This window comes from Streptomyces sp. HPF1205 (assembly GCF_020400825.1).
In the GTDB taxonomy this organism is placed as follows: domain Bacteria; phylum Actinomycetota; class Actinomycetes; order Streptomycetales; family Streptomycetaceae; genus Actinacidiphila.
Map to the genome: position 1 here is coordinate 1 of NZ_JAINVH010000039.1, position 57,671 is coordinate 57,671.

The window sequence follows — 57,671 nt, forward strand, 5'->3', positions numbered from 1 at the left end:
CATGAACAGCCTGCGCGAGGAGAGGACCGAGGCCGACCCCGAGCCCGGGCAGGAAGCACTCGCCGCCCTGTCGCCGCGCGAACGCGAGATCCTCGGCCTGATCGGGGAAGGCCTGACCAACAGGCAGATCGGCGCGCGCCTCTACCTGTCCGAGAAGACCGTCAAGAACAACGTCTCCCGCCTGCTGGCCAAGCTCGGCGTCGAGCGCCGCGTCCAGGCCGCCGTCATCGCCACCCAGGGGCCGAACGCGCCGGACCACGACCGCCGGTAAGGCCCTCGCGGGCCCGGCCGCGGCGGCCTGCGGGCCCTCTCCCGGCGGCCCGTCCACCGGCGTGGACGGACACGGGTCCCGGTTCGCACCGGCGCCCAGCGGCTGCCCGCCGCGCTGCCCGTACCGCGCCGGCCCGGGCACCCGGCGCCCGACACCCGGCGCCCGGGACCCGGCACCCACGCGACGGGCGGCCCGTCACGGCCGACGTCATGCCCGCCCGCTGTACACCTTGGTCGCGGCGGCCGCCGGTCAGCCCTCGGCGGGCAGGGGGGCCGCCCACTCCAGTACGGTGCCGGCGCCGGACGGGCCGGGAGTGACGGCGAAGGTGCCGCCCAGCTCCTCGGCGCGGGAGCGCGCGTTGGCCAGGCCGCTGCGCCGGGCGACGTCCGGGTCGATGCCGCGGCCGTCGTCGGCGACACGCAGCCGCACCCAGGCGTCGTCGACTTCCACGGACACATCGACGGTGGCGGCTTCCGCGTGGCGGGCGGCGTTCGACAGTGCCTCGCGTACCACGGCCAGGACGTGCTCGGCCACGCCGGCCGGTACCAGGGTGTCCAGCAGTCCGCTCATCCGCAGGGTGGGGGTGAACCCCAGGGCCTCGGATCCTTTGTCGGCCTCGGCGAGCAGCCCGGCCCGCAGCCCCGTGTCCTGCCGGTTCGCGCGCCGGCCGAGGGCGTAGATCGTGGAGCGGATGATCTTGATGGTCTCGTCGAGGTCGTCCACCACGCGCTCCACCCGCTCGGCGGCCTCCGGGCGGTCGGCGATCCGCCCCAGGGCCGCCTGCAGGGTCAGTCCGGAGGCGAACAGCCGCTGGATCGCGAGGTCGTGCAGGTCCCGGGCGATACGGTCCCGGTCGTTGAACACCAGCAACTGCTCCGAGGCCCGGCGGTGTTCGGCGATGCGCAGGGCGAGCGCGGCCTGTCCCGCGAAACCGGAGATCATCTCCAGGGCGGCCTCGGAGAACGGCTGCCCGCCGGGAGTGCGGGCCACCTGCAGCACGCCGAGGGCCTCCTCCCCGCCGCCCAGGGGCACGAAGAACGCCGGGCCCAGTTCGACCACCGACGCGCTGCCGCCCTGCGAGCGCGGATCGGCGGACAGCCCGTCGCTTATGACCGGCTCGCCGCCGCGGTGGACCGCGGCCGCGAGGGTCGTACCGCCGAGCGCCAGCCCCCGGACCGCGTCCGCGGAAGAGCCGGCCGCCGCCTCGACCACGAGGTCGCCGCTGCTCCCTACCGGCAGCGCCAGCGTGACCAGGTCGGCCTCGGCCATGTCCCGCACGGTCTCGGCCAGGTCGCCCAGCACCTGGGACGGTTCCGCGCCCGACAGCAGGGTGCGGGTCAGCTCCCCGCTGGCCGACAGCCACCGCTGCCGGCGCCGGGCGTCCTCGTACAGCCGGGCGTTGTCGATCGCCACGCCCGCGGCGGCGGCGAGCGTGCGCAGCACCGCCTCGTCGTCGGCGTCGAACTGCCTGCCCTCGCGCTTGTCCGTCAGGTACAGGTTGCCGAAGACGCGGTCGCGCACCCGCACCGGAGCGCCGAGGAAGCTGCGCATCGGGGGGTGGCCGGGGGGAAACCCCGACGAAGCGGGATGCTCCGACAGGTTCTCCAGACGCAGCGGGACCGGCTCGCGGATGAGCAGCCCCAGTATGCCCTCGCCCCTGGGGTAGTGCCCGATCCGCGCCACGTCCCGCTCGTCCATGCCGACGGTGACGAACTGCCGGATCGTGTCCTCCTCCCCCAGGACGCCCAGCGCGCCGTACCGGGCGTCGACCAGCTCCACCGCGGCGGCCACGATCCTGCGCAGCACCGTCTGCAGGTCCAGGTCGGAGCCGATCGCCAGCACCGCGTCCAGCAGCGCCTGCACCTGGTCGCGCGTGCCGCGGACCCTGTCGACGTGCCGCTGCAGGTCGTCGAGCAGCTCGTCCAGACGCAACTGCGGCCCCGTGCCGCGCTCGTCGCGCTCGTTGGTGTGCCCGCCGCCCATGTCCGCCGCCCCCTAGGTACTCCCGCCTCAGTCCGAGAGTATGCCCAACGTGCCACGGGCATCCGCAAGGGGCACATTCAGGCCCGGTGACCTGCGGGCGTCACCAGCCGCGGCGCGGTGCCCGGGCGCCCAGTCGCGCGTCGCGGCTGCGGTAGACGATGTACGGGCGGGTCAGGTAGCCGATCGGCGCGGTGAGCATGTGGACCAGCCGGCTGAACGGCCAGAACGCGAACAGGCACCAGGCGGCCAGGACGTGCAGCTTGAAGCCGATCGGGGCGCGCAGGATGAGGGCGGTGTCGGGGTGCAGGTAGAACACGGAGCGGAACCAGGGGGCGACGGTCAGGCGGTAGTCGTGGGGGTGGCCGGTGGCGTTGCCGAGCACGGTGGTGCCAAGGCCCAGGCACAGGGTGCCGACGAGCAGCACGTACATGACCTTGTCGTTGCGGGTGGTGGCGGAGAAGACCGGACCGACGGTTCGGCGGCGGTAGACGAGGATGGCCGCGCCGCCGAGGGTGCACACGCCGGCGACGGTGCCGAGGCCGAACGCGGCGGCGTGGTAGGCCGTTTCGCTCACGCCCATGGCCTTGGTCCAGTTCTCGGGGACGAGCAGGCCGGCGACGTGGCCGGCGGCGACGAGCAGGATGCCGAAGTGGAACAGCGGGCTGCCCAGCCGCAGCAGCCGCTTCTCGTACAGCTCGGAGGAGCGGGTGGTCCAGCCGAACTTGTCGTACCGGTAGCGCCAGATGTGGCCGAGGACGAAGACGGCGACGGACAGGTAGGGGACGACGACCCAGAGCAGGATCGACCAGGTGCTCGGCGGGGAGGCGGGGGCGGCCGCGGGGCTCATCGGGCGGCTCCGGGAGCGGTGGGGAGGTACTCGGGCGGGGCGTACGGGTCGAGGCCGACCTGCTCGTCGGGCGGTCCTTCGGCGGCGAGGCGGGCGACGGCGGTGTGCTCGTCGCCGCTGAGCGGCGGCAGGGTGGCGCGTACGGAGTCCAGGACGCCGGCCCAGGGCGAGCGGGCGTCGTGCAGGGCGAGGCGGCACAGCTCGATGCCGGCGCGGTGCCCGGTGAGCAGCCGGTGCCCGGTGGCGGGGTCGCCGGTCGCGGCGAACTCCAGGACCACGGCGAGGTGGTCGGGCAGTTCCTCGTCGGTCAGGCGCAGCCCGGCAGCCGCGTAGGTGCGTTTGAGGCGGAGCAGTGCCAGGCCGCGCTTGCGGGTGTCGCCGTGGGCGTAGTACGTGAGGTAGAGGCAGCAGCGGCGGCGGTGGTCGAAGGTGGCGACGTAGTCGGCGGCCAGGTCGGTGGGGGCGGTGCGCGCGCAGTGGTCGGCGAAGCGGGTGAGCGGTGCGCCGACCGGGGCGGGCAGCGCCGCCGCGGCCTCGCGGATCGCGGGCAGCGCGGCGGTGAAGGGCTCGTCGGGGTACGTGAGCAGCAGGGACTGGAGCTGCCATGCGTCCGGGTGGACCGGGGGGTTGTCGTGGCGGCGTCTCATCGCTGCTCTCCGCTCTGCTCGGGTCCGGGCGGCGGGAAGAGGCCGGGCGGGCGGCCCTTGCCGTCCCAGTTGAGGAGGTTGACGCGGGCGGCCTTGTCGGTGGGGGCGGCGGCGGTGTCGGAGGTCTGGCGGTCGCGCAGCGCTTGGTAGTTCTCGACCGCGAGCGGGGTGGCGCCGCCGGATGCCTCGCCGAAGGGGCCGGAGCCGCCCATGCCGGGGCCGCCGTCGTAGTCGAGGCTGCACTCGGTGGCCAGTTCCTCCAGCCGGTGGGCCTGTTCGGCGTGGGCGGGCGGGATGACGTACCGCTCGTCGTACTTGGCCAGGGCCAGCAGCCGGTACATGTCGTACATCTGCTCGCCGGTCATGCCGGTCGCGGCGGGGATGGTGTCGTCCGGTTCGCGGCCGAGGTTGATGTCGCGCATGTAGGCGCGCATGGCCGCCAGGCGGCGCAGCACGGCCTCGACGGGTGCCGGGTCGCCGGCGGTGAACAGTTCGGCGAGGTACTCGACGGGGATGCGCAGGGTGTCGATGGCGGCGAAGAGGTTGCCGCGGTCCTCGCCGTCGTGGCCGGTGTCGCTCACGGCGTCGACGACCGGGGACAGCGGGGGGATGTACCAGACCATGGGCAGGGTGCGGTACTCCGGGTGCAGCGGCAGCGCCACCTTGTAGGTGTTGATCAGGGCGTGCACCGGGGACCGCTGGGCGGCCTCGATCCAGTCCCGCGGGATGCCGGCCCGCTCGGCCTCGGCGACCACGCGCGGGTCGTGGGGGTCGAGGAAGACGTCGCGCTGGGCCTCGTACAGGCCGGTGTCGTCGGGTGTGGTGGCGGCCGCCAGGACGCGGTCGGCGTCGTACAGCACGAGGCCGATGTAGCGCAGCCGGCCCACGCAGGTCTCGGAGCAGACGGTGGGGATGCCGACCTCGACGCGGGGGAAGCAGAAGGTGCACTTCTCGGCCTTGCCGGTGCGGTGGTTGAAGTAGACCTTCTTGTACGGGCAGCCGGTGACGCACATCCGCCAGCCGCGGCAGCGGTCCTGGTCGACCAGGACGATGCCGTCCTCCTCGCGCTTGTAGATCGCCCCCGAGGGGCAGGACGCGGCGCACGACGGGTTGAGGCAGTGCTCGCAGATCCGCGGCAGGTAGAACATGAAGGTCCGCTCGAACTCGAAGCGGACCTTGTCAGAGACCCGCTGGACGATGACGTCCTTGGTGCCGTGGTCGACCGAGCCGCCGAGGTTGTCGTCCCAGTTGGCGGACCAGGAGATCTTCATGTCCTTGCCGGATATCAGCGAGTGCGGGCGGGCGACCGGCGTGTGCTCCTGCAGCGGGGCGTTGGTCAGGGTCTCGTAGTCGTAGGTCCAGGGCTCGTAGTAGTCCTTGATGGACGGCAGTTTGGGGTTGGCGAAGATGGTGACGAGCTTCTTGAACCGGCCGCCGGCCTTCAGCGTGAGCCGGCCGCGCTTGTTGAGCTGCCAGCCGCCCTGCCAGGTGTCCTGGTCCTCGTAGCGGCGGGGGTAGCCCTGTCCGGGGCGGGTCTCGACGTTGTTGAACCACACGTACTCCACGCCGGTGCGGTTGGTCCACGTCTGCTTGCAGGTGACCGAGCAGGTGTGGCAGCCGATGCACTTGTCGAGGTTCATCACCATCGCCATCTGGGCCATGATGCGTCCGATGGGGGCCGCGTCGCGGGGCATCAGTAGGTCACCTCCTGCGAGCGGCGGCGGATGACGGTGACCTCGTCGCGCTGGTTGCCCGTCGGGCCGAGGTAGTTGAAGGCGTACGACAGCTGTGCGTAGCCGCCGATGAGGTGGGACGGTTTGATCAGCAGCCGGGTCAGCGAGTTGTGGATGCCGCCGCGGCGGCCGGTGGTCTCGGTGCGGGGCACGTCGATGAGCCGGTCCTGGGCATGGTGCATGTAGACGGTTCCCTCCGGCATGCGATGGGAGACGACGGCGCGCGCCACGACGACGCCGTTGCGGTTGACGGCCTCGATCCAGTCGTTGTCGTGGACGCCGATCTTCTCGGCGTCCTGCGGGCCGATCCAGATGGTGGGCCCGCCGCGGGACAGCGACAGCATGAGCAGGTTGTCCTGGTACTCGGAGTGGATGGACCACTTGTTGTGCGGGGTGAGGTAGCGGACGGTGACGCCGAGTTCGCCCGTGTCGCCGATTTCGGGCTCGCCGAACAGGGCGTGCATGTTCAGCGGCGGCCGGTAGACGGGGAGCTGCTCGCCGAGGGCGGTCATCCAGTCGTGGTCGAGGAAGAAGTGCTGGCGGCCGGTGAGGGTGTGCCAGGGCTTGAGGCGCTCGACGTTGACGGTGAACGGGGAGTACCGGCGCCCGCCGGCCTCGGAGCCGGACCACTCCGGTGAGGTGATGACCGGCACGGGGCGGGCCTGGGTGTCGGCGAAGGAGATCCGCTTGCCCTCGTGCTCGGCGGCAAGGTCGGCCAGCCTGGTGCCGGTGCGCTCCTCCAGGGTGCGGAAGCCCTGGGTGGCCAAGTGGCCGTTGGTGGTGCCGGACAGCGCCAGGATCGCCTCGCAGGCGTGCACGTCCCGGGCGAGCGAGGGGCGGCCGTCGGCCGGGCCGCCGCGGACCGTGCCGTTCTTGTGCCGCAGGTGGTCGACCTCGCGGGTGACGTCGAAGGTGACGCCCTTGGTGGTCAGTCCCAGGTCGTCCACCAGCGGGCCGAGAGCGGCCATCCTGCTCGCGACGGCCGGGTAGTCGCGCTCGACCGTGACCAGCTTGGGCATGGTGCGGCCCGGTACGGGTTCGCACTCCCCCCGTTTCCAGTCCGCGACGCGGCCGTGCGGGGTGGCGAGGGCGTCCGGGGTGTCGTGCAGCAGCGGCGCCGCCACCAGGTCCGTGCGCCTGCCCAGGTGCGTGGCCGCGAGGCGGCTGAAGTGCTCGGCGAGGGTGGTGAAGGCGTCCCAGTCGGTGCGGGTCTGCCACGGCGGGGCGATCGCCGGGTTGAAGGAGTGCACAAAGGGATGCATGTCGGTGGTGTTGAGGTCGTGCTTCTCGTACCAGGTCGCCGCGGGCAGCACCACATCGGAGTACAAGGTGGTGCTGGTCATGCGGAAGTCCAGGGTCAGCAGCAGGTCGAGCTTGCCGGTGGGCGCCTCCTCGCGCCACACCACGTCGCGGGGCCGCTGCTCGGGCGGGGTCTGCGTGGCACGCACCGCGTGGTCGGTGCCCAGCAGGTGCTTGAGGAAGTACTCGTTGCCCTTCGCGGACGAACCCAGCAGGTTGGCCCGCCAGACGGTCAGCACCCGCGGGAAGTTCTCCGGCGCGTCCGGGTCCTCCCCGGCGAACCGCAGCCGCCCGGCCTTCAGCTCCGCCACCACGTGCTCCGCCGGGGAGCGCCCGGCGGCGCCGGCGTCGTCGGCCAGGTCCAGCGGGTTGCGGTCGAAGGTGGGGTACGCGGGCATCCAGCCCATCCGGGCCGACGCCGCCAGCACGTCGGCCGTGGACGTGCCGGCGAAGGTCCCGCCGGCGCCGGCCGCGGCCAGGGCGCCGGCGGAGAAGTGGTCGTAGCGGAACTGGTCGGTGTGCAGGTACCAGTACGCGGTCTGGATCATCTGCCGCGCCGGGCGGTTCCAGTCCGACGCGGTGGCCAGCATGGAGTAGCCGGTGAGCGGGCGGACCTTCTCCTGCCCCACGTAGTGCGCCCAGCCGCCGCCGTTCACGCCCTGGCAGCCGGTCAGCGTGGTCAGGGTCAGGAACGCCCGGTAGATGGTGTCGGAGTGGAACCAGTGGTTGGTGCCCGCCCCCATGATGATCATGGAGCGGCCGCGTGACTCCTCCGCGTTGGCGGCGAACTCCCGGGCTATCCGGGCCGCCTGGGCCGCCGGGACCGCGGTGATCGCCTCCTGCCAGGCGGGGGTGTAGGGCTGCGACGGGTCGTCGTAGCCGGCCGGCCAGGTGCCGGGCAGCCCTTCGCGGGCCACCCCGTACTGGGCAAGCAGCAGGTCGAACACCGTGGTCACCAGCCGTCCCGCGACCCGGCGTACCGGCACGCCGCGCGGCATGGTCCCCGCCGCGCCGTCCGGGGCGTCGAAGCGCGGCAGTTCGACGGCCACCGGCTCCTCGCCGCCGCCGGCCGCCGAGAGCAGGGGGTCCACCGTGCCCAGGTCCAGGTTCCAGCGGCCCTTGCCGCTGTCGGAGAAGCGGTGGCCCAGCGTGCCGTTGGGCACGACGGGGCGGCCGGTGGCGGCGTCGAGCAGGACGGTGCGGAACGCCGCGTGCTCCGCCTCGGCCTCGGTCCCGCCGAGGTCCTCGGCGGTCAGGAACTTGCCCGGCCGGAACGTCCCTTCCCCGGTGTCCTCCAGGGCGACGAGGAACGGCAGGTCGGTGTACCGCTTGACGTAGTCCGCGAAGTACGGGACCTGGCGCTCGACGAAGAACTCCCTCAGCACCACGTGGCCCATGGCCATGGCCAGCGCCCCGTCCGTGCCCGGCTGCGCGGCCACCCACTCGTCGGCGAACTTCACGTTGTCCGCGTAGTCCGGGGCGACCGCCACCACCTTCTGGCCCCGGTAGCGCGCCTCGGCCATCCAATGGGCGTCGGGGGTACGGGTGACCGGCAGGTTCGAGCCCCACATGACCAGGTAGCCGGCGTCCCACCAGTCCCCCGACTCCGGCACGTCCGTCTGGTCGCCGAACACCTGCGGGGAGGCCACCGGGAGGTCGGCGTACCAGTCGTAGAAGGACAGCATCACCCCGCCGAGCAGCGAGTAGAACCGGGCGCCGGCGGCGTGCGAGACCATCGACATCGCCGGGATCGGCGAGAAGCCCGCGAGCCGGTCCGGGCCGTACTCCTTGATCGTGTGCACGTGCGCGGCGGCGACCATCTCCACCGCCTCGTCCCAGCTCGCGCGCACCAGGCCGCCCTTGCCCCGGGCGGACTTGTAGCGCCGGGCCCTGGCCGGGTCGCCGGTGATCTCCGCCCACGCCGCCACCGGGTCACCGAGCCGGGCCCGTGCCTCGCGGTACATCTCCAGCAGCACACCGCGCACGTACGGGTAGCGGATCCGGGTCGGCGAGTACGTGTACCAGGAGAAGGCGGCGCCGCGCGGGCAGCCCCGCGGCTCGTACTCGGGGCGGTCCGGGCCGACCGACGGGTAGTCGGTCTGCTGCGCCTCCCAGGTGATGATGCCGTCCTTGACGTACACCTTCCACGAGCACGAGCCGGTGCAGTTCACCCCGTGCGTGGAACGCACCACCTTGTCGTGCGACCAGCGGTCCCGGTAGAACTCGTCCGCCTGCCGGCCGCCCTTCTTGTGGAGGGTGCGCAGGTCCTTCGAGACCTCCGCCCGGGTGAAGAACCGGCGCGAGCGCACCAGCGCCCGCACCAGGTCGCCGTCCACATCCGCGCGCGCCCGCTCCGGACCGCTGGTGTCCGTACTCACCGTGCTCTCCGCTCCCGGGCCTGCCGGCCCGTTCGAAACGTGATCGATTCCGGCTCGCGACGACTCTATGGCCGCCGTGCCCGTACGGGTCAACGGCCGGACCGCGAACCATGCCCGCTCCGGGGCAGCCGGTGCCCGGGTGGCGGCGAGGTGTCCGAAGGGGTCGGACCACCGGGGCCGAACCGCGGGTCAGGCGGCCGGGGGTGCCGCGGCGGCGGCGCCGGCCCGGGCACGCGCCGCCTCCACCGCCTCCCACTGCTCGGTGGACAAGGTCGCCAGCGCGGCGGGGAACACGCCGTCCTGTTCCTTGAGGATGTGCTCCCGCAGCAGCGCCAGTACGTCCATCAGCCGCCCGGGCCAGGCCGGATCGGCCGGCACGGTGTCCGCCGCCTCGTCCAGCACGGCCTCGATCGTGCGGTGCTCGGCCTCCAGAGCGGCGATGTGGCCGGGGAACTCGACGGCCATCGCGGGGAACAGACCGAGCTCCTCCACTTGCGTGTGCGGGCCCAGGACGCGGGCGATCTCCCGGGCCAACCCGGCCATACGGGGAACGTCCGCGTCGCGACGGGCCTCGCGCACGCGGCTGACGAGTGCGACGACCGCGTCGTGCTCCCGGGTCAGCTCGCCGATCGCCGCCACCGACTGGCATCCGCAGTACTCACACATCGAAGACCTCCGCTTCCGTGTCCACGCCCGTGTCCGTGTCCTTGTCCCTGTTCGCTTCCGTGTCCCGGTCCCTGTCCCGGTCCCGGTCCCTGTTCCGGTCCTTGTTCCGGTCCCTGTTCCGGTCCTTGTCCGTCGACCCGGCGGGTCCCGTCCGGCGTCGCGGGCCGGGGCCCGGCGCGGTGGCCGCGTGGCGTACGCCGGTGACGGTGAGCGCCAGGGCCGCGGCCGCCACGGCGCCGAGCAGGACGAGGCCGATCGCGTACGAGCCGCAGGCCCCGTACAGCGAGCCCATCAGCAGCGGCGGGACGAAGCCGCCCAGGCCGCCCGCGGCGCCCACGACGCCCGTGACCGAGCCCACCGTGTCCGCCGGGGCCAGTCGCGCGACGAGGGCGAACACGGCGCCGCTGCCCGCGCCGAGCGCCGCCGCCATCACCAGGAACGCGGCCGTCCCCGTCGGGGCCAGGGCCGGCGTGAACGCCTGGACGGCGGCCGCGGCGAGGACCGCCCCCAGGGACCAGGCGAGCACCCGGACCGCGCCGGCCCGGTCCGACAGCCAGCCGCCGATCGGGCGCGTCGCCACCGCCAGCAGCACGAATCCGGCCGTCCTGTTCGCCGCGTCGGTCTGCGTCAGCCCGTAACCCGTTCTCAGGTACGTCGGCAGGTAGACGGAGAAGGCGACGTAACCGCCGAAGGCCACCGCGTACAGCGCCGCGGCCTGCCAGGTGACGGACAGGTCGAGGGCGGCGGCCAGGCGGCGGGTCGGTGGTCCCGCCGGCACTGTGCGGCCGGGGGCGTCCCGCAGCAGGACCGCCGCCAGGACCGCGTACACCGTCAAGGCGGCGGCGGTGGCCAGGAACGGGGTCCTCATGCCGTGCGCGTCGACCAGCCGGACCGTGGTCAGCGCGCTGACGGCGGTGCCGCCCATCCCCATGCCGAAGACGCCGACCGCCATGCCGCGCCGCTCGGGCGGGAACCAGGCGTTGACCACCGGCACGCCGACCGCGAACGCGGTACCGCCGATCCCGAGGAAGAAGCCGCCGGCCAGCAGCGCGCCGAGGGACGAGTGGCCCGCCAGACCCAGGTAGAGCACGGGTACGACGGTGGCCGCCGACACCAGCGGGAACATCACCCTCCCGCCGAACCTGTCGGTCAGCGCGCCCACCGGGATCCGTCCCAGCGAGCCCACCACGACCGGCACCGCCACCAGCAGCGACTGCTCGAACGACGACAGGTGGAGACCGTCCTTGAACCGGGGCCCGAGCGGGCTGAGCAGCGCCCACGCCCAGAAGTCGACGGCGAAGCCCACCGTGGCCAGCGCCAGCACCAGCCACGCGCGGGCCGGTACCGGTGCGGCCGGGGTCTCGCGGCCGCCGTCCACCGCTGCCGACCTGGCCATGGCGTGTCCCCTCCCCTTCGTGACTTCCTGTAAGCACGGGGCCGGACCGAAGCGGCCGCCCCGAGGGCCGCGGGCCGGCCTGCTGAGTCACTGTCAGCCGCGGCGGCACGGGCGGACCATGGGCCATGAGTCCCTGCCGAGGGGCCCAAGGTCCCCCCGGGCACCCGCCGGCCGCGTCCTGGCGTGACAGGGCCGATCGGCCCTACCGCGGGGCGGCGTCCGCGCGGACGATCGAGGGATGGTGAAAGACGACGGATTCCACGTTCTCGGCCGGCAGGAAGCCCTGCGCCTGCTGGCCAAGGTGCCGGTGGGCCGCGTGGTGTACACCCGGCGGGCACTGCCCGCCGTCCTCCCGGTCAACTTCTGCCTGGACGAGGACTCCTCGGTGCTGCTGCACACCTCGGCCGGCTCCGACCTCGTGCGTGCCATCGACGGGGCCGTCGTCGCCTTCGAGGCCGACGAGTTCCAGGCGGCGACGCGTTCCGGCTGGAGTGTCGTCGTGACCGGCCGCGCCACGGTGGTGACCGACCCCGCCGAGCACGAACGCCTGACGCGCACCGGCCCGGACTCCTGGATGAACGAGCGGGACGGGGTCTTCGTGCGCATCGAATCCGAAATGGTCACCGGACGCGAGCTGACGGGCACGACGGCCGCTCTCGGATGATCCGCGGCACGCGGGGGCGGGCGCCCACCCGGCGCGGCCTGCGAGGGCGCCCGCGCTTCCCGCCGCGCGACGGCGGTGGCCCGACCGCGGGCCGCCGCCGTCGTCCGGTGGTGTGACAAACGGCCGCCGGGAGCGCGCGCCGCGATGCGGCGGCGCCTTCGGCCCTATGGTGGGGCCGGAGCGGAGGTGAGGGCGGGCGTGAGCGTGAGCCAGGCGGACATCGACTACCGGGCGGTCTTCCAGGCCCTGCCGGGCATGGTGGCGCTGCTGACGCCGGAGCTGGTGTACGCCGACGCCAACGAGGACTTCCTGCGCAACTCCGGCCGGACCAGGCAGGACCTGATCGGCCGCTACCTGTTCGACGTGTTCCCCGACAACCCCCACGATCCGGCCGCGACGGGCGCGAGGAACCTGGAGGCGTCGCTGCGCCGGGTGATCGCCGGCGGCGAGCGCGACACCATGGCGCTGCAGCGTTACGACGTGGAGTCCCGGGAGCGTCCCGGCGAATGGGAGCAGCGGTACTGGAGCCCCGTCAACGCGCCGGTCCTCGACGCCGACGGCCGCGTCGTGCTGCTGGTGCACCGGGTGGAGGAGGTCACCGAACTGCTCCGCGCCCGCGACCGCGCGGCCGGTGACCGGGCCCAGGTGCTGGAGGCGGAGCTGTACACCCGCGCCCGTGAGCTGCAGGACATCAACGAGGGGCTGCGGCAGGCCCACGCGCGCGAGCGGGAGGTGGCCCTCGCGCTGCAGGAGGCCATGCTGCCCGCGCCGCGCCTCGCCGACCGCCACCGGGCGGCCGTGCGCTACCAGCCCGCGGCCGGCACGCTCAACGTGTGCGGCGACTGGTACGACCTGGTCGAGCTGAGTGACGGGTGCCTGGCGGTGTCCGTCGGCGACGTCGTCGGGCACGGCCTGCAGGCGGCCGGGGTGATGGGCCAGTTGCGCAGCGCGCTCAGCGCGGCCTCCCGCGTGTCGGACGGCCCTGCCCAGGCCCTGGACGTGCTGGGGCTCTACGCCCGCTCGGTCCGCGACGCCGAATCGACCACCGCGGTGTCCGTGCGCGTGGACTGGGCCGGCGGTGTCCTGACCTACAGCAGCGCCGGACACCCCCCGCCCGCCCTTGTACGCGCCGACGGCACGGTGGTGTTCCTCGACCGCGCGACCGATCCACCGCTGGGCGCCCGGCCGGAGCACCTGCCGCGCCCGCAGGCGCGGCAGGACTTCGCCGAGCACGACACCCTGGTGCTCTACACCGACGGCCTGATCGAGCGGCGCCGCGAGGACATCGACGTCGGCCTCGGCCGTCTGGCCCGGTCCCTGTCGGCGCACCGGGCGCTCACCCCGAACGAGCTGGCCGACGCGCTGCTGCTCGACCTGCTCCCCGTCTCCGGCGCCACCGACGACACCGCCCTGGTCGTCATCAGTCTGTGAGGGCGCGCCGCTCGCCCGCCCCGGCCCGGTCCGCGGGGTGGGCCAGCCACAGGTCGGGGCCGAACACCTCGTAGCGGATCCGGCGCGCGGGGATGCCGGCACGCAGCAACTGGCCCCGCACGGCGCGCATGAAGGGCAGCGGGCCGCACAGGTAGACGGCGGCGCCGGCGGGCAGGTCCACGTCGGTGAGGTCCATCAGGCCGGTTCGCGCACCGGGCCGCTCGGCGGCGTCCCGCTCGTACCAGAACAGCGCCCGGGCGTCCGGCAGTTGAGCGAGGGCGCGCTCGGTGTCGGCGCGCAGCGCGTGGTGCGCGGGGGAACGGTCGGCGTGCAGCACCCGCACCGGACGGGTGGCCCCGGTGGCGGTGAGGTGTTCGAGCATGCCGGCCATCGGGGTGCAGCCGATGCCCGCCGACACCAGCAGCAGCGGTGTCAGGTCCTCGTCGAGCACCACCTCGCCGAAGGGCGCGGACAGCGACAGTTCGTCACCGGCCCGCACCGCGCGGTGCAGTTGGTTCGACACCTCGCCCTCGGGCGCGCTCGCCCCGCCCGCGACCCGCTTGACCGTGATGCGCCGCAGCCGGTGGCCGGGCGCGCCCGACAGGCTGTACTGGCGGGTCTGGTGCACGCCGTCGGGCATGAGGGCCCGGACGCTGACGTACTGTCCTGGCCGGGCCGCCGGCATCGGCGCGTCGTCCGCCGGGCGCAGCAGGAAGGAGACCGTGTCCGCGGTCTCGGTCCGCCGTTCCACCACCGTCCACTGCCGCCAGGGGCGGCGCGGGTCGACGCCCGCCTGCTGGTACAGGCGGGCCTCGATGGCGATGAGCGCGCCGGCCATCAGCCAGTACACCTCGTCCCAGGCCGCGGCCACCTCCGGGGTGACCGCGTCGCCCAGCACCTCGCCGATGGCCCGGAACAGGTACTTGTGGACGACCGTGTACTGGTCCTCGGTCACGCCGAGCGCCGCGTGCTTGTGGGCGATCCTCGCCAGAAGGGCGTCCGGCCGTACGTCCGGGTGGTCCAGCAGGGCCTGGGCGAAGAACGCGATGGACCCGGCCAGCGCCTTGCGCTGCTCGCCGCTCGCCTGGTTGCCGCGGTTGAACAGCCCGTCCAGCAGGTCCGGCTGCTCGGCGAACATCGTGCCGTAGAAGCGGGTGGTGATCTCGTCCAGCGCTCCGCCGACGGCGGGCAGGGTGGCGCGGACGACCGTGGCCGACTCGGGCGACAGCATGACTCTCCCTCAGTGGGTTGGGTGTGCGTTTGGGCCCACGCGTGCCGGCCTTCTCGTCCGGCCGGCTCATCGATCATCGCGGTGGACCCGGCGCCTCCCCTAGGGCCGAACCTCACCGCCGGTGGGCCGTTCGGCCCTGCATGGGCCGGGCGCACCCACCCGCCCCGCCCGGACGCCACCGGCAGGGCCCGGTGCCCTCTCGGGGTCCGGGCCCTGCCGGCCGAAGCGGTAGGCGGCGGTGGTCAGTTGTAGGGCAGGTGGAGTACGGAGAGGTCGCCGGTGCCCAGGGTGGTGGCGCTGGTGCCCAGCGCGCCCCAGACCTTGGCCTGGACCGTCCCGTTCACCAGATCGCACGGCGTCCCGCCGGCGGAGGCCGTACCCATGGACTGTGTGTAGTGCTCCCAGCCCGCGAGCGGATCCGTGGCGAAGTAGCGGTACGTCTCCACGCGATCCCAACTGCCGTCACCCGTACAGTCGTACGAGATCTGCAGCTGCACCGCGTCACCCACGGTCGTCCCCGCGTCGACCGCCAGGTCGAACGATGGCGCGCCCCCGTTGTAGGACAGGTTCAGACCCGTCGCCGTGAACGTGACGGGGTGGTACGGACTTCCGTCGTGGTTGCTCCCGTCCGCCGACGGCACCACCACGCTGCTCTCGTCACCCGCCGAACCGGACAGCGACCCGTCGCCTCGCACGTACAGCGTCGGCGAGGACGAACCGCCGGTGGTGGGCGGGGTGGTCGGCGGAGTGGTGGGCGGGGTGGTCGGCGGGGTCGTCGGCGGGGTGGTGGTGGGAGTGGTGTCCGTCGGGGTGGGTGTGGGGCCGCCCGTGGCGCTGCCGCCGGTCCAGTTCTGGGCCCCGGAGGCGACGGTCTTCCCGGCGGGGACCGCGACCGCGGTGCCGTCGGAGAAGCGCACGGTCGCGTCCGTGGCCGAGACGTTCGCGGCCACGTACGTGCGCTGCCCGTTCTTCACGAAGACGGACGCCAGCGGGCTGTCGGCCGTGACGGAGGTGTCGACGGTGCCCAGCGCGGCCAGGTTGCGGATCCAGTGGAAGGTGTGGGCCTTGCTCTCGCCCTCCTCGGAGGTGAAGGAGTTGTCGGCGCGGAAGTCGGCGAGCGCGGTGTCGCCGTCCCCGAGGGCCAGGTACTCGTACCAGATGTCGGTCCAGATGGTGGGGCGGGTCTTGCCGCTCTGCCCGAGCATCTCCTGGTAGTTGGCCTTGACGTAGGCCGGGTCGTAGCCGAGGTAGAGGTGGCCGCCGGTCACCGGCAGCAGGTTGATGCCCTGGATCTGCTCGGGGGCGCTGGAGAACCAGGTCGAGTAGGCGCCTCCGTTGCCCCAGACCATGCCGACCTCCTTGTGCGGGAAGGTGCTGGGGTACACCTCGTGGTGGACGTCGAACCAGTAGTCCTGGATCGCGGCGGCCTGGGTCGTGTACATGTAGATGCCGGCGTCGCGGACGGCTTTGTCGCCGGTGGCGGCGCCCCACTGGATGAGGGCGTTGTCGAAGTTCATGCCCTCGGACGAGGACTCCTGGTTGTTGCCCGCGGCGAAGGAGCCGTGGCCCGAGGCCCAGTCGTGGCCGCTGTAGACGTCGAAGTCACGCAGGTAGGGGAAGCGCTTGTCGCCGCGGTCGTAGTTGTCGGCGTCACGGACGAGCAGGTCGACCATGCCGCCGTAGGCGCTCGCCCACGCGGGGTCGAACTTGGCGAGGGTCGCGGCGGCCGCGATGTAGTAGCCGTAGTGGAAGTGGTGGTCGTTGAGTTCCTGGTCCGAGCCGTAGGAGGCGGGGTAGCCGATGAGGGTGCCCCAGTTGGAGTCGTAGTAGAAGAGGTGCCCCGTCTCGTTCGGCGAGGCGGTGAACCAGTCCGTGAGCTTCGACTTGATCGCGGCCAGTGCCGCGTCGCGGACGTCGGTGTCGCCGGTCTGGTCGGCGATCTCCGCCAGTCGCGCGGCACGCCCCAGTCCCTTGCCGGTCCAGTACGTGTCGTCGCTCTGCTGGCGGGTCGGGTCGGCCTTCTCGGCGTCCAGGTAGTTCCGCAGCGTCGTGGCGTCGGCGCCGCCGCTGTCGGCGACCGCGGGCACCTCGGGCAGCACACCGTGGAAGACCATCGACGTGCTGAACGAGCTGATGCCGGTCAGCACCTTCAGGGGGCCGCGGGAGGAGACGTAGGTCTGCGGCAGCGGACTGCCGGAGGCGAGGTAACGCCACTGGTGCGGCAGCAGCGCGGCGACCGTGCCGGTGGCCGTGCCCTCCATCGCGGTGGTGGTGTACCGGTAGGTGGTGGTGACCGTGCTGCTCGCCTCGTCGTAGCCGTACGAGACGGTGGTGCCGGTGACGTGGTCGTAGGCGTACTTCGCGTACTCGGCGGCCAGCGCGGCCCGGTCGGAGGCCGGGGTGGACGGCGTGGTCGGCAGCACCGCGACGGAGAAGTAGTCCTTGCCGGCAAGTGAGGAGCCGATGGTGGAGCCGTCGACGGTCCACGTGGCGCCGGTCGGGGCGAAGGCGAGGTAGTCGTGTCCGTTGACGGTGTAGCCGATGGTGGCACCGGAGTGGGACCACACGCTCACGGCGGCGCCGGAGGCGCCCTGGATCCGCGCGTCGCCACCCGAGGCGCGGAAGTAGGCGAACGGCAGGCCCGAGCCTATGGTGGCCCGCAGGGTGTGCGCCCCGTCGCTGAGCAGCGGGCTGACGGTCCAGTCGCTCCAGTCGTCGACCTTCACCTCGGGCGCCGCGAGGCCCGCGACCCCGACGACAAAGTCCTCCGCGTAGTTGTAGTGGTACTCCCCGACGCCCGTGCCGCTGCCGGAGATCGTGGGGGTGGTGCTGTACGAGACGCCGAGGCCGGCCGACTGGGCCCGGAAGCCGAGCGGCTGGGCGAACAGCGGCTCGCCGTAGGCGCAGTTGGTGCGCTTCCACAGGATCGACGTCCACCAGTCGTTGGTGGGCACCGCTCCTGACGGAGCGTTCGAGGTCACCCAGTGGCGCGGGTTCGTGGAGATGTCGGCGCAGCCGGACGGCAGCGGGCCCGGCGGTGTCGTGGTGTAGCTGCCCTGGCCCACCTGACCGGTCGTTCCGGCGGTCGCGGCGTGCGCGGTGAGCACGGCCAGCGTGGCACCGAGCAGGGCGACCACCACCGCGAGGACGGCGCCGCGCGAGCGGCGGGAGGAACGCCGGGCCCGGACCCGCGGCGCGTCCGGACGGGCACCTGGCGGTCCGCTGCGACCCGCCGCTCCGGGCGGCGGGTGACTCGCTGAGAGCATGAGGGATCTCCTGTGGGTGGGGGGCGCGCAGGCCGTACCCGGCCTGGCGGATGGATGTGCGCGGGTGGACATGCGCGGGTTGACCTGGACGTGCGCGGGTTGACCTGGACGTGCACGTGCGGACCTGAACGTGGGCCGGTTGACCTGGACGTGCACGTGCGGATGACCGCGTGCGTGGCGGATCCGTGCCGCGGGAGCCGGCGCATCAGGCCGGACCGAGGACGGCGCCCTTGGCAGCACCGGGGCCTTTTTGAGAGCGCTTTCAGAACAGGGAGGCTAGGGACCCCTTCCGCGCGGTGTCAACAGGCGTGCACGGGCCGCGAGTCGGACCGCCCGCCGCCCGCCCCCCGCGGGCCATCCACCCGGGACGGACCGCCCTCTCGTCGATCCGCCCTCGCACCGGACCGCGAGACCGGGGGGCTTGACGCATCCGTTACGCGATGGGCCCTTGACGGGACCGCGGAGGTTGCGGAAACTCTCAGCACTGCTCCTGAGAGCGCTCTCAGAGCGCTCTCAGGACTCGCACACCGCACTCTCCGTCCCGAAGCCTTTGGGAGGCTCCCCCATGCCCTTTTCCCGAGCCGTCAGAGCTCTCGGATCCGTCAGAGCTCTCGGATCCGCCAGAACTGCCAGAGCCGTCGGGCGACCCGCCCTCAGGCTCGGGGCGGTCGCGGTCGCCGGCGCCCTCCTCGCCGCCTGCGGTTCCGGCTCGTCCGGATCATCGGGGTCGTCCGCCGACGGCGGCGGCGGCAAGGTGACGCTGACGATCGATCTGTTCGGCACGTTCGGCTTCAAGGAGGCGGGCCTGTACGCGGATTACGAGAGGCTCCACCCCAACGTCACGATCAAGGAGTCCAGCACCGAGAACGAGGCCGACTACTGGAAGGCCCTGCAGACCCGTCTCGCCGGCGGCGGCGGACTGGCGGACATCCAGGGCATCGAGGTGGGCCGCATCGCCTCGGTCACCCAGCAGCAGGCCGACAAGTTCACGGACCTGAACACCTTCGGCGCCGCAAGCCTCAAGAACGAGTGGTCACCGGCCAAGTGGTCGGCGGCCACGACCACCGACGGCCGCACGCTGGGCCTGGGCACCGACATCGGCCCCGAGGCGATCTGCTACCGCACCGACCTGTTCAGGCAGGCCGGCCTGCCGACCGACCGGGACGTGCTGGCCCGCAGGTGGGCCACCTGGGACGGCTATCTGGAGCTGGGCAGGCAGTACCAGGCGAAGGCGGGCGCCAAGAGCCACTGGATGGACAGTGTCGGCAGCCTGTACTCGCTGATCACCGGGCAGCAGAAGGAGCGTTACTACGACGCTTCAGGAAAGCTGGTCTACAAGGACAACCCGGCCGTCAAGGCCGCCTGGGACACCTCGGTCAAGGCCGCCCAGGAGGGCTTGAGCGCCAAGCTCGCCCAGTGGACTCCGGCCTGGAACGAGGCGTTCAGCAGCGGTTCCTTCGCCACCATCGGCTGCCCCGCGTGGATGCTGGGGTACATCAAGGGCCAGGCCGGCAGCGCCGGCCAGGGCAAGTGGGACGTCGCCCCGCTCCCCGGCGGCGCCGCCGGCAACTGGGGCGGCTCGTACCTGACCATTCCCAAGAGCTCGCCGCACGCCAAGGCGGCGTACGACCTCGTGCAGTGGCTCACGGCGGCGCCGCAGCAGGAGAAGCTGTTCAGGAAACAGGGCAGCTTCCCGTCCAACCTCGGTGCCGTCAAGGCGGTCCAGGACGTCAAGGACCCCTACTTCAGCAACGCCCCGATCGGGCGGATCTTCGGCACGGCCGCCCGGACCTCGCCCGTGCAGGTGCTGGGCGTGCAGGACAACGACGTGAACACGCAGATCACCAACGCGCTCGGCGAGGTCGAGCGCAGGGGCACCGGCTCCGGCACCGCCTGGAGCCACGCGGAGAAGGGCATCCAGAACGCGGTCGGCTGACGGCGCCGCCCCCTTCCCGGGTGGCGCGGAGGACCGCGTCCCGGCGCCGCCGGCCCCGCCCGGTCCCGGCCCGGACCCCGCGGAACGGCCGCGGAACGGCCGCGGACCGGCCCGATCCGACCGGGCCGCACCGGCCCCCTCGGCCCGCCGGCCCCGCCGGTCCTTCGCCCCCCCGGGCGCCCCCTCCGCCCGTCCCGCCCTGCCCCCTTCGACCGAAGGTCCCACCATGACCCTGACCGCCACCGCCCCGCCGCGGAGCGCGCGGCCACCGGCCCCCCCGCGCCGGCGCCTGGCCCGGATGGCGCCCTACGCGTACATCGCCCCGTTCTTCACGCTGTTCGCGGCCTTCGGGCTGTTCCCGCTGATCTACACCGCGTACGTCTCGCTCTACCGCGTCGAGCTCCAGACACCCGGGCAGATGCAGTGGCGGGGCCTGGGCAACTACACCGCGCTCTTGGGCGATCCGTACTTCTGGACCGCGCTGCGCAACACCTTCACCATCGGCGTCATCTCCACCGTCCCGCAGCTGCTGATGGCGCTCGGCCTGGCCCACCTGCTCAACTACAAGCTGCGCGGCCGCACGTTCTTCCGCGTCGCCATGCTGCTGCCCTACGCCACGTCGGTGGCCGCGGCCACGCTGGTCTTCGCCGAGCTGTTCGGCCGCGACTTCGGGCTGGTCAACTACCTGCTGGGCCTGGCCGGCATCCATCCCGTGGACTGGCAGTCCGGCACGCTCGCCTCGCAGATCGCCGTGTCCACCATCGTGACCTGGCGCTGGACCGGCTACAACGCGCTGATCTACCTCGCCGGCATGCAGTCCGTCCCGGCCGAGCTGTACGAGGCCGCCGAGCTGGACGGCGCCTCCCGCTGGCGGCAGTTCCTGCACGTCACCGTGCCCGGACTGCGTCCCACCATCCTGTTCACCGTCGTGGTGTCCACCATCGGCGCCACCCAATTGTTCGGCGAGCCCCTGCTGTTCGAGGGCAGCATCTCGGGCGGCATCTCCCACCAGTACCAGACGCTCGGCCTGTACATGTACGAACAGGGCTGGGGCTTCTTCCACCTCGGCCGGGCCGCCGCCACCGCCTGGGTGATGTTCCTGCTCATCGTGCTCCTGGTGCTGGGCAACACCGCCGTCGCCCGGCGCCGCGTCGGCAAGGAGGCCCGCCGATGACCGTACTCGCACCCGCGCGGCGCGCCCGCGGAACCGTCCAGGACCCCGGCCCGGCCCGCCGGCCCCGCAGGCCCCGCGGTGGCGGGGCGGGCGGCGGGCGGCACGGCGGCCCCCTCACGTACGCGGTCCTCGTCGTGGCGGTCCTGGTCTCGGCGTTCCCCTTCTACTGGACGATCGTTGCGGCCACACGGTCCAACGCGGACCTGGCCGGCACCCCGCCGGCGCTGCTGCCGGGCGGCAACCTGGCGCACAACGTCGGCCAGGTGCTGGACCAGGCCGACATCGGCAAGGCCCTGCTGAACTCGCTGATCGTCTCCGGTTCCGTGACGGTGGGGACCGTGCTGTGCTCCACCCTGGCCGGATTCGCCTTCGCCAAGCTGCGTTTCCGGGGGCGGGGCGCGCTGCTCGCCCTCACGGTCGGCACGATGATGGTGCCGCCGCAGCTGGGGGTGATCCCGCTGTTCATGGTCGTCGCGAAGCTGCACTGGGCGAACCAGCTCCAGGCGGTGATCCTGCCGGGACTGGTGTCCGCGTTCGGCGTGTTCTTCATGCGCCAGTACCTGGTGCAGACACTGCCCGACGAGCTGATCGAGGCCGGCCGGGTCGACGGCGCCTCCACCGCGCGGATCTTCTGGAGCATCGTCGTCCCCATCGCGCGGCCCGGCATGGCGGTGCTGGCGATCCTGACGTTCATGGCCTCGTGGAACGACTTCTTCTGGCCGATCATCGCCCTCACCTCGCAGAACCCGACCGTGCAGGTCGCCTTGCGGCAGTTGGGCGGCGGGTACGTCCACGACCAGTCGGTCATCATGGCCGGCACCCTGCTCGGCACCCTGCCCGTGCTGCTGGTCTTCGGCCTGCTGGGCCGGCAGATCGTGGGCGGCATCATGCAGGGCGCCGTGAAGGGGTAGCCGCCGGCGCGCTCCACGACGGCCCCCCACCCGGGACCGGCCCTGATCACCCACGTTTCGCAACGACCACGACGGAGCCCTCATGCCCATGACCGCCCCCCGCGCCGCGACCGACTCGCGAGCGGCCTTCCCGCCCGCGTTCCGCTGGGGCGCCGCCACCGCCGCGTACCAGATCGAGGGAGCCGCGGACGAGGACGGCCGCACGCCGTCCATCTGGGACACGTTCAGCAGGACCCCCGGCAAGGTGCGCAACGGGGACACGGGAGACATCGCGGCCGACCACTACCACCGCATGCGCGAGGACGTCGCGCTCATGGCCGGTCTCGGCCTGACGGACTACCGCTTCTCCGTCTCCTGGCCGCGCGTCCAGCCCACGGGCCGCGGCCCGGCGCTGCAGAAGGGCCTGGACTTCTACCGCGCCCTGGTCGACGAACTCCTCGCGGCCGGCATCCGGCCCGTACTGACTCTCTACCACTGGGACCTGCCGCAGGAACTGGAGGACGCCGGCGGCTGGCCGGCGCGCGACACCGCGTACCGCTTCGCCGAGTACGCGGGGCTCGTGGCAGAGGCGCTCGGCGACCGGGTGCCGACCTGGACGACGCTGAACGAGCCGTGGTGCGCGGCCTTCCTCGGCTACGCGGAGGGCGTCCACGCGCCCGGCCGCACCGAACCGGAGGCGGCGCTGCGGGCGGCCCACCACCTGAACCTGGCCCACGGCCTGGCCGTCGGCGTGCTGCGCGAGCTGACGCGTCCTTCCTCCGAGGTGCTGCTGTCGCTGAACCTCGCCGCCGTCCGCCCGCTCAGCGGCGGCCGCGCCGACGCCGAGGCGGCGCGGCGCGTGGACGCGCTGGCCAACCGCGTCTTCCTGGACCCCGTCTTCCACGGCCGCTACCCGCGGGACCTGATCTCGGACACCGCGCCGCTGACCGACTGGTCCTTCGTCGAGGACGGCGACCTGCGGATCGTCTCGCGCCCGGTGGACGGACTCGGCATCAACTACTACACGCCCACCGTCGTGGGAGCCGGCTCCCACCCGTTGCCCTCGCCCTGGCCGGCGGCGCACGACCACGTCGGGTTCGTGCCCGCGCCGGGTCCGCGTACCGCCATGGACTGGCCGGTGGACGCCGGCGGCCTGTACGAACTGCTGGTCCGGCTGCGGGACGAACTGCCGGGCACGCCGCTGCTCGTGACGGAGAACGGGGCCGCCTACGACGACTACGCCGATCCGGCCGGGGCCGTCCACGACCCGGAGCGGATCGCGTACCTGCGGGCCCACCTGGAGGCGGTGCAGCGGGCGATGGCGGCCGGCGCGGACGTCCGCGGCTACTTCCTGTGGTCGCTGCTGGACAACTTCGAGTGGGCCCACGGCTACGGCAAGCGGTTCGGGCTGGTGCACGTGGACTACGCCACCCAGCGCCGCACGCCGAAGGACAGCGCCTCGTGGTACGCCGACGTGGTGGCGCGTGGCGGACTTCCGCCGAAGTGATGCGGTGTCCGCAGGGGAGGGTGCCCGGGGCGGGCCCGGCGGCGCGGCCGTGCGGGAAGGGCGGCGGGTAGAATACCGGGCAGGTGAGAGCGCTCTCCGTCCTTGTCGCCCCTCCACCGCCTCCGCCCGGGCAGCCCGGGCCGCCGCGGGGCAACCACACCGTCCCCGAGAGGAGCGTTCCTTGTCCGACCCGATCCCCGCGCGCCGCCCCACGCTGGAGGCCGTCGCCGAACGGGCTGGCGTGTCCCGGGCGACCGTCTCCCGTGTCGTCAACGGGGGCAGCGGGGTGCGCGGACCCCTGGCGGCGAAGGTCCGCCGCGCGGTCGAGGAGCTGGGGTACGTGCCGAACCAGGCGGCACGCACCCTGGTCACGCGGCGCACGGGGGCGGTCGCCGTCATCGCCGCCGAGCCGGAGGCCACGGTCTTCACCAACCCGTTCTTCGCCGAGCAACTGCTCGGCATCAGCCGCGAGCTGGCGCACAACGACCGCCAGCTGGTGCTGCTGCTGACAGAGCGGGCGGCCGACTACGAGCGGGTGGGCCGCTACCTCGCCGGCGGCCACGTGGACGGCGCCGTGCTGTTCTCCCTGCACAACGACGACCCCCTGCCGGACATCGTCCGGCGGGTGGGGATCCCGACCGTCTTCGGCGGCCGGCCCGGATGGCCGGGGGCGGAGGCGGACCGCTCCATCGTGTACGTCGACTCCGACAACCGCGGCGGCGCCCGCGAGGCCGTACGCCACCTCGTCTCGCTTGGACGCCGCCGGATCGCCACGATCACCGGGCCGATGGACCAGGTGGCGTCCGTGGACCGGCTCAGCGGCTACTACGACGTGCTGATGGACGCGGACCCGCGGCTGGTCGTGGAAGGCGACTTCACCGAGGCGGGCGGCGCGCGCCGCATGACCGAGCTGCTGGACCGCGCCCCCGGCGTGGACGGCGTGTTCGTCGCCTCGGACCTCATGGCCGCGGGCGCGCTGCGGGTCCTGCGGGAACGCGGACGCCGCGTGCCGCAGGACGTGGCGGTGGTGGGCTTCGACGACATGGCCAAGGTCGCGGAGCTGACCGACCCGCCGCTCACCACGGTCCGCCAGGAGATCGAGGAGATGGGCCGGCTGATGGTGCGGCTGCTGCTGCGCGGGCTCGACGAGCCGGTGGACGCGGGCGGCGTCGGCCGTCCGCTGTCCTCCCGGATCATCTCGACCCGGCTGGTCCGCCGCGACACGGCCTGAGCGGCGGGCCGCCGCTTCCGGGTGTCCACGACCGCCCGGGACGCGCCGCGGGCCCGCGAAGGCGGCCGGATCCGGTTCAGCGGTTGCGGCGGACGATCGAGGCGTTCAGCGCGGTCGCGAAGCAGCACCAGGCCGCGTACGGCAGCAGGACGCGGGCCGCCGCGCGGTCGGCGCGGGCGGTGCGGCGCAGCAGGTCGGCGTTGCTCAGGTCGAGCAGCAGGGTTCCGGCGAGACCGGCGGCCGGGCTGCGGCGGGCGAAGAACAGCCAGTTCCAGCCCGCGTTCAGCGCCAGGTTGACCGCGAGGCTCCCGCCGATCCCCCGGCGCCGGGAGGCGTCCTCGGCCCGGCCGAGCGCGCGCCCGGCGGCGTACGCGATCGTGGCGTACAACGGCGTCCACACGGCGCCGAACGCCCATGGCGGCGGCTGCCAGTCCGGCTTGCGCAGCGCGCGGTACCAGGCGCTGTCCGCGTCGACGGCCGTGGCGCCCAGCCCGGCCGCGACGGCGACGGCGGCCCCCGCCGCTCCGTACCGCACCCAGGCGCGGGGCCGAGGGGCGTCGTCGTATCCGTGGTGAGGACTCATACGCGTACGGGTGCCCGGTGGGGGGTGCCCCACACGGCGGCGGGAACGGTACGGCGGCGGCGCCGCCGCGGGAGCCGGGGCGGAACCGGCACGCTGCGGGCTCGGCGGCGCCACGACGCACAGGGTGACACGGCCGGGAGCGGCGATCGCGCCACCGGCGGCCGTGCCGCGGGGCGGCGAACCGCGCGGGGCCCGGCCTTCGCCACGCCTCACCCGGCAGGGCGGGAGGACGGTCGCACGGCGCCCGGCAACCCGGCGGACGGACGGCGCCGCCCCGACACCGCGCACCCGCCACCGCACGACCGGCCCGGCCGCCGGCCCGGCCGCCGCCCCGGCCCGCGCCTCGTCCGCCCAAGGGGCCGTCACGTGCCGCCGGCCGCCCGTACCGCCCACCGCGGGAGCGGGCCGCAGCCGCCGTCGGGGACCGTCCACAGCGGGTGCCCGCGCAGCCGCCAGCGTTCCAGCAGCGCGTTGGCGGCGAGGAAACCGCTGGTGGCCGCCCGTTCCATCAGCGCCACCGGCAGGTTCGTGCGTACCGTGTCCCCGGCGACGACCAGGCCCGGGGTGGGGGTGCGCACTGCGGGGCGGTCGCCGTACCCGCCGACCGGGAAGAGGGGGCAGTCGGCCCGCCACTCGTGCCGGGCGTCCACCACGCGGGCCGCGCGGGTCTCGGGGTAGACGCGGTGCAGTTGGTCCAGGAGTTCCTTGTGCCACCTTTCGCGGTCGGTGTCGCCGGGCAGCGCGTAGGCGTGCAGTTCCAGCACCGAGCCGCCGGTGCGCGCGGCCCACCGGGCTGCCTCGCCCTCCCACCGGTGCAGGACGCTGACGTTGTCCAGGGGGCCGTGTCCGGCCGTGCCCAGGAATCCGGGCCGGTCGCCGCGCACGGGACGGTCCAGCCACAGGCGGGAGACCAGGAACGGCGGGGCGGTGCGCAGCCGCGCGATCCGCTCGCGCCAGGGTGCGTCGCCGAGGGACGCGCAGGCCCCGACGAGGGCACGCAGCGCGCCCGGGTCCGCCGCCAGCACGACGGCGTCACAGGGTTCCTCCGTGCCGCCCGCGGCCACCGTGAAGCCGCCGCCGGGCAGCGCCGTCACCGACTCCACGGCCGTCGAGGTGGCCACTCGCGCCCCACGGCGGGCCAGATAGGCGGCGAGCGGGTCCCACAGGGCCCGGGGGAACGGCTCGGCGGGCACGTCGAACAGCAGGCCCTCGGCCGAGCCGAGGAAGTAGATGTGGAACATCAGCGCCATCTCCGCCGCGGACAGGGTCCCGGGGTCGGCGAAGAAGCTGCGGGAGAAGACCTCGAAGGCCAGGTGCCGGGCCGCCGCGGGGAAGCCGATCGCCTCCAGGAAGTCGTGCGCGCTGGTCCCGTCCAGCTGCTCGTACACCTGCGGCACCCGTACGTCGAGCAGCGGGAGCGCGGCCCGCGCGTTCATCCGGGCCAGGTCGCGCAGCCGGAAGGAGGGGCTCAGCGCGACGAAGCCGAGCGCGCTGAACGGCGGCGTGCGCGGTACGTGCCGGAAGCTGTCGCGGGCGCCGGCGGCGTGCCGCAGGGGGTAGTCGGGCAGGGCGGTCAGGCGGGACAGGGCGGGGTCGCAGCGGCGCAGCAGGGCACGCAGGTTGTAGTACTGGCGGAAGAACGCGTGGAAGCCCCGGCTCATCGTCACGGTGCTGCCGTCCGCGAGCCGGGTCGGCCATCCGGCCAGCCGGCCGCCGAGTGAGGACCCGCGCTCGTACACGGTGACCCGTACCCCCCGCTCGGCCAGCGCGGTGGCCGCGGCCAGCCCCGCGATGCCGCCGCCGACGACCACGGCGTGCGGTGGGCGGTCGGCGTCCGCGCGCGCGGCTCCGGGGAGCGCGGGGATCAGCCGGGCCCGCCGGTCCCGGCCGGGGCGGGGCGCGGGGCGCCGGGTGCCGTTCGTCATCGCGGATCCTCCCCGCCCGCCGCGCGGGGCAGCCGGTCGCCGCCGAACGGACGGCGGGTTCCGGCGGCGGCCGGCGCGGGAATCCCACGGGCGGCCGGGGACGCTTCGCACGCCGGGCGCGGGCGTGGGCCGGGGCGGTGTCGGGGGCGGGATTCGGTGGCGGCGGCGCGTGGCAGCGGCATGGGGCTCTCGGCTCCAAGTCGTCGGGCGGTCGGGCGAGCGGGCAGTCGGGCGGGCGCGGGATGGGGATCGGGATCGGGATCGGTGAGGTGATCGGGCAGGTGATCGGCTTTCAGGCGGCGGGAGGTCTTCGCGGGGTGAACGGCACGGCCAGGGCGGAGGCGAGCATGGCGGCCACGGGCACGTGCGCGCCGATGCCCAGGTCCTCCGCCAGGCTGGTGCGGCCGTCCAGGAAGCGCAGCAGCCGAGGCGCGGGCACGCGCGAGAACAGGCGGGTGAAGAAGGCCGGACCGTCCACCCGGCCGCGGTCGAGCGCGTGCAGCAAGGCGGCGTCCATGAAGCGGGCGCGGGCGGAGTGGGGGCGCGGCGGCAGCGGGTGCCGTCCGGCGTGCAGGGCGGCGGCGACCGCGGCCGTCTGCCGCTGGACGGCGCTGAAGGTGTAGCCGGTCGAGGGGCGGGTGGCGCCGGCGCAGGCGCCGATCCGGAACACGCCGGGCGCGGTCCGGCGGGGGAAGTCGGCGTCCGTCATCGGGATCACGCCCTGTTCGCAGCCGGTCACCTCGTAGGAGCCCACGCCGAGCACCCGCCCGACGTACTCCCGCAGCGCCCGGTCGTACCCGTCGGTGCCGAGCACCCGGCGGGAGAATTCCGTGTACTCCACGAGCGCCTCGCGCGGGCCGAGCGGCAGCACGTAGCCGAAGGACAGGCCGTGCGCGGGCTGCGGGGTGCGGAAGTCCATCAGTTCCACGACGGACGGATCGAAGACCGGCCTGGCCGTACGCACGAACCAGCCGCGGAAGTGCTGCAGCAGCGTCGTACGGGCGGGCGGCAGGCGGGGAAGCGGACGGGAGTCGAACACCCAGCGGGCGCGCACGGTGACCTCGCCTCCGCGCGCGTCACGGGCGTGCACCAGGGCGCCGCCGCCCGGCGCGGGGGCGATCCGGTCGACGGCGGCCTCCATCCGCGACACCCGCCCCTCGCCCGAGGTGATCGCACGGTCGGCCAGCGCCTCGAAGGCGTCGGAGCGCAGCATCTTGTAGCGCAGCGGCGCGATCGCGGAGGTGACGGGCGTGCCGTCGCCGCCGCGCACGCGCAGCCGACGCCAGGACGCGGTGAGCGCCTCGTCGTAGGGGCCGCCGTCGGGCTCCCAGAAGCACCACGTGCGCGGCGCGGCGCGTGCCGGCCCGGGCGGGGCGGCCAGCACCAGGACCTGCGGCCGCACGGCGCCCGCGGGCGGCCGGGCCAGCCGCAGCGCGAGCGACAGCCCCGCCGCGCCGGCTCCCACCACGGCCACGTCGGCCTCCACCTCCACGCCGCTGCTCCTTCCCGCCCCCGGTGGGGACCCTTCCGCCCCGTCGCGCGGGAGTGTCCCGCCCCCCGTCGCGCCGGGCGTCGCGCTCCGTGCGCCGCGGCCGCGGTCCGGCGTCCCCGCGTGCCGTCCAGTGTTTCCGGCCGGCCGGACCGTACGGATGCGGCGCCCGGCGTGTCGTGCGCCACCCGCGGAAATCCCCGGCACATCAGCCGAACGGCGCATCCGGTACGGCGCCCCGCGCGGAATGCCAGATGCAGGCGATGTCACGACGGGCGAGAGGAACCGCTATGCGCTCCACCCAGGTCACCCACCGGCAGACGGCGCCGCCGGGCTCCGCTCCCGCCCGCCGGGAAGGCGGCGGGCCGCCCGCGCGCCTCGCCGCGGCCCCGGCCGTGCGCGGCCGCGACGCCGGGCAGGACCACCCCGCCGATCCCCGCGTCGTCGACGGTGATGTGGCCGCGGCGGTCCGCGCGGCGCTGGACCGCGTCCTGACCCCGCGGCTGGCGGGCGCACGCACCCTGGACGCGCTGTTCGCCCGGGACCTGGCCGAGCGTGTCGCCGACTTCGCCCTGAGCGGCGGGCGCCGGGTGCGCCCCCGCCTGCTGTGGTGGTCGCTGCGCGCATGTGGCGGCGGGGCGGCCGAGACCCCGGCGGCCCTGGGGGTCGGCGCGGCGCTGGAACTGCTGCAGACGTGCGCGCTGGTCCACGACGACGTGATGGACGCCGCCGCGACCCGCCGGGGCCGCCCGGCGCTGCACACCGCCGTGGCCGGCCAGTACGCCGACGCCGTGCCCGGCGCGGCGGGGCGGCTCGGTGACGCCGCCGCCGTCCTCGCCGGCGATCTGGCGCTCGCCTGGGCGGACGACCTGATGACGGACCTGCTGCTGGACGGAGCGGACCTGGCCCCCGGTGCCAGGGGGCGGGTGCGGGACCTGTGGCGCGCCACGCGCACGGAGATGGTCGCGGGCCAGTACCTCGACGTGCAGGGCCAGGCCACCGGCTGCCGCGAGCCGGACCGGGCCGTGCGCGCCGCGTGCCTGAAGAGCGCCCGGTACAGCGTGGAGCGGCCCCTGGAGTTCGGTGCCGCCCTGGCGGGCGCGGGCCCGGCCGTCACGCTTCCGTTGCGGCGGGCCGGGCGCTGCGCCGGTCTCGCCTTCCAGTTGCGGGACGACCTCGACGACCTGTTCGCCGACCCCGCCGTCACGGGCAAGCCGTCGGGCGGCGACGTACGCGAGGGCAAACCCACGTACCTCCTCGCGGTCGCCCGTGCCCGGGCCGCCGCGGACCGCGACCGCGGCGCGCTCGGCGTCCTGGACGCCTCGCTGGGCCGGGCCGGGCTGAGCGCGGCGGGCCTGGACCGGGTCAGGGACGTCGTGATCGCGACCGGCGCCCGGGATGTGGTGCGGGGGAAGGCCGAGCGGCTGTCGCGGCAGGCGCTGCGCCACCTCGCGGAAGCCTCCTTGGAGCCCGGCCCGGCGGATGCCTTGCGCGCGCTGCTCGCCGAGGTCACCGGTACGGCCGGGCAGGTGCCCCAGCCGGGCGGCGGGCAACCGGGCGGAGAGCAACCGAACGGCGGGCAACCGAACGCAAGCCCGCCCTTCCCCGCCGCGCTCGCCGCCGGCCCGGCGCCGCGGGGTGCCCGGTGACCAGATCCATGGAAGGGCCCACCGACCACGTGGTGGTCGTCGGCGCCGGCCTGTCCGGCCTGTCCGCCGCTTTGCACCTGCTCGGCGCGGGCCGGCGGGTCACCGTGGTCGAGCGGGAGGCCGGCCCCGGCGGGCGCGCCGGCCTGCTGGCGCGCGGCGGCTACCGTATCGACACCGGGCCGACCGTGCTGACCATGCCGGAGGTCGCCGACGAGGCGTTCGCGGCGGTCGGCGCATCGCTGCGCGACCGGCTCGACCTCATCCCCCTGCACCCGGCCTACCGGGCCCGCTTCGCCGACGGCAGCACCCTGGACGTGCACACCGACGCCGACGCGATGGAGGCGGAGGTGGAACGATTCGCCGGTCCCGGGGAGGCCGCCGGATACCAGCGGCTGCGGCACTGGCTGACCGAGCTCTACCGCGCCGAGCGGCACCGCTTCCTCGACGCCGACTTCGACTCGCCCCGGCAGCTGCTGGGGCCCGACCTGGTACGGCTGGCCGCACTCGGCGGCTTCGGCCGCTGGGAGGCGGGCGTGGCCCGCCACCTGCGCGACGAGCGGCTGCGCCGGGTCTTCACCTTCCAGTCGCTGTACGCGGGCGTGTCACCGGCGCGCGCCCTGGCCGCCTACGCCGTGATCGCCTACATGGACACCGTCGCCGGCGTGTACTTCCCGCGCGGCGGCATGCACGCCCTTCCCCGCGCGATGGCCGAGGCGGCCGAGGAGGCCGGCGCGGTCTTCCGCTACGGCCTGCCGGTCACCCGCCTCGAACGCTCCGGCGACCGCGTCACCGCCGTGATCACCGACGAGGGGCGCGTCCCCTGCGACGCGGTCGTCCTCACCCCGGACCTGCCGGTCGCCTACCGACTGCTGGGCCGTACCCCGCGCCGCCCGCTGCGGCTGCGGCACGCGCCCTCGGCGGTGGTCCTGCACGCCGGCTGCGACCGCACCTGGCCGGAACTGGCCCACCACACCTTGTCCTTCGGGCACGCCTGGCGGCGCACCTTCGACGAGCTCACCCGTACCGGAGAGCTGATGAGCGACCCCTCCCTGCTGATCACCCGGCCCACCGCGACCGACCCGTCCCTGGCCCCGCCGGGGCGCCACCTGCATTACGTGCTCGCGCCCTGCCCGCACACCGGCATCGGCCCCGGTCCCGCCGCCTGGCACGAGCTCGGGCCCCGCTACCGCGACGCCCTGCTGCGCGAGCTCGACCACCGCGGTCTGACCGGCATCGCCGACGCGATCGAGGAGGAGTGCCTGGTGACCCCGGCGGACTGGGCGGCGCGGGGGCACGCGGCCGGCACACCGTTCTCCGCGGCCCACACGTTCACGCAGACGGGCCCGTTCCGGCCCCGCAACATGGTGCGCGGCGTCGCCAACGCCGTCCTGGCCGGCTGCGGCACCACACCCGGGGTGGGCGTGCCGCCCGTCCTGCTGTCGGGGAAGCTGGCCGCGGCGCGCGTCGCCGGCGCCGGCCGCATCACCTCCCCGGCGGCGGGCCTGCCCCGCACCAGGGTGCCGGTCCGCGCGGAAGGGGCCCGCCCGTGACCGCCCGCGAACTGGACGCCGCCGGGATCACCGACCCGGCCCTGCGCGACGCCTACACCCGCTGCCGGCGGCTGAACGCCCGGCACGGCCGTACCTATTTCCTCGCCACCCGCCTGCTCACCCCCGAGCGGCGCCCCGCCGTGCACGCCTTGTACGGCTTCGCCCGCCGGGCCGACGACATCGTCGACTCCCTCGACGGCGGGATCGACGGCGGGATCGACAGCGGCACCAGCAGCCGCATCGGCGGCGGCATCCACGCAGGCCGGGCCGCGCGAGCCCGCGCCCTCGACCGGCTCGAAGCCGACCTGGCCGAGGGGCTGGCCGAGGGGCCGGACCGGGGCGCGGGAGCCGACCCGGTGGTGCGGGCGCTCGCCGACACCGCGCGCCGGTACGCCATCGACCACCGCCACTTCGCCGACTTCCTCGCGTCCATGCGCGGCGACCTGACGGTCGGCTCGTACGCCACGTACGCCGACCTGCGCGGCTACATGCACGGTTCCGCGGCGGTGATCGGCCTGCAGACGCTGCCCGTGCTGGGCACGGTGACGTCCCGTGAGGAGGCGGCGCCGCATGCCGCCGAGCTGGGCGTCGCCTTCCAGCTCACCAACTTCCTGCGGGACGTCGGGGAGGATCTGGACCGCGGGCGCGTCTACCTTCCGCAGGACCTCCTGGCGGCCCACGGTGTCCGGCGCGAGCTGCTGCGCCACTGCCGGGACACCGGCCGTACCGACCGGCGGGTCGTCCGAGCGCTGCGGGAGTTCGAGTCGCTGACGCGCGCCGCCTACCGGCGCGCCGCGCCCGGCATCGCCATGCTCGACCCCGTCTCCCGGCCGTGCGTCCGCACCGCCCTGGTGCTGTACTCCGGGATCCTGGACGCCGTCGCGGCCACCGGGTACGCCGTGCTGCACCGCCGCGCCGTGGTGCCCCGGCGGCGCCGGGCCCTGGTCGCGGCGGACGGCCTGGCGCGGGTCGCCGGGGCCCGGGCCGCCGCGCGGCTGACCCGCGGCCGGCCGGCCCGGGCCGCCGTACCGCCGCCGCTTCCGGCCGCCCGCCCCTTGCCGCGTCACGAGGAGGCCGTGTGAGTCCCGCCCCGCCCTCGCGTCCCTGGCGTCCGCCGCTCGGCCTGCGCCGCGCCCCGGTCGCCTGGGCACGCCAGCGCCCCACCTGGCGCGAGGCCAGGCCCGCGCTGATCGCCGGGGCGCTCGCACGCGCCCAGGCGCGCCCCGCAGGCAACTGGTACGTGGTGGGCGCCTCCCGGGAGCTGCGGCCCGGCCGGCCGCTGGGACGTACCGTCGCGGGGCGGGAGGTCGTCCTGTGGCGCGACGGCGAGGGGCTCCCGCTGGCCGGTCCCGGCATGTGCCCGCACCTCGGCGCGCCGCTGAGGGACGGCCCGGTGCTCGACGGCGCCCTGGTGTGCCGCTGGCACGGGCTGTGCCTGGACGGGAAGCCGGTCGCGGGCTGGACACCGTGGCCGGCCCACGACGACGGGGTGCTGGTCTGGGTGCGGCTGGACGCGGCCGGGCAGGAGGAACCCACCCCGCGCCCGGCGGTGCCGGCCCGCCCGGCGGCGGCCGGGGCGCTCACGGCGGTGTACACGGCGGTGGGTGCCTGCGAGCCGGAGGACGTCGTCGCCAACCGCCTCGACCCCTGGCACGGGGCCTGGTTCCACCCGTACTCGTTCGTCGACCTCACCGTGGTCGAGGCCCCGGGCCCGGACTCGGGGGACGACGCGTTCACGGTGGATGTGTCGTTCAGGGTGGCCGGCCGGCTGGTGGTGCCGGTGCGCGCGGTGTTCACGGCGCCGGGCCCGCGCACGGTGGTGATGCGGATCACGGCGGGCGAGGGAGTGGGGTCCGTGGTGGAGACCCACGCGACGCCGCTCGGCCCCGACTCGGCGGGACGGCCGCGCACGGCGGTCGTCGAGGCCGTCGTCGCCACGTCCGGTCGGACGGGATTCGCCGCGGTCCGCCGCGCGGCCCCGTTGCTGCGCCCCTTGGTGCGGGCCGCCGCCGGCCGCCTGTGGCGCGACGACCTGGCGTACGCCGAACGCCGCTGGGCCCTGCGGTCCTCGGGGTCCTTCCCCGGCTGAACGGCGACGCGGGGACGGCGCACCGAAGGGCCCGCGGCGGGGGCCGCCCGCCGGGGCCCCTTCGCCCCTTCGGCGCCGCCTCAGCGTGCCGACGTGGCCTGTACGCCGCCGGCGCCCTCGTACAGCCCGGTCAGCAGCCGCGCGGCCTCCCGCAGCCCGGCGCAGTGGGGGAAGCCGGCGCGGGCCCGCCGGTCCCAGCCCGGTCCCGCGGGCAGGACGAGGGGCCGGCGGCGCGCGCCGGCGGCTCCCCATTCGAGCCCCGCGACGTGCCGGGCCAGTGGCGCCGACGCCGTCGACCGCGTCTGCGCCCACAGCACGACCGCGGCAGGACCGGTGCGCCGGACGCATGCCAGCAGCGCCTCGGCGGGCACCGCGGCGCCCAGCGTCCGGGTCGGCACACGGCGTTCGCCGAGCACGGCCGTCAGCGCCTCCAGCGCGAGGGAGTGCTGCTCGCCCGGCGCGCAGGCCAGCACCACGGGCGGGGCCCCGTCGGGCGGCGCGGCGGCCGAAAGCAGCAGCGGCGCGTTGCGCAGTACGCCGCTGACGTGCCAGGACAGCAGGTGCTCGACCTCCACGTAGCGGTCGCCCGACGTCTCCCACTTGCGGCCCACCGCGCGCAGCGTCGGCACCATCACCTCTTCCCAGGCCGCCGTCAGACCGTGCCGCCGGACGGCGTCCAGCAGCTTGCGGTCGAGTTCCGGCCCGTCCAGCCGCACCGCGGCGCGGGCCAGGCCGCGGCCCTCGTGCCGCCCGCCGCCGAGCGGGAGCCCGCCGCCGGGACCCCCGGGGCGGGCCGCGGCCGCGGGCGGCGGCTCGTCCGGCCGGGCCGTCCCGGGCCGCCGCGCCGGCTCCTCGGCCGGTGCCGTCCGGCCGTGCGGGGCGAAGCGCAGCAGGGCCACCCGCGCCGCCTCGGCCGGCGGGGCGCCCGACGCCGTGAGCCGGCACATCTCCTCCGCCATTGCGACGTCGCCGGGCGCCCAGCGCCGGTGACCGCCGTCCGAGCGCGTCGTGGGGCCGAGCCCGTAGCGGCGGTCCCAGGAACGCAGGGTGGTCGGGGACACGCCGAGCCTGCGGGCGAGCACGCCCGTGCTGACGCCGGCCGCCTCACGCGCGCCGGCTCCGGCGGGGTCGGCCGAGGGAGCCGGCGCGCGTGAGGCGGCCGGCGCCTCGGCGATCGTGTCGTCGTTCGGGGCCGTGTCGTCGTTCATGGTCATGGAGAGCTCGGCGTCCTGCCGTTCGGTGGCGGCCCCGGCGGGCCGGCCGTTCGTTGCCCGCGACGGCGGATCCGACGCGCCCGTCGGGGAATTCGATGCGCTACCGATGCGAGTTGTCCCCATTCTGCTGTCCCGCGCACTGTGGGGCAAGGCCGGGGACGACCGGCCCGGCACGGACGGCCGGGGAGGCTCGCCGATGGACCGGCGCACGACGACGCACAGCCGCACGACGGTCCCGTTCGGCCGCGCGGATCCCGCCGACGCGCGCACCGCCGACGCGTGCGGCCACGACGAGGACTGGTCGGAGCTGCACCGCCAGTGGTCGGGCTTCGTCCACGCGCTCGCCCGGCGCGCCCTGGGAGACGCCCGGGACGCCGAGGACGTGACCCAGCAGGTGTTCGCCGCCGCATGGCGCGGTCGCGACAACTACCGCGCCGACCGGGGAGCGTTCGCCGCCTGGCTCGCGGGCATCACCCGGCGCAAGGTGGCCGACGCCCTGGCCGCCCGCTCCCGTCGCGCCGAGCTGACCGCGCTGGCCGCCGAACACCTGTCGGCAGACCCGGGGCCGGGTCCCGAGTCCGACCCCGAGACCGCGCTCGACCGCGTGGTCGTCACCGCCGCCCTGGCCCGCCTCTCGGCCCCCCAGCGGCGGGTCCTGCGGCTCGCCTTCTACCAGGACCTCACGCAGACGCAGATCGCACGGATCACGGGCTGGCCGCTGGGCACCGTCAAGAGCCACACCAGGCGCGGCCTGGACCGCCTGCGCAGCTGCCTGCGCGACGACGGGCTGCCGGCCGCCTGAGGCAGGCGGCCGGCCGCCTCAGGGGGGCGGTCGGCCGCCGTCGGCGGTCGCCGTCGGTCGCCGCACGCGGCCGACGGCGACCGGGGCCTACGCCGAACGATGCGGAACCGATGCGGCGGATGGACGCCTCCGCGACGGGCGCCGGAAACGCCGCTCAGCCCGTGTCCCGCTCGTGGGCGGTGCGGTCCGCGGGATCGCCGACCGCCTCGTTCAACGCGCTCAGGCCGGCGACGAGTGCCTGCCGGGCCTCGGGCCGCATGCGTTCCATGGCCTCGCGCAGTGCCTGCTCCCGGCGGTGCCGGAGGGCGCTCAGGTGCGCGGCGCCGGCCTCGGTCACTTCCAGCCGCACTTCGCGCCGGTCCTGGGCGCAGGGGATGCGGCGGAGGAATCCGGCAGCCTGGAGGCGGTCGCACAGGCGGGTGACGGACGGAGCGGCCGCGGACAGGCTGCGGCCCAGGGCGGTCAGGTTGATGCCGGGCTCGCGCTCGACGACATACAGCACGCGCGTCTGGGCGGCCGACAGCGGGGCGGTGCCGAGCGCGCCGCGGGCGCGCTCCCAGGCGACTTCGAGGAGCTCCAGGACCTGCCCGACCTCGGACACGGCATGGGAGGTGTGCTCGTGGAAGGCGGTGGGGGCCTCGTTCATGTGACACTCCCGAGTGGGCCGTACAGGCTCGTTCCAGCTGCTCGATCCGGCAGTCGCACAGATGACGATATGGGAACGAAAGTAGGACCGATAGCGGTGGACAGACCTTGTGCGGTCGAGCGACGCCTTCGCCAGGCGGCGCCCCATGAGATCTTTGACGTGCTGCGCTCCACGATCGAGCGCCGCCACCGCGCCCGGGCGGTGGAGCTGCTGATGGCGGACTATGCCATGACCCAACTGCAGCCCGTGGGGGTTCTGCCCCGTACCCGCACCCCGGTGCCGGCCCACGAGAGCGACCCGGGGCGCGCGTTCGGCGCCCAGGAGCCCTTCTGCGTGCGCGATGAGGCGGCGGCCACGGTGACGGTGCACCTTCCGGTCAGTGTCCGCGGGGACCGGCTGGGTGTGCTGAGCGTCACCCTGCCGGACGAGGACGAGGACGGGGAGGAGGCCGGGGACGGGCCGGCGGCGGAGGTCCTCGCCGAGCTCCAGGAGTACGCCGACGCGCTGGCGCACGAGCTGGTCGTCGCCGAGCGGGACACCGACCTGTTCCTGCAGGCGCGCCGGGCCGAGCGGCTGACCCTGGCCGCCGAGATGCAGTGGCAGTTGCTGCCGGGCCGCTCCTGCGCCCGGCTCGAGTACACGCTGGGTGCCCAGCTCGAACCCGCGTACGCCATCTTCGGCGACAGCTTCGACTGGTCGGCCTCCGCGGACGACCTGTACGTGACGGTGAACAACGGCATGGGCGAGGGGATAGACGCCGCCCTGCTGACGAACCTCGCGGTCAGCGCCCTGCGCAACGCCCGCCGCGCCGGCCTGGCCCTCGGCGACCAGGCCTACCTGGCCGATCAGGCCGTCTACGGGCAGCACGGGGGTGAGCAGTACCTGGCGGCGCTCCTGCTCCACTTCCACCTCCCCACGGGAAACGTGGAGATCATCGACGCCGGCTCGCCCCGTATATGGCGGCTGCGCGAGGGCGTCGTCGAGCTCATCGAACTGGAACCACAGCTTCCGCTCGGCATGTTCGAGGACACGGTGTACGTGCCGCAGCACTTCACGGTCGCCCCCGGGGACCGCCTGCTGTTCATCAGCGACGGCGTCTACGACGCCCTGTCGCCGGCCGGCGAGAAGTACAGCCTGCGCGCGCTGGCCGCATCGATCATCGAGACGCGGCCGCTGCCCGCCGCTCAGGTGCCGCGGGCGATGCTGCGGGGACTGCTGGGGCACCGCGGGCCGGGCCCGGCCGCGGACGACGCCCTGGTGATGTGCCTGGACTGGACCGGGCGGCCCTCCGGGGCGCCGGGAGCCGTGACCCCAGGACCGCACATGTGACCGTCGTGTGAAGATTCGGAGCGCGCGCCGTGAGGTTCCCCGGCGGCGCGCGCCTGCCGGGGGCCGGCCGGCCGGGACGGGTTGTCGCCGCGGGCACTCCTGGGAGATGCTTGCCGTCAGGCAAATAATCCTCGTACGGAAAGTTGGTGCGGCTCGCCGCCGGCGGGCCCTTCTCATGGCCTCTACCGAGGAACACTCCGTTACGGGGTCCGTGCAGAGCCCGGCGCCCGGCTTGTGGGCCCTGGCCCCCTGTCCGGTGATCGTGGCCGACGAGTCGGGCACCGTGCTGGAGGTCAACCCCGCGGCCGCGCTCCTGCTCGGCGGCGCGGTGGCCGGGGCGGACATGGCGGACGCCGTCCCCGCCTGGCTGGCCGGGGCCCACAGGGAGGCGACGCTGTGCGCGCCCCTGCCGGGCACGGCGGTCCTGGACGGCGAGGTCCTCCCGCCGGCGTCCGGGCCCATCGCAGGGCGCAGCTTCGAGGCCCACCCCACCCGCGGCCACGCGGGCGCGGTGGTGTGGTGGCTGGTCGACCACACCGAACGGCGGCTCGCCGAGGAGGCACTGGCGACGGAGCGCGAGCGCACCCGGTTCCTCGTCGAGGCGTCCGACGCCCTGCTGGCCTCGCTGAACACCGACAGGTGCATGACCGCCACGGTGCGGCTGGCCGCGGAGCACCTGGCGGACGCGGCGGTCGTCGTCGCCCCGCCGTCCCGCGGCAAGCTGCCGGTGGCGTACGCCGTCACCGGCCAGGACGCCGTCCGCACCCTGGTCGCGGCCGATCCGTCCGTCCTGCCCGGCCTGAGCGAGGCGCTGCGGGGCTTCCCGCCCGTGCCCTCGCGGTGGATCGACGCCGCCCTGCTGCCCGACTGGCTCCTCCCGCGCGGGTTCTCCGGTACCGTCGGGTCGGTCGTCGTCACCTCGCTGCCCGGTCACGGTGTGCCCGCCGGGGCCCTGGTCCTGCTGCGCGGCACGGGCCGGGCCCGGTTCAGCGAGAGCGAGGAGGTCTTCGCCCGGCTGTTCGCCGCACGGGCGGGCGCCGCCCTGTCCGCCGCCCGGCTCTACAGCGAGCAGATGGCGATCACCCGGACGCTCATGCGCGATCTGCTGCCGCCGCGGTTGCGGCACGTGAACGGGGTGGAGTTCGCCGGCGGCTACCGGCCCGCCGAGATCGGCGAGCTGGTGGGGGGCGACTTCTACGACATCCACCCCGGTCCCGCCGCCGACGACTCGCTGGTGGTCCTCGGGGACGTGTGCGGCAAGGGCCTGGACGCGGCCGTGCTGACCGGCAAGATCCGCAGCACCCTGCAGGCGCTGACACCGATGGCCGGCGATCACGAGCGGATCCTCAGGCTTCTCAACGGATCCCTGCTGAACTCCCAGCACACCCGCTTCGCGACCATGGTGCTGGCCTCGGTGCGGCGCGCCGGGGACGAGGTGCGGCTGCGCCTGACGTCGGCCGGCCACCCCGCTCCCCTGGTGGTCCGCCTCGACGGGAGTGTCGAGGAGGTCCCCACCCGCGGCACCCTGATCGGAGCCCTGGCCGGCATCGAGTCGCGTTCCGCGCCGGCCGTCCTGCGGCCGGGCGAGACGTGTCTGCTGTACACCGACGGATTCACCGAGGCGCGCGGCGGACCGGTCGGCAACGAGCTGTTCGGCGAGGAGCGCCTGAAGCGGACCCTGTCCGAGTGCGCCGCGATGCCCGCGCAGGCCGTCGTCGAGCGGATCCAGATGGTCGCCTCCGAGTGGCTGCACGACGGCAGTCACGACGACATGGCCCTGGTCGCCATCAGCGCCCCGCGCACCACCGCCCCGGCGCGGTGAGGGGGCCGCCGTACCGGCCGGGGCGCGTGCCGGCGTACGGGCCGTGAGCGGGTGCGCCGGTCACCGGCACAGCGCGCTCATCAGCGTCCCCGTCTCCGGCGCGTCCAGGAGGACGAACACCGGGGTACGGCTGAGATCCGCGGCGTAACCCGTCAGGTCGGCCGGTCCGTGGATCGTCCTGCGGTGCAGCACGTCGAACCACCGGCCGGGCGGGAGGTGGATGTCCCGGCGGGCCTGGTCGCCGAGCACGGGGGCCGCGAGCAGCGCGTCGCCGAGCAGCCACTCGTCGTCGATCGTGTAGGCGGCCTCGTCGCGCGGGTGGTTGAAGAACAGCGGCTTCATGATCGGCTCCCCGGTGCGCACCGCCCGTCGGGCCTCGGCCTCGATGTAGGGCGCGAGCCGTTCGTGGGTCTCGACCGCGGCCGTGTACAGGTCGACGGTCTCCTGGTCGTAAGCGCGGGTACCGGCGGAGTTGGACACTCCGAGCGGTGAGGTGGAGCAGTACATCAGCGGCATCAGCGACGCCGCCTGCGCCCACCGGACGAGCACCTCCTTGGCGGGCGGCATCTTGTCGAGCGAACCGCCGATCATGTCGGTCTCGACGAACGGGTAGCCGACGGTGCTGATCGCGAGGTTCTGCGCGACCGCCGCGCGCAGCGAGTCCCAGCCGGTCCCCTTGTCGATCTGCCGGGTGACGAAGCCGTGCTTCTGGGAGCCGGTCCAGTGGATGCGCACTCCGGCGCCCTGGAGGTCGAACCCGTCGCACAGCTGCGCGCCCAGCTCGAGGTAGTCCAGGGAGGTGTGACCGGGGTACGGCGCGCAGGTCTCGTCGAAGAAGCGGGTGTCGAACTTGAACCCGTCGACGCCGTAGGCCTGCTGCACGGTCCGCAGGTTGCCGGTGTACCAGTCGCGGGCGGCCGGGTTGGCGAGGTCGACGATACCGGCGGTGCCGTTCCACCAGGTGACCAGGCCCGGTGCGCCCGGGTCGGTCCTCGACCGCAGGAGGTAGCCGTGGTCCGCGGCGTACCCGAAGTTGTCGGCGTCGGTGTTGATCCACAGCGTGACCCAGATCCCGAAGCCGTACCCCATCGCGTGGATCTCGTCGGACATCGCCTTGGGATCGGGGAACTTGCCGTTGAAGGTGAAGTCGCCGTAGTGGCTCATCCAGCCGTCGTCCATCTGGATGGTGTGCCCCGGCACCCCCGCGTCGTGCAGGCCCTTGGCCCAGGCCAGCAGCGAGTCCTGTGAGACGCCGGTGTAGGACTGCGCCCACGAGTTCCACAGCGGCTTCGCGTACTGGGTGCCGGTCGCGTCGCTCTTGGCGGGCGTGCCGGTGATCCCGACGTAGTCCTCGTACACGTCCCTGGGGGTGCGTTCGACGAAGACGGTGCAGTCCATCGCGGCGCTGCGGGTGAGCGTGCAGCCGAAGACGCCCTGCTCCACGGCGTTGATCGACACGTCCATGACGTCCTCCGTGTCGACCCACAGGCCGGTGCCCCGCTGGGTGAACCAGAAGGGCTCGGTCATCAGGTACTCCGCGGGCGACATCGCTTTGTCCCGGACGGTGCCGGAGTCCAGGGGCCACGGCTGCCGGATGTACGGGCCGCCGTCCGCGGTCATGGCTTCGCCCTGCCCGTACCAGTGTCCGGCCGAGTCGAGGGCGTAGTGGCAGGCCACCTGCGTGGCGGTTGCCTGGCCCAGGACCGACCACGCCGTCCGGTAGCGGTCGGCGCCCGGGGTGATCCGGTAGGCGACGGTGCTTCCGGGCTCCGTCGTCGCCAGCGTCAGGTCGAGTACGCCGTCGTGCCAGGTCGCCCCGGCCACGGTCGTGGCCGGGGCCCAGGACCCGGCGGCCGTCCTGAAGGCCGCGGGGCCCGAGGACCCGGCCACCCCCGCGGTGGTCCGCAGCACCACGCTCCCGTCCCGCCGCGTGGTGATCCGGAACGGCGACTTGTCGACGACCACCGTGTAGCCGGGGCTCGTCGCGGTGGCCGGTACGGTGAGGACGAGGGTGTCGCCGGCGTCCCGGTACCGCGCGTGCGCCGAGGCAGCGGCGCCGGCCCTGCCGTGGGCGGTGGCCTGTGCGCCCGTCAGGAACGCGGCGCAGGCGCCGGCCGCCCCGCCCGCGACGACGAAGCGCCTGCGGGACATCCCTGTCGCTTCCGCCATGGTGCGCCTCCTTGTGGCGAGCGTCGAGTCGCCGGCCGGTCGTGCGCCCGGCACGCGGGACCCGGTGGGCGGCGTGACGCGTACTCACATGCTCACCGGTGCGCCTGGGGGACGTCGCCGGCGACCGACGGGTGCCGAGGGCCGAACGGGTCGTCAGCGGACGGCCCGCCCTCCGCGCAGTGAGGCTAACCAGTGGCAATGGTGAGCGCAAGAGATCGAAACCCGGCCTCATCAGGCATCACCGAGCACACGACACGCGCGCCGCCACCGGGCCGCGACGCGGACCGACCTGCGCCTTCCCCGCGCCTCGCGCTCCCGCCCGGGCCCGGCCGTCCGATCGGCCGGGCCCGGCCGGAGGGCTCAGCCGGAGGGCTCCGCCAGGGGCATCAGCCGCGGCCGGGCTCCCAGCGGAAGAAGCGGCGGGTGACGGCGACCGCGGCGGCGCCCCAGGCCAGCGCGATCAGGAGGCCGGGGCCGGCCGACTGCCAGCCGTCGAGCAGGCTGAGGCGCGGCAGTACGGCGCCGCGCCAGGTCTCGCCGCCGAAGTCACGGCCGAACCAGGCCACGCGCAGCGCCCGGACGACCGGTTCCAGCGGCAGGCAGCGTGCGGGGCCCCGCAGCCAGGACGGCAGGGACTCGACCGGGGCGAAGACGCCCGCGCCGAACATGCACAGCAGCAGCACCGGCATGGCCACGGCGGGGGCCGTCTCCACGCTCGGTGTACGGCAGGCCAGCGCGCAGGCCAGCGCGCCGAACACGAGGAAGCCGACGGCCAGGGCGAGCAGGAAGAGCGGCGGGTCGGCGGGCGGCCGGACCCCGAACCACCCGACCGCCACCGCGCCGAGGATCACCGCCTGGATCAGCAGCACCACGGCGCTCACCGCGAGCTGGCCCGCGAAGATGGCCGACGTCGGCACCTCAGTGCCGCGCAGCCGCTTCAGCACCAGGCTGTCGCGGCGCGCCACCACCGCGTTGAGGAGGTTGACGAAGGACGTGGCCACGGCCAGGCCGATGAAGCCGACGGAGGTGTAGCCGGCCGCGTCGACCCCGCCGATCTCCTTGTGCCGCAGCGGCGCGGCCACCATCAGGTCGAGCAGCACCGGCAGCAGGAAGCCGATGAAGGTGGAGCGCCCGTTGCGCCAGAACACCCGCCAGGACAGCAGGAACTGGCCGCGGACGTAACCGGTCCAGCGCAGGGCCGGCCGGCCGGCGGCGGGGAGCGGCCCGGGGGCCGGTGAGGAGGCCGTCGTACCGTATGCGACCGGGTTCATCGGGTGCCCGCCTTGTCCGTGGTCCGCCGGTTGCCGGGGTGGCCGGGGTGGCCGTGCGGACGCCGCGTCAGTTCCAGGAAGACGTCCTCCAGCCGGACGGGGCGCACCTCGACGCCGTCCAGTTCGACGCGGCGCCGGGCCGCCCACCGGTGCAGCTCCGCCAGCGCCGGCCCGGTGCGGTCCACCGTGTACCGGGCGCGCCGGCGGCCGGCCGCGCGCTCGACGACGGGCGTGCCGTCGCCGGCGGCCCGCGCGAGTACGGGCAGGTCACCGGGCCCCAGGCCGTCCGGAAGCCAGAAGGCGACCTGACTGCCGTGACCGGCGAGCACCTCGCTCACGGTGCCGGTGGCGGCGATCCGCCCGTCCGCCATGACGGCCACCCGGTCGGCGAGGTGCTGCGCCTCCTCCAGGTAGTGGGTGGTCAGCACCACGGTGGTGCCGCCCTCCAGCAGTTCCTCGACCAGCAGCCAGGTGGCGCGGCGGGCCTCGGGGTCCATGCCGGCGGTGGGTTCGTCGAGGAAGAGCAGTTCGGGACCGCCGAGCAGGGCCAGGGCCAGGTCGAGCCTGCGGCGCTCACCGCCGGAGAGCCGGCCGACCCGGACGTCGGCACGGCCGGCCAGGCCCACCTGGTGCAGCACCTGCGCGGTGCGGCGCGGGCCGTGGAGGAAGCCGCGCCAGGAGTCGACGGTCTCGCGCGTGGTCAACTCGTTGAAGAATCCGCCGTCCTGCAGCATCACGCCCGTCCTGCGCCGCACGGCGACGCCGTCACGGCACGGATCGAGGCCGAAGACCCGCACACTGCCCGCGGTGGGCGCGTGGAAACCCTCCAGGATCTCCAGGGTGGTGGTCTTTCCGGCGCCGTTGGTGCCGAGCAGCGCGAACAGTTCGCCGCGCATGACGGTGAAGGAGACACCGCGCACGGCCCGGTAACCGCCGTAGGACTTGTGGAGGTCCCGCACGTCCACCACGGGAACGGAATCCTCGCGGGCGGACTCGGAAATGAATACGTCTCCCATGGCAACAGGGTGCACGAATCCCGAGGCCGGCAACAAGGGCCGAATGACGTGCAGAAAGCCATGGGATGAGGGGTGACACATGTCATGGGTGGCGGCGCTGACATTTTCCCCCACGTCATCGTGATATCTCGCACTTATGCTCGCCCCGGTTTTTGCGGCACATTCTTCTCAGCGCCGGAACGGCCGGGGAAACGGCCCCGGGAAATCCGCTCCGGTTTACCGAAGGGATACGGCCATGGCTGACAACGAGAAGATCACCGAGACCGCCGCGGTCGAGGGCGAGGAGCAGTTCGACATCGAGGTCGAGGAGCTGGACTCGGTTTCCGGTGGCCTGAGCGTCAGCTCGCTGGCCAGCGCGGCCTGCCCCGTCTCCTCCTTCAGCTCGCTGTCCAACTGAGCCTCGCCGGCCGAGCCGCGCGGCGCGGTTGTCCGTACGGGCCCCGCGGCCGGGCCGGTGGCACGAGCGACTGGTGCGGCATCGCACGCCGGCGCTCCGGCGTGATGTGAGGGACCAGTGCCGCGGCGGGGGCGTAACGCCCTCCGCCGCGGCACCCAGGTGTTTTCGCCCGCGCCCGACCGGCGCGGGAGTCGTGCCCGATTGCACGGCTTCCCGGCTTCCCGGCTTCGCCACTTCCCGTCTTCACCACTTCGCCGGTTCACGGCTTCGCCACTTCGCCACTTCGCCGGTTCACGACTTCACGACTTCACGACTTCACGACAAGGAGCCGGGCATGGACAGCCTCCGGCACGAACTCGCGCGGTTCATCCAGAGTCCGTCCGCGCGGCACGATCCCCCTGGGCTCTACCGGCGGCTGCTGGCCACCGCCCCCGTACTCGACCTGGGGCGGGTCCACGTCGTCTCCGGCTACGAGGAGATCGTCACCGTGCTCATGCACCCGGGCACCGTCGTCGACCCCTCCGCGGTCGGGCTGGCCCGTTCCGGCTCCTCGGCGCTGGCCGAGGTGGTGGCGCGGATGCTGCCGCTGCGCGACGGCCGCGACCACACGCGCCTCAAGCGGCTGGCCACCGCCGCCTTCAGCGCCCGCCGGCTCGCCGTCATCGGCCGCCGGATCTCCGCGACCACCGAACACCTGCTCACCCCGCTGCTGGATTCGGGGTCCTTCGACCTCGTCGCGGACTTCGCGGTGCCGCTGCCGGTCGCGGTGTCCTGCAGCATCCTCGACGTCCCGGAGGAGGACCGCCACCGGGTCACCGGGTGGGCCGGCCTGGTCGCGCGCTCGTTGCTCGACCCGGACCCGTCGGCGGCCGAATCCGCCGCGCTGGACGCCGAGTTCGCGCAGTTCCGGGACTACGTCGAGGAGTTGTGCGCCCGTCGTGCGGCGCGTCCCGGCGACGACCTGATCAGCCGTCTCACGGTGGCGCGCGCGGCCGGGCAGCTCGACGACGAGGACCTGCTGGCCTTCGTGGTGATGCTGTTCGCCAACGGCCTGGAGACGCTCACCTCCGGGCTCGCGGTCGCCGTGTGGCACCTGCTGCGCACGCCCGGCCTGATGGACCTGGTACGCGCCCGGCCGGAGCTGGCGCAGGACGTCTTCGACGAGTGCCAGCGGCTGGGCAGTCCGGTGCGGGCCAGCGCCCGCGCGCTGACCGCCGACGTCCCGGTGGGCGGCACGGTCCTGCCCGCCGGCACCGTGACCCTCCTGCTGTACGCGGCCGCCAACCGCGATCCGCGCCGCTTCCCCGATCCGGACCGCTTCGACCCGGCCCGGGCCGAACGCCGCCACCTCGCCTTCGGCCACGGGCCGCACCACTGCCTCGGTGCCCCACTCTCGCTGATGGTCGGCGCCGGGGTGCTGCGCGCCCTGGCCGAGGCCGGCGCGCACCGCCGCCTCAGCACCCCGCTCACCGAGGAGACCGCCCCGTGGAGCGAGCAGTTCGTGTTCGGCGGCCTGCGTTCCCTGCCGCTGATCGCCGCCCCGGCCGCCGCCCCGGCGGCCCCGCTCACGACGGGGGTGGCCCGATGACGACGGCATCCGCGCGGACGACTGCCGAACCCGCCCCGGCGGACGGCTCGGCGGGCGTCCCGGGGGCGGGCGACGGCCCGCACGGCGACAGCCCGGCGCGCACCCCCTCCGGGCTGCCCACGGCCGCCGTGGAGCCGGGACTCGACCGGCCGGTGCGGCTGATCGGCGGGCGGCTCTCGCTCGCCGCCGTCGCGCTGGCAGTGGCGGTCGGCGCGGGGACGGCGTGGGGGGTCGCGGGGTCGCTCCCCCACACGATGACGCTGCACGGTGTGATGGCCCACGGCCCCGCGCCCGTGACCGTCTCCGCCACGGCGCCGGGTTCGGTGCTGCGCGTCCTGGTCGCCCCGGGCACGCGCGTGGTCGCGGGACAGCCCGTCGCCGTCCTCGCCGACAGCCGCGGCGGGCCGGGCGGCCCGCCGGGCGCGAACCCCCTCGCCACCTCGGGCACCGACGCCGGCCGGGGCGCCGGCGAAGCGGCACCGGGCGCCGGTTCCGCGAGCGCGGGCGCCACGGACGGCGCGGGCGCCCGGCCCGCCACCGGCGGCACCGAACTGACCGCCCCGCAGGCCGGCGTCGTCACGGCGGTGCTCACCGGTCCCGGCGGCACGGTCGTCCCCGGGTCCGCGGTGATCGCGCTGGACCCGGCCGCCGCCCCCGCCACCGTACGGCTCTTCACCGGCGACAGCGGCGCGCTGCGGCGGCTGCGCACGGGCCAGCGGGTCCTGGCCGGGCTGCCGGACGGCCGTACGGTCCGGCTGCGGATCACCGGCGCGGATCCGTACCCCACGACGGCCGACGGCCTGCGCGGGACGCTGCCCGTACCCGTTCCCGGTGTGCCCGCGGGCACCGCGCCGGTGTGGACGGTGCGGACCGCGCCCGACGGACCGCGCGATGCGGCAGCGCTGGCGGCCGTGATGCCGGCGGCCGTCGACGCCTCGGTCGACCTCGGCGCCCGCCACCCGTACCAGGTGCTCTTCGGCTCCACCGGAGGCGGGTCATGAGCGTCGACACCCGCGCGGACGCCCGCCCGCGCACCGGTTCCCCGGACGCGCCCGAGCCCGCGGCCGCGGCGCCCGCGTCCCCGTCACGGGGGCGGTCGGCGGCCGGAGCGGGGCGGCGCCGTGAACGCCGCTACCTGCGCACCCCGATCGTCCCGCAGATGGAGGAGCAGGACTGCGGGGCCGCCTGTCTCGCCGTCGTCCTCGGCGCGTTCGGCCGGCGGACCACCCTGCACGAGGCGTCGCGGGCCTGCGGCGTCTCCCGCGACGGCGTCAGCGCCGCCGCCGTGGCCAGGGCCGCCGCCCGGTACGGGCTGACGGCCCGGGGCAGGCGCGTGACCCGCGGCGACGGCCCGCTGCTGGGCCTGGAAGCGGTACCCGTTCCGTCCATGGTGCTGCTGTCCGGGCCGCACTTCGCCGTCTACGAGGGCGTGCGCCGCGGCCGTATCCATGTCAACGACCCGTCGCTCGGCTCGTACAGCACCACCCCCGAGACGTTCTGGGAGTCCTTCGCGGGGATAGCGGTCGGCTTCGCCCCCGGGCCCGGTTTCACACCGGGCAGCGCCCGCTTCCCGTTCCTGCGCGGCCTGGCCGGGCGGACCCGCGGCTACCTGCCGGGGCTGCTCCTCGCGGTGTTCACCGCCTTGGTCCTGACCGTGCCGTCGGTGACGGCGTCGTTCCTGCTGCGCGCCTACCTCACCGGCGTCACCGAGAACGGGCACGGCGACTGGCGACTGCCGCTGGTGCTCGCCACGGCCGGCGCCGCCGCCGTCGTCCTGCTCGGCACATGGCTGCAGCAGGCGCTGGTCGGCCGGGTGCTGGAGGCGATGTCGGCGCGTTCCTCGGCGGCGTTCCTGTCGCGGATGCTGCGCCTGCCCGGTTCGTTCTTCCACCGCCGCCAACTGGGCGGGCTGGTCACCCGGGTGCAGATGAACGACGGCCTGGCCGCGCTGCTGTCCTACCGCGTGACCGGGGCCGCGGCCGCCGCGGCAGGCGCGGCCGCGCACCTGGGCGCGCTGATCTGGCTGTCGCCGCGCCTGTCGGTGATCCCAGGCGCGGTCGCCGTCCTCGACGTGCTGGCCCTGCGGCTGGCCACCAAGCGGCGCGGCGGCATGCTGCACCGGCTGCACTCGGAGCAGTACAAGCGCGACGGCGTCGCCTTCGCCGGCGTCGCCGCGATGGAGACCATCAAGGCCGAGGGCGCCGAGGAGTCCTTCTTCCGCTCCTGGTCCGGCTGGCAGGCGCGGGCCATGGACACCGCGCAGACCATGGCGGCGGCCGTCGTCGGCCCGCTCACCGTACCCACCGCCCTCAACACCGCGGCCGGCGCGGCCGTGGTCGTGGCCGGCACCTCCCTGCTGCTCGGCGGCTCGCTGACGTTCGGCACGCTGCTGGCGTACCTGCTGCTGCTCAACGGGTTCCTGCTGCCGGTGGCCCAACTGGTCGGCGTCGGCTCGGAGCTCACGGTCGCCCGGGCCCAGACCGCGCTGCTGGAGGACGTCGAGCAGGCCGCGCCCGACCCCTACCTCACCCCGGTCCTGGACGTGCCGGGCGACCGCACCGGGCTGCGCGGCGGCCTGGAACTGCGCGAGGTCACCTTCGGGTACGACCCCAACCGCCCGCCGACGGTGGCCGGGGTGTCGCTGACGGTCCGCCCCGGCGAGTGGGTCGCCGTGGTCGGCGACAGCGGCAGCGGCAAGTCCACACTGGCCCGGCTGGCCGCGGGCGTGCTGCGGCCCTGGTCCGGCGAGGTGCTGCTGGACGGGCGCCCGCGCGAGCAGGTGCCGCGGGCGGTGCTGACCGCCGACGTCGCCTACGTGGAGCAGCAACTGCGGCTGTTCGAGGGCACGTTCCGCGAGAACCTGACGCTGTGGAACCCGGCGGTCGGCGCGGACGCGCTGCACCGCGCGCTCGCCGACGCCGAGGCCGCGGACCTGGTGAACGGGCGCGGCGGCCTGGACGCCGGGACGGTCGACGAAGGCGCGCGCAACCTGTCGGGCGGCGAGCGCCAGCGCCTCGAACTGGCCCGCGCGCTCGCGCTCGACCCGGCCGTGCTGGTCCTGGACGAGGCCACCTCCGCGCTCGACACCCGCACCGAGGAACTGGTCGGCCGCCACCTGCGGGCCCGCGGATGCAGCTGCCTGGTGCTGGCCCACCGCCTCAGCACGGTCCGCGCCGCCGACCGCGTCGTGGTCCTGCGCGAGGGCCGGATCGTGCAGGAGGGCCCGCCCGCCGAACTGGCCTCCGTGGCCGGTCCCTACCGCGATCTGCTCGAAGAGGACGCCGCGGCGCACGACACGGGAGACCTCTCATGACCGCCACCCCCACCCACACGCCCGCTCCCACTCCCACCCGATCCGGCGACGCGGCGCGGCACTTCGAGGAGACCGCCGCCGCCAACCGGGCCGCCCTGGCCGAGGCGCTCGGGGCGCTGCGCCTGGCACCGGACCGCCCGCGGCGGCGCGGCAAGGCGGCGCCCGACGCGGCGTCCGCGCCCGTCGTACCCTCCTCGCCGACCGCGGCCGCCGACGTCCTGGCCGCCTACCGGGACCTGGCGCCCCAGGTGGGCCGCACCGCCCCGGCCGAGGTGCCGGCCGAGGTGCGCGACGCACGGGACCCGCTGATCGCGCTCCTGCGGCACCAGGGCATCCGCTGGCGGCAGATCACACTGCCGGACGACGGGTCCGGGCACGGCGACACCACCGGCCTCACCGGTCCGGTGATCGGCTTCACCGCCGGCGAGGGCAGGCCGGTGGCGCTCCCGTACGCCAGAAGGGCACGCGGAAGCGGCGGCCGGGCCGTGGACCGGCGCGCGTACCTGCTCTACCGCCCGCTGCCGGCCGGGACCCCGACGGCGGGGGCGCTGCTGCGGTTCGCGCTCGCGGCCCCCGGCGCCCGCCGGGACCTGCTGGTGCTGGCGGGCGCGGGACTCGCGGCAGCGCTGCTCGCCCTGGCCGTGCCGCTCAGTACGGGTCTGCTGATGCCGCGGCTGGTCGCCGCCGGCCACCACCCGCTGCGCTGGCTCGCGGTGCTGCTCACCGCGGGTACGGTCGCGGCAGGTCTGCTGCTGCTGGTCCGCAACGTCACCGCGGTCCGCCTGACCGGCCGCGTCCAGGCCGCGCTCGAACCGGCCGTCTGGGACCGGCTGCTCGACCACGACGCCCGTTTCTTCCGCGACTTCAGCACCGGCGACCTGGTGCACCGGGCCAACGCGATCGCCGAGGCCCGGCAGGCGCTGTCCGAAGTGCTGGTCGGCGCGGTGCTCGGCGCGTTCTTCTCGCTGTCGGGGCTCCTGGTGCTGCTCGCCGTCGACCCGGTCCTCGGCGCGGCGCTGCTGGCCGCCGCCTTGGTCGCCGTCGCCGCGCTGGTGGCCATGGGCCGGCGCAGGCAGCGGTACGAGTCCCGGGTGCACGCCCTGCACGGCCGGCTGCACGGCACGCTGTACGGGCTGATGCTGGGCATCGACAAGCTGCAGACCGCCGGCCGGGAGATCCAGGCGTTCGCCCGCTGGGCGGTCCCGTTCGGGGAGCAGAAGCGCGCCGACGCCGCCGCCATGCGCACCGACGCCGCCGCCACCGCGCTCACCGCCGCCCTGCAGCCCCTGCTGCTCGCGGTGCTGCTGGCCGGCGTGGCCGCCCGGGGCACGGGGGCGGGCGGGACGGGCGCGGGCCACCTGATGGCCGCCGGGATCGCCGCGGGGCAGGTCGCCCTCGCGCTCGGCCAGGTCACCCACGCCGCCGCCACCGCGTACGGCATCGCGCCCGTCCTGGACCGGCTGCGGCCGGTCCTCGCCGAGCCGGCGGAGGCTTCCGGCCGCCGCCGCGGCCGGGCCGACCCGGGACGGCTGCGGGGCGCGGTCCGCCTGGAGGAGGTGTCGTTCCGCTACCCGGGCGCCGCCGCGTCCGCCCTGGAGGGTGTGTCGCTGTACGCCGATCCCGGCGAAATGGTCGCCGTGGTGGGTCCTTCGGGCGCGGGCAAGTCCACCCTGGTCCGGCTGCTGCTCGGCTTCGAGCGGCCGGCCGCGGGCCGGGTCCGCTACGACGGCCGGGACCTGGCCGGGCTCGATCCGCGGCTGGTGCGCCGCCAGTTGGGCACCGTGCTGCAGAACGGACGCCTGCTGCGCGGCAGTCTGCTGGAGAACCTGGCGGGCACCGACCCGGACGTCACCGAGGACGACGTGTGGCGGGCCGCCGAGCTCGCCGGCATCGCCGCCGACCTGCGCCGCCTCCCGCTGGGCCTGAGCACCCGCGTCGGCGAGGACGCGCAGGGCTTCTCCGGCGGGCAGGTCCAGCGGCTGCTGCTGGCCCGCGCGCTGGTCCGCCGCCCCGCCGTCCTGCTGCTCGACGAGGCGACCTCCGCGCTGGACAACGCCACCCAGCGCCAGGTGGCCGAGGGCATCGCGGCACTGGACCGCACCCGCCTCGTCATCGCCCACCGGCTGAGCACGATACGCCGCGCCGACCGGATCTACGTCCTGGACCGCGGCCGGGTGTCGGCCGTCGGCGGCTACGACGAACTGCTCGGCTCCGATCCCTTGTTCACCCGTCTCGTCCGACCCCAGGAGCTGTGAGATGACACTCGACACCGAGGCGCGGGCGCTCAGCGCGGGTGCCGCCTCGCGCGACTCCGCCACCGTTTCCGCTGCCGCGCCCGCCGCCCCCTCAGTGGCCGCGCCCGCCGCCCGTGCGGCGGCGCCCGCCCCGTCCGGCGCCCGCGGGGACACCGCGGCGCCCCCGTACCGGGCCGACGAGCGGCTGCGTGCCGTCGTCGCCGCGGCGGCCGCCTTCCCCGACCGGGCCGCCGCGGCGGCCGGGCCCGGCGCGGGCACCTCCGTCTTCGTCGCCGAGCCGCCCGGGGACCGGGCCGCCGAGCGGGCCGTGGTGGGCCGCTGGCTGGAACGCGCGGCCGGCGACCCGGCCGACGCCGCCGTGCTGCTCGACCACCTGGCCGCCACCGGGCGGCCGCTCGGCGCCGGCCTGCGCAAGGTCCGGCTGCGCGACCCCGCTCGCCTGCCGGACTGGGCGGAGGCGCTCGCCGTCTTCGTCGGGGCCCAGCCCGCCGTCCCGGACGCCACGACGACCGCCGCCAGCTCGCTCACCGCCTCCTTCCGGCGGGCAGCGGAAGCGCTCCTGCCCGCCCTGTCCGGCACCGTGCTGGGCGTGCCGGTCGCCGCCGGCGCGCTGGACGACCTCGGCGCCGGCCTGGCCGCCCGGCTCGGCGAGGCGTGCCGGCTCTCGTTGTGCCACGAACTGCAGGCCGCCACCGGCCGCCCGGGCGCCGACGACTGGGACCACCACCCGGGCCTGGACGCCTCCCGCGAGGGCTGGCTGGCCCGGCTGGAGCGGCTGCCGGCGCTCGCCTACCTGATCGGCGTGGTCTGCCGCAACTGGCAGCAGGTCACCTGGGAGATGTTCGCCAGGCTCGCCGCCGACCGCGAGATGCTGCGCGCGAGGCTGTGGGGCGGCGCCGACCCCGGCGCGCTCGCCTCCGTGCGCGGCGACGCCGGGGACCGCCACGCCGGCGGCCGCTCGGTGGCCCTGCTGCGCTTCGAGCACGGCGCGGCCGTGGTCTACAAGCCCAAGGACCTGCGGCACGCCACCGCGTACATGGAACTGGTCGGCCGGCTCAACGAGTACGCGGCCGAACACCCCGGCTCCGGGCTGCTCGACCTGCCCACCCGTACCGTGATCACGTGCAGCGACAGCGGCGACGGCGGGCTGGGCGGCTCGCTGTCCCGGGACGGGGCCGGCGAGTACGGCTGGGAGGAGCTGGTGCCGGGCGGTCCGTGCGCCGAGCGCGCCGGGTTCGCCCGCTACTACCGGCGGCTGGGCATGACGATCCGCCTGATGCAGCTCCTTGAGGGCCGCGACCTGTGGGCCGACAACCTGCTGGCCGACGGCGAGCACCCGGTGTTCATCGACCTGGAGTGCCTGCTGTACCCGCGGGTGCGGACGCCCCCGGCGCTTCCGGCCGGGCAGCGCGGCCTGCTGGACCGGCTGGAGTCCACGGTGGTGCGCACCGCGATGGCCGCCCAGCCATGGGTGATCGCCAAGGACCAGCCGGTGCTGGACATCGGCTGCCTCACCAGGGCCGGCGGCGGGAACCCCGGCGGCGACGCTGCCGGCGACGGGCCCACGCTGCCGCTGCCGCCGTACCGTCCGGTGCACGCCGGGCGCAAGGCGGACCCCTGGCGGTACACCGCCGAGGTGGTGGACGGCTACAAGGCCATGCACCGGGCGCTGTTCGCGCTGCGCGACCGGCTCGCGGACGCCGACGGCCCGCTGGCGGGGTTCCGCGGAGTGTGGGTGCGCTACATCTGGCGGCACACCTGGGACGGCTACAAGATCCTCAACACCTCCACCAGTCCCCGGGCGCTCGCCGACGGGGCCACCAGGGAGACGGTGATCGCCGGGGCGCTGCGCGGCGCTGTCGCCGCCCGGGCCGGCGACAGCGAACGCGACGACCTGCTGGACGTGGTGCTGTCCGAGCTGGACTCCTTCCGCGATCTGGACATCCCCTTCTTCCGCTCCCTGACCACGTCCTCCTCGGTGTTCACCGTCGACGGGCGGGAGATCCCCGGGCACTTCCAGGGCACCGGCTGGCAGCGGCTGACCGGCCGGGTGGCCGAACTCGCGGACTTCGACCTCGACGCGCACACGGCCGTGCTCACCGGCTGCCTCGACGCGGCCGTCGGCGGCAGGGTCACGTCCGCGCCACCGCCGAGGAGCGCGGCCGCCTTCGCCCTGCCCGGCCGCGGCGAACTGCTGGAGCGGGCCGTGCGGATCGGCGACCAGGTGCTCGCCTGGCGGCACGACACGGACGACGGGCACGGCTGGATCGGGCAGAGCTGGTACCCGCTGGCCGGGCTGCGCCAGGTCGAGGCGCTCAGCGGGGTGGACCTGCTCACCAGCGGCGTCGGTGCCGCCCTCTTCCTCGCCGAGCTGTGGACCGCGAGCGGCGAGCCGCGCTTCCGGCGGGCCGCCCACCGGACGCTGACGGCGGCGGCGGCGCTGGTGGACCCCGCCGCCCCGCACGCCTTCGCGTTCGCCGCCGACAGCCGGCTCGCGCTCGGCGCCCCCGTACCCGGGGGCCTCGCCGGACCCGGCGCGCTGATCCACGCGCTGGCCCGCGGCGCACGCCTGCTGGACGAGCCCCGGTTCCTGACGGCGGCCCGGGCCCTGGTGCCGGGCGCGCTGGCGCTGGCCCGCGGACCGGTGGCCGGCCGGGCCGGCCGCCCGGGACCCGCGCCGTACCGGGACGTTCCTCTCGGCACGGCGGGGCTGCTGCTCAACCTGCTGACGCTGCGCCAGGTGCTGCCGGCGCCCGACGCGGCCACCGACGGCGGCGTGCGCGAGCTGGCCGCGGTCGCGTACGAGGCGCTGGCCGGCGGGCCCGGGGACGCCCCCGCGCCGCGGTGGGCCGGCGCCGCCCGCTTCCTGGACCTGGTGCCCGGCGGCCCGGACAGCGTGGCCGCGGCGCTGGCCCGCACCCTGGGCGAGGCACCGGACCTGCTCGACGACCCGGAGGGTGTCCGCGGCCTTGTCCGCGGCCATCGTTTCGACGTCACCCGCAGCGGGCGGCTGGCCTGCCTGGAGACGGCCGTCGCCCTGGGCACCGGCGCCCTGGACTCCCGGCAGATGGGCCTGCTGGCAGCGCCGGTCGGCGAGGCCCAGGTCGCCACGCTGGACACCCGCGCCCTGGTCGCCACGGCCGGGGAGGCGCTCACAGCCGCCGAACTCGGGCTGGTCCACTCGCTGCCGGACGGCGTCCGCGGCCTGGTGCCCGGGCCCTTCTACGACGGCCGTGAGGCCGCGACCGCGCTGGTCGGCGAACTGATCCGGCGGCGGCGCGCGACCGGCTCCTGGTACGGCGACCGGGTGGCCGACGACCGGGTCGTCCTCGGCGTGCTGGACGGCGTTCCCGCCGTCGGCCTGCTGCTCCTGCGACTGCTCGACCCCGCCACCGTCCCGATCGCGACCTTGCGCTGACGGCCCGTCAGGCCCCCGGCGGCCCGCGGATCCCGATCCCCGGGCCGCGCCGCGGGACCGCCCGCTCACCCGCCCGCGCCGGCCCGTGCCCACCCGTGCCGGCTCCGCTGCCGACCGCCCGACCCACTGCCGACCGCCCCACCCGTTCCCGGACCACGGTCCGTGTCCCCGGAAGGAGGAACCGCCATGACGCGGCACCCGCGCACCTCAACTGTCGGTTTCAAACGTCACTTCACGTCCTTCGTCGTCGAGGGAGAAGCCGTCTACCTGGTCTCGGAACGCGGCGTGAACGCCGTCTCCGGCCGGCTCGCGCAGCTCCTCGCGCCCCTGCTGGACGGCACTAGAACCGCCGAGGAGATCGGCGCGGAACTGGCCGGGACGGTGCCCGCCGAGCGTGTCGGACAGGCCCTGGACCGGCTGGCCGAGGGCGGCTGGGTCGCCCCGACCGATCCCGCCGCCGACCGCGCGGCGACCGCCTTCTACGAGATGGCCGGGGTGACCGGGCCCGGCGCGCCCGGTGTGCCGGCCGGTGCCGTCGTCCGGGTCGAGACCTACGGCCGGGTCGACGCCGCCCCGCTCGCCGCCGCCCTGGCCGCGGCGGGCGCGGGCACGGTGACGGTGGCCGGCGGGTACGACCCGGCGGCTCCGCCCGAGGGCGAGCCCGATCTGGTGGTCGCGCTGGTGGACGACTACCTGCACCCGGGGCTGGCCGCCCGCAACCGGGCGGCGCTCGACGCGGGCGTCCCGTGGCTGATCGCCCGCCCGGTCGGTTCCCTGGTGTGGGTCGGGCCCGTGTTCGTACCCGACGGCGCGGCCGCCCGGTCGTGGCCCGCTCCCATGGCGGCCACCGGCTGCTGGTCGTGCCTGGCCCACCGGCTGTCGGCGAACCGCCAGTCGCTCAGCTACCTGCAGCACCGGCTCGGCCGGGACACGCCGGTGTCCACGGCGGTCGCCGGCATCGCCCCCACGGTCGCCGCCGGCACGCAGCTCGCCGCCCTGGAGGCGGCCAAGTGGCTCGCCGGGGCGCGCCCGTCCGGCCCTGCCGCCGTGTTCACGCTCGACACCGTGACCCTGGAGGCCGAACGGCACCGGCTCGTCCGCCGGCCCCAGTGCGCCGACTGCGGCGACCACACCCTGATGGCCGCCCGGCAGTCCCGCCCGATCCGCTTCGAGAGCCGCCCGAAGGTGTTCACCGGCGACGGCGGCCACCGCTCCGCCTCGCCCGAGGAGATGCTGGAGACCTACCGGCCGCAGCTGAGCCCGATCACCGGCGTCGTCACCTCGCTGGTGCCCGCCCAGCACACCCCGGACGGGCTGCGGGTCTACATCGCGGGCCAGAACCTGGCCCGGCAGGTGGGCGACCTGCGCCAACTGCGCACCGGGCTGCGCTCGGTGAGCTGCGGCAAGGGACGCACCGACGTCCAGGCCCGGGCCAGCGCCATGGGCGAGGCGATGGAGCGCTACTCGGGTGTCTTCCAGGGCGACGAGGCCCGGCGCACCGCCACCTACCTGGAGTTGGGCGACGCGGCCGTGCACCCGGCCGCCGGCCTGCTGTTCAGCGAGCGCCAGTACGCCGAGCGGGACCGCTGGAACGCCCGCCGCTCGATGTTCAACACCGTGCCGGAGCGGTTCCGCGAGGACGTGCCGATCGAGTGGTCGCCGGCGTGGTCCGTGACGGCTCAACGCACCCGCTGGCTGCCCACCATGAACCTGTACTACGGCTACCGGCACCGTTCGCCGTTCTTCGCCCTGGGCGACTCCAACGGCTCGGCGGCGGGCACCTCCTTCGAGGACGCGGCGCTGCAGGGCTTCCTCGAACTGGTGGAGCGCGACGCGGTCGCCCTGTGGTGGTACAACCGCGTCAGCCGTCCGGGCGTCGACCTGGACGCGTTCGGCGACCCGTACATCGACCGCATGCGGGAGGTGTACGCGGGGCTGCGGCGCGAGATGTGGGCGCTCGATCTCACCTCCGATTTCGGCATCCCGGTCGTGGGGGCGTTCTCCCGGCGCGTGGACAAGCCCGCCGAGGACATCCTGATCGCCTTCGGCGCGCACCTGGACCCGCACATCGCGCTGACCCGGGCGCTCACCGAGATGAACCAGTTCCTCTCCCCCGTCGCGGGCAACGGCCCGGACGGCGCGGTCACGTACGCGGGGGCCGATCCCGAGCAGAAGGCGTGGTGGACGAGTGCCACCGCGGCGAACCAGCCGTACCTGCTGCCGGACCGCGCCGCCCCGGCCTCCGGTCCCGGCCGCTGGCCCGTGCTTGCCGGCGGCGACCTGGCCGACGACCTGGCGCTGGCCGAGCGGCTGGTGGCGCAGCGGGGCATGGAGATGCTGGTGCTCGACCAGACCCGGCCCGACGTGGGCCTGCCGGTCGCCAAGGTCGTCGTACCCGGCATGCGCCACTTCTGGGCCAGGTTCGCCCCCGGCCGGCTCTACGACGTGCCGGTCCGCCTGGGCTGGCTCGAGCGGCCCACCGCCGAGGCCGACCTGAACCCCGTCCCGATCTTCATCTGACAAACCGGAGGTGCGCCATGACCGTGATCCACGCCCGTCCCGCCCCCGCGCCGGCCGGCCCGGCCGGCCCGCCGCG

General features: G+C 75.0%; 40 protein-coding genes (1 of these 40 running past the window's edge). 23 read left to right on the forward strand and 17 right to left on the reverse strand.

All coding sequences use genetic code 11. The features are described from left to right. Positions 1 to 271, forward strand: a 271-nt coding sequence (locus tag K7G61_RS30785; RefSeq protein ID WP_225850341.1) for a response regulator transcription factor, incomplete at its 5' end; no start/stop codon positions are given. A gap of 249 nt (positions 272 to 520) precedes the next feature. Here the strand turns inward: K7G61_RS30785 and K7G61_RS30790 are convergent. The 7 genes from K7G61_RS30790 to K7G61_RS30820 all read right to left on the reverse strand — a co-directional run bounded on the left by K7G61_RS30790 (position 521) and on the right by K7G61_RS30820 (position 11,220). Beyond that, entirely contained in the window at positions 521 to 2,254 is a 1,734-nt protein-coding gene (locus tag K7G61_RS30790; RefSeq protein ID WP_225850342.1) for a GAF domain-containing sensor histidine kinase, read from the reverse strand. A gap of 100 nt (positions 2,255 to 2,354) precedes the next feature. Next, complete coding sequence (gene narI, locus K7G61_RS30795) at positions 2,355 to 3,101, reverse strand: respiratory nitrate reductase subunit gamma (protein ID WP_225850343.1); 747 nt, start codon at positions 3,099 to 3,101, stop codon at positions 2,355 to 2,357. Further along, complete coding sequence (gene narJ, locus K7G61_RS30800; RefSeq protein WP_225850344.1) at positions 3,098 to 3,748, reverse strand: nitrate reductase molybdenum cofactor assembly chaperone; 651 nt, start codon at positions 3,746 to 3,748, stop codon at positions 3,098 to 3,100. Before narJ ends, narI begins: the two co-directional genes overlap by 4 nt. Beyond that, complete coding sequence (gene narH / locus K7G61_RS30805; RefSeq protein ID WP_225850345.1) at positions 3,745 to 5,442, reverse strand: nitrate reductase subunit beta; 1,698 nt, start codon at positions 5,440 to 5,442, stop codon at positions 3,745 to 3,747. Before narH ends, narJ begins: the two co-directional genes overlap by 4 nt. Then, positions 5,442 to 9,158, reverse strand: a complete 3,717-nt coding sequence (locus tag K7G61_RS30810) for a nitrate reductase subunit alpha (protein ID WP_374204301.1) — start codon at positions 9,156 to 9,158, stop codon at positions 5,442 to 5,444. Before K7G61_RS30810 ends, narH begins: the two co-directional genes overlap by 1 nt. 189 nt (positions 9,159 to 9,347) lie before the next feature. Then, complete coding sequence (locus tag K7G61_RS30815; protein WP_225850346.1) at positions 9,348 to 9,824, reverse strand: hemerythrin domain-containing protein; 477 nt, start codon at positions 9,822 to 9,824, stop codon at positions 9,348 to 9,350. Beyond that, on the reverse strand, positions 9,817 to 11,220 hold the full coding sequence (locus K7G61_RS30820) for an MFS transporter (RefSeq protein ID WP_308190753.1): 1,404 nt from the start codon (positions 11,218 to 11,220) through the stop codon (positions 9,817 to 9,819). Before K7G61_RS30820 ends, K7G61_RS30815 begins: the two co-directional genes overlap by 8 nt. Positions 11,221 to 11,458: 238 nt before the next feature. Here K7G61_RS30820 and K7G61_RS30825 point away from each other — a divergent pair, with 238 nt between their 5' ends. Both K7G61_RS30825 and K7G61_RS30830 read left to right on the forward strand, forming a co-directional pair. Next, positions 11,459 to 11,884, forward strand: a complete 426-nt coding sequence (locus K7G61_RS30825) for a pyridoxamine 5'-phosphate oxidase family protein (protein WP_225850347.1) — start codon at positions 11,459 to 11,461, stop codon at positions 11,882 to 11,884. Between the two features lie 204 nt (positions 11,885 to 12,088). Beyond that, positions 12,089 to 13,315, forward strand: coding sequence for a PP2C family protein-serine/threonine phosphatase (locus tag K7G61_RS30830; RefSeq protein ID WP_225850390.1), 1,227 nt, complete (start codon positions 12,089 to 12,091; stop codon positions 13,313 to 13,315). Here the strand turns inward: K7G61_RS30830 and K7G61_RS30835 are convergent. Together K7G61_RS30835 and K7G61_RS30840 are read right to left on the reverse strand one after the other, a co-directional pair. Beyond that, a complete protein-coding gene (locus K7G61_RS30835) occupies positions 13,305 to 14,546 on the reverse strand; it encodes a globin domain-containing protein (RefSeq protein ID WP_225850348.1) in 1,242 nt (413 codons plus the stop codon). The two genes, K7G61_RS30830 and K7G61_RS30835, sit on opposite strands and share 11 nt — an antisense overlap. A gap of 242 nt (positions 14,547 to 14,788) precedes the next feature. Continuing rightward, positions 14,789 to 17,812 (reverse strand): glycosyl hydrolase, encoded by a 3,024-nt coding sequence (locus K7G61_RS30840; RefSeq protein ID WP_225850349.1) that lies wholly within the window; start codon positions 17,810 to 17,812, stop codon positions 14,789 to 14,791. Between the two features lie 754 nt (positions 17,813 to 18,566). On the opposite strand from K7G61_RS30840, the gene K7G61_RS30845 reads away from it, so the two are divergent. The 5 genes from K7G61_RS30845 to K7G61_RS30865 all read left to right on the forward strand — a co-directional run bounded on the left by K7G61_RS30845 (position 18,567) and on the right by K7G61_RS30865 (position 24,550). Next, on the forward strand, positions 18,567 to 19,748 hold the full coding sequence (locus tag K7G61_RS30845) for an ABC transporter substrate-binding protein (RefSeq protein ID WP_225850350.1): 1,182 nt from the start codon (positions 18,567 to 18,569) through the stop codon (positions 19,746 to 19,748). 226 nt (positions 19,749 to 19,974) lie between these two features. Then, complete coding sequence (locus tag K7G61_RS30850; RefSeq protein ID WP_374204302.1) at positions 19,975 to 20,922, forward strand: carbohydrate ABC transporter permease; 948 nt, start codon at positions 19,975 to 19,977, stop codon at positions 20,920 to 20,922. Continuing rightward, on the forward strand, positions 20,919 to 21,833 hold the full coding sequence (locus K7G61_RS30855; protein ID WP_225850351.1) for a carbohydrate ABC transporter permease: 915 nt from the start codon (positions 20,919 to 20,921) through the stop codon (positions 21,831 to 21,833). Before K7G61_RS30850 ends, K7G61_RS30855 begins: the two co-directional genes overlap by 4 nt. 88 nt (positions 21,834 to 21,921) lie before the next feature. Further along, the gene (locus tag K7G61_RS30860) at positions 21,922 to 23,319 is read left to right on the forward strand and encodes a GH1 family beta-glucosidase (protein WP_374204306.1); all 1,398 of its coding nucleotides are present in this window, start codon (positions 21,922 to 21,924) and stop codon (positions 23,317 to 23,319) included. A 181-nt stretch (positions 23,320 to 23,500) separates the two neighbouring features. Then, positions 23,501 to 24,550 carry a LacI family DNA-binding transcriptional regulator gene (locus K7G61_RS30865; protein WP_225850353.1) on the forward strand — a complete coding sequence of 350 codons (1,050 nt, stop codon included), beginning with the start codon at positions 23,501 to 23,503 and terminating at the stop codon, positions 24,548 to 24,550. Between the two features lie 76 nt (positions 24,551 to 24,626). Here the strand turns inward: K7G61_RS30865 and K7G61_RS30870 are convergent, their stop codons facing one another. From K7G61_RS30870 to K7G61_RS30880, 3 genes are all read right to left on the reverse strand, one after another. Further along, on the reverse strand, positions 24,627 to 25,133 hold the full coding sequence (locus K7G61_RS30870; protein WP_225850354.1) for a TspO/MBR family protein: 507 nt from the start codon (positions 25,131 to 25,133) through the stop codon (positions 24,627 to 24,629). Positions 25,134 to 25,495: 362 nt separating this feature from the next. After that, positions 25,496 to 27,058 (reverse strand): FAD-dependent oxidoreductase, encoded by a 1,563-nt coding sequence (locus tag K7G61_RS30875; RefSeq protein ID WP_225850355.1) that lies wholly within the window; start codon positions 27,056 to 27,058, stop codon positions 25,496 to 25,498. 292 nt (positions 27,059 to 27,350) lie between these two features. Further along, positions 27,351 to 28,550 (reverse strand): lycopene cyclase family protein, encoded by a 1,200-nt coding sequence (locus K7G61_RS30880; protein WP_225850356.1) that lies wholly within the window; start codon positions 28,548 to 28,550, stop codon positions 27,351 to 27,353. 287 nt (positions 28,551 to 28,837) lie between these two features. Between K7G61_RS30880 and K7G61_RS30885 the strand changes: the two genes are divergently transcribed. Genes K7G61_RS30885 through K7G61_RS30900 form a run of 4 tightly spaced genes read left to right on the forward strand, consistent with a single transcriptional unit; the run spans position 28,838 to position 33,835 of the window. After that, a complete protein-coding gene (locus K7G61_RS30885) occupies positions 28,838 to 30,196 on the forward strand; it encodes a polyprenyl synthetase family protein (RefSeq protein WP_225850357.1) in 1,359 nt (452 codons plus the stop codon). After that, positions 30,193 to 31,746 (forward strand): phytoene desaturase family protein, encoded by a 1,554-nt coding sequence (crtI, locus tag K7G61_RS30890; RefSeq protein ID WP_225850358.1) that lies wholly within the window; start codon positions 30,193 to 30,195, stop codon positions 31,744 to 31,746. Before K7G61_RS30885 ends, crtI begins: the two co-directional genes overlap by 4 nt. Beyond that, positions 31,743 to 32,828, forward strand: a complete 1,086-nt coding sequence (locus tag K7G61_RS30895; protein WP_225850359.1) for a phytoene/squalene synthase family protein — start codon at positions 31,743 to 31,745, stop codon at positions 32,826 to 32,828. Before crtI ends, K7G61_RS30895 begins: the two co-directional genes overlap by 4 nt. Continuing rightward, positions 32,825 to 33,835 (forward strand): DUF5914 domain-containing protein, encoded by a 1,011-nt coding sequence (locus tag K7G61_RS30900; RefSeq protein WP_225850360.1) that lies wholly within the window; start codon positions 32,825 to 32,827, stop codon positions 33,833 to 33,835. The genes K7G61_RS30895 and K7G61_RS30900 overlap by 4 nt, the downstream gene beginning before the upstream one ends. A gap of 80 nt (positions 33,836 to 33,915) precedes the next feature. On the opposite strand, the gene K7G61_RS30905 is transcribed toward K7G61_RS30900, so the two are convergent. Next, on the reverse strand, positions 33,916 to 35,049 hold the full coding sequence (locus tag K7G61_RS30905; RefSeq protein ID WP_225850361.1) for a MerR family DNA-binding transcriptional regulator: 1,134 nt from the start codon (positions 35,047 to 35,049) through the stop codon (positions 33,916 to 33,918). 106 nt (positions 35,050 to 35,155) lie between these two features. On the opposite strand from K7G61_RS30905, the gene K7G61_RS30910 reads away from it, so the two are divergent. Further along, positions 35,156 to 35,851, forward strand: coding sequence for a sigma-70 family RNA polymerase sigma factor (locus K7G61_RS30910; RefSeq protein WP_308190754.1), 696 nt, complete (start codon positions 35,156 to 35,158; stop codon positions 35,849 to 35,851). Between the two features lie 154 nt (positions 35,852 to 36,005). Here the strand turns inward: K7G61_RS30910 and K7G61_RS30915 are convergent, their stop codons facing one another. After that, the gene (locus tag K7G61_RS30915) at positions 36,006 to 36,497 is read right to left on the reverse strand and encodes a MarR family winged helix-turn-helix transcriptional regulator (protein WP_225850362.1); all 492 of its coding nucleotides are present in this window, start codon (positions 36,495 to 36,497) and stop codon (positions 36,006 to 36,008) included. Positions 36,498 to 36,593: 96 nt separating this feature from the next. Between K7G61_RS30915 and K7G61_RS30920 the strand changes: the two genes are divergently transcribed. Beyond that, on the forward strand, positions 36,594 to 37,826 hold the full coding sequence (locus K7G61_RS30920) for a PP2C family protein-serine/threonine phosphatase (protein ID WP_225850363.1): 1,233 nt from the start codon (positions 36,594 to 36,596) through the stop codon (positions 37,824 to 37,826). Positions 37,827 to 38,001: 175 nt separating this feature from the next. After that, the gene (locus K7G61_RS30925; RefSeq protein ID WP_225850364.1) at positions 38,002 to 39,648 is read left to right on the forward strand and encodes a SpoIIE family protein phosphatase; all 1,647 of its coding nucleotides are present in this window, start codon (positions 38,002 to 38,004) and stop codon (positions 39,646 to 39,648) included. 60 nt (positions 39,649 to 39,708) lie between these two features. On the opposite strand, the gene K7G61_RS30930 is transcribed toward K7G61_RS30925, so the two are convergent. The 3 genes from K7G61_RS30930 to K7G61_RS30940 all read right to left on the reverse strand — a co-directional run bounded on the left by K7G61_RS30930 (position 39,709) and on the right by K7G61_RS30940 (position 44,104). Then, positions 39,709 to 41,817: a glycoside hydrolase family 31 protein gene (locus K7G61_RS30930; protein ID WP_225850365.1), complete on the reverse strand. Its 2,109-nt coding sequence runs from the start codon at positions 41,815 to 41,817 to the stop codon at positions 39,709 to 39,711. Positions 41,818 to 42,203: 386 nt separating this feature from the next. Continuing rightward, positions 42,204 to 43,088: an ABC transporter permease gene (locus K7G61_RS30935; protein WP_225850366.1), complete on the reverse strand. Its 885-nt coding sequence runs from the start codon at positions 43,086 to 43,088 to the stop codon at positions 42,204 to 42,206. Next, positions 43,085 to 44,104 (reverse strand): ABC transporter ATP-binding protein, encoded by a 1,020-nt coding sequence (locus tag K7G61_RS30940; RefSeq protein ID WP_225850367.1) that lies wholly within the window; start codon positions 44,102 to 44,104, stop codon positions 43,085 to 43,087. Before K7G61_RS30940 ends, K7G61_RS30935 begins: the two co-directional genes overlap by 4 nt. Positions 44,105 to 44,339: 235 nt before the next feature. Here K7G61_RS30940 and K7G61_RS30945 point away from each other — a divergent pair, with 235 nt between their 5' ends. From K7G61_RS30945 to K7G61_RS30980, 8 genes are all read left to right on the forward strand, one after another. Beyond that, positions 44,340 to 44,501 (forward strand): hypothetical protein, encoded by a 162-nt coding sequence (locus K7G61_RS30945; protein ID WP_225850368.1) that lies wholly within the window; start codon positions 44,340 to 44,342, stop codon positions 44,499 to 44,501. Between the two features lie 334 nt (positions 44,502 to 44,835). Further along, the gene (locus K7G61_RS30950; RefSeq protein WP_225850369.1) at positions 44,836 to 46,089 is read left to right on the forward strand and encodes a cytochrome P450; all 1,254 of its coding nucleotides are present in this window, start codon (positions 44,836 to 44,838) and stop codon (positions 46,087 to 46,089) included. Beyond that, complete coding sequence (locus tag K7G61_RS30955; RefSeq protein ID WP_225850370.1) at positions 46,086 to 47,090, forward strand: hypothetical protein; 1,005 nt, start codon at positions 46,086 to 46,088, stop codon at positions 47,088 to 47,090. Before K7G61_RS30950 ends, K7G61_RS30955 begins: the two co-directional genes overlap by 4 nt. Then, positions 47,087 to 49,402 (forward strand): ATP-binding cassette domain-containing protein, encoded by a 2,316-nt coding sequence (locus K7G61_RS30960; RefSeq protein ID WP_225850371.1) that lies wholly within the window; start codon positions 47,087 to 47,089, stop codon positions 49,400 to 49,402. The genes K7G61_RS30955 and K7G61_RS30960 overlap by 4 nt, the downstream gene beginning before the upstream one ends. Beyond that, positions 49,399 to 51,657 carry an ATP-binding cassette domain-containing protein gene (locus K7G61_RS30965; RefSeq protein WP_225850372.1) on the forward strand — a complete coding sequence of 753 codons (2,259 nt, stop codon included), beginning with the start codon at positions 49,399 to 49,401 and terminating at the stop codon, positions 51,655 to 51,657. The genes K7G61_RS30960 and K7G61_RS30965 overlap by 4 nt, the downstream gene beginning before the upstream one ends. Before the next feature lies 1 nt (position 51,658). Beyond that, positions 51,659 to 55,075: a type 2 lanthipeptide synthetase LanM gene (locus K7G61_RS30970; RefSeq protein ID WP_225850373.1), complete on the forward strand. Its 3,417-nt coding sequence runs from the start codon at positions 51,659 to 51,661 to the stop codon at positions 55,073 to 55,075. Positions 55,076 to 55,261: 186 nt separating this feature from the next. After that, positions 55,262 to 57,595 carry a TOMM precursor leader peptide-binding protein gene (locus K7G61_RS30975; RefSeq protein ID WP_225850374.1) on the forward strand — a complete coding sequence of 778 codons (2,334 nt, stop codon included), beginning with the start codon at positions 55,262 to 55,264 and terminating at the stop codon, positions 57,593 to 57,595. 17 nt (positions 57,596 to 57,612) lie between these two features. Then, positions 57,613 to 57,671, forward strand: partial view of a SagB family peptide dehydrogenase gene (locus tag K7G61_RS30980; RefSeq protein WP_225850375.1) — the 5' end (the start) only. The gene runs 1,471 nt beyond the window's last position; the window shows 59 of its 1,530 coding nt (coding positions 1-59); its start codon is at positions 57,613 to 57,615; its stop codon lies off the right edge, out of view.

Coding starts and splice junctions, on each gene's coding strand:
- K7G61_RS30910 (WP_308190754.1), top strand. CDS start 35,156: ATGCGAGTTGTCCCCATTCTGCTGTCCCGCGCACTGTGGGGCAAGGCC.
- K7G61_RS30935 (WP_225850366.1), bottom strand. CDS start 43,088: ATGAACCCGGTCGCATACGGTACGACGGCCTCCTCACCGGCCCCCGGG.
- K7G61_RS30905 (WP_225850361.1), bottom strand. CDS start 35,049: ATGACCATGAACGACGACACGGCCCCGAACGACGACACGATCGCCGAG.
- K7G61_RS30850 (WP_374204302.1), top strand. CDS start 19,975: ATGACCCTGACCGCCACCGCCCCGCCGCGGAGCGCGCGGCCACCGGCC.
- K7G61_RS30950 (WP_225850369.1), top strand. CDS start 44,836: ATGGACAGCCTCCGGCACGAACTCGCGCGGTTCATCCAGAGTCCGTCC.
- K7G61_RS30840 (WP_225850349.1), bottom strand. CDS start 17,812: ATGCTCTCAGCGAGTCACCCGCCGCCCGGAGCGGCGGGTCGCAGCGGA.
- K7G61_RS30855 (WP_225850351.1), top strand. CDS start 20,919: ATGACCGTACTCGCACCCGCGCGGCGCGCCCGCGGAACCGTCCAGGAC.
- narJ (WP_225850344.1), bottom strand. CDS start 3,748: ATGAGACGCCGCCACGACAACCCCCCGGTCCACCCGGACGCATGGCAG.
- K7G61_RS30875 (WP_225850355.1), bottom strand. CDS start 27,058: ATGACGAACGGCACCCGGCGCCCCGCGCCCCGCCCCGGCCGGGACCGG.
- K7G61_RS30975 (WP_225850374.1), top strand. CDS start 55,262: ATGACGCGGCACCCGCGCACCTCAACTGTCGGTTTCAAACGTCACTTC.
- K7G61_RS30925 (WP_225850364.1), top strand. CDS start 38,002: ATGGCCTCTACCGAGGAACACTCCGTTACGGGGTCCGTGCAGAGCCCG.
- K7G61_RS30825 (WP_225850347.1), top strand. CDS start 11,459: ATGGTGAAAGACGACGGATTCCACGTTCTCGGCCGGCAGGAAGCCCTG.
- K7G61_RS30815 (WP_225850346.1), bottom strand. CDS start 9,824: ATGTGTGAGTACTGCGGATGCCAGTCGGTGGCGGCGATCGGCGAGCTG.
- K7G61_RS30970 (WP_225850373.1), top strand. CDS start 51,659: ATGACACTCGACACCGAGGCGCGGGCGCTCAGCGCGGGTGCCGCCTCG.
- K7G61_RS30870 (WP_225850354.1), bottom strand. CDS start 25,133: ATGAGTCCTCACCACGGATACGACGACGCCCCTCGGCCCCGCGCCTGG.
- K7G61_RS30835 (WP_225850348.1), bottom strand. CDS start 14,546: ATGCTGTCGCCCGAGTCGGCCACGGTCGTCCGCGCCACCCTGCCCGCC.
- K7G61_RS30915 (WP_225850362.1), bottom strand. CDS start 36,497: ATGAACGAGGCCCCCACCGCCTTCCACGAGCACACCTCCCATGCCGTG.
- K7G61_RS30790 (WP_225850342.1), bottom strand. CDS start 2,254: ATGGGCGGCGGGCACACCAACGAGCGCGACGAGCGCGGCACGGGGCCG.
- K7G61_RS30940 (WP_225850367.1), bottom strand. CDS start 44,104: ATGGGAGACGTATTCATTTCCGAGTCCGCCCGCGAGGATTCCGTTCCC.
- K7G61_RS30965 (WP_225850372.1), top strand. CDS start 49,399: ATGACCGCCACCCCCACCCACACGCCCGCTCCCACTCCCACCCGATCC.
- K7G61_RS30885 (WP_225850357.1), top strand. CDS start 28,838: ATGCGCTCCACCCAGGTCACCCACCGGCAGACGGCGCCGCCGGGCTCC.
- K7G61_RS30955 (WP_225850370.1), top strand. CDS start 46,086: ATGACGACGGCATCCGCGCGGACGACTGCCGAACCCGCCCCGGCGGAC.
- K7G61_RS30930 (WP_225850365.1), bottom strand. CDS start 41,817: ATGGCGGAAGCGACAGGGATGTCCCGCAGGCGCTTCGTCGTCGCGGGC.
- K7G61_RS30960 (WP_225850371.1), top strand. CDS start 47,087: ATGAGCGTCGACACCCGCGCGGACGCCCGCCCGCGCACCGGTTCCCCG.
- narH (WP_225850345.1), bottom strand. CDS start 5,442: ATGCCCCGCGACGCGGCCCCCATCGGACGCATCATGGCCCAGATGGCG.
- K7G61_RS30820 (WP_308190753.1), bottom strand. CDS start 11,220: ATGGCCAGGTCGGCAGCGGTGGACGGCGGCCGCGAGACCCCGGCCGCA.
- K7G61_RS30860 (WP_374204306.1), top strand. CDS start 21,922: ATGACCGCCCCCCGCGCCGCGACCGACTCGCGAGCGGCCTTCCCGCCC.
- K7G61_RS30945 (WP_225850368.1), top strand. CDS start 44,340: ATGGCTGACAACGAGAAGATCACCGAGACCGCCGCGGTCGAGGGCGAG.
- narI (WP_225850343.1), bottom strand. CDS start 3,101: ATGAGCCCCGCGGCCGCCCCCGCCTCCCCGCCGAGCACCTGGTCGATC.